Raw genomic sequence first — 57,671 nt, 5'->3', positions numbered from 1 at the left:
CTCGGCAGTTCTCCTGCTTCAATTGTCAAAAAGTCAATCGAGCTAAATCCTGGTGTATCTGCTACTAACCCGCCATAGATAGGAATCAGTTCCACATGACGTGTTGTATGCCGTCCTCTTCCAAGTGCATCAGAAATCTCTCCTGTTGCTAAATTCAGTTCCGGTGATATTTGATTCAGTAGCGTCGATTTTCCTGCTCCAGACTGACCCATAAAGACCGATAGCCGTTCTGGGAAGTAACGGATCAGTTCTGTCGTATCACCCGTATGATTGGGTACAATCACCGGATAGCCTATTTTAGTATAGGTTTGCTTGATCTCTTCGATTTTTTCTGGGTCGTCTGACAAGTCGGTCTTTGTCAAAAAAATAATCGGTTCGATCGACTCGTATTCCAAGGTAACTAGAAAGCGGTCAAGTAGATTATAAGAAAATGCAGGCTCTACGATACTTGTGACAATGATTCCAAGATCAACATTTGTGACTGGTGGGCGAACTAATTGATTTTTTCTCGGCAAGATTTCCAGAAGATAGCCGTCTGTTTGATTTTCACTCTCAAAGATCACCTGATCTCCGACAAGCGGCGTGATTTTCCGATTCCGGAAATTTCCTCTTCCTCTTGTTTGATAGGTCTCTCCGTTTGCGTATACATAGTAAAAACCGCTGATTGCTTTTCTGATTTGTCCTTTGATAAGTGCCACCTCCGTTTTTGTTTATTTTACCATACGAAGAGGAAAGTAGGTGTTATTCCATGCAAACTTCTCAAAGTATATGGCTTGAAAATTGATCAAAAGAGATAGAAACACAAAAAAGAGAATGCAACAAATCAATGTCGCATTCCCTTCTGATATATTTTATTCAGCACTTATTTTGAACTTTCTGAGGTGCTAGCTGATGAACTTGTGGAGCTGGAAGATTCTTCTTTTGAAGAGTTGCTTGTGCTACTGGAGCTACTTGAGCTGCTAGAACTGTCTGAAGAGTCTTTTTCAGAACTAGAAGACGCTGGATCTGGTCCTTTAGAGTAAATTACGTTCACAACCATTCCTTTGGTAATTGTCGTTCCTGCCCCTGGTACTGTACGAATCACTTTATCTTTATCCACCGTGTTTGAATATTCGGAAGTCTCATGCCCGATATATTCTGCACCGACACTAGCTAAATAACTTTGTGCTTCGCTTTTTGTATAGCCGGAGATATCATTCAATTTAGGCTCTGTTCCTTGGCTTACGACAAAATTGATGTAAGTTTCTTCTGCTACAACTTCACCCGAGGCTGGATCCTGACTGATGATCGAACCTGATGGTACAGTGTCGCTATAGTCATAAGTAGCACTAATATTATTGATATTGAATCCTTGTGTAACAAGCCAATTACGAACAGTTTCGTAGTTTTCTCCTACATGACTACTCAAAGTCACTGTTTCTGGTCCTTTGCTGACTGTGAAAGTAATCGTGTCTGTTTTAGGATCGACTTCTGTATCTTCTGATGGAGATTGCGAAATGATCATTCCGCTTTCTACCTCTGAACTGAATTCCTCTTCTTTTTGAATCAAGTCAGCAGAAAACCCTAATTCTTTCAAACTTGCTTCGGCATCTTCATAACTTTTACCACTGTAATCATCTAATTTGATTTTTTTCGTGCCGCTACTAATATACAGAGTGACTTCGCGTTTTTGCTTGACTGTCGTTCCCGCTGCCGGGTCTGTCTTCACTACATTACCTTCTTCGATTTTGTCATCTGCAATTTCTTCTGTTTTTGTTGCTACTTCTAATTTCGCTTTTGCGAGTGTTTCTCTAGCAGAAGCTTCAGAAAGATCAGAAACATCAGGAACAACAACTTCTCCTCGCCCGCCAGAAGCAAAGAATACAGCTGTTCCGATTCCTAAAACAGCAAGAATAGCTAATAGGATCAGCCACCATTTTTTCTGTCCTTTCTTTTTAGGATCAGGCAGAACTTCTTCCTCCTCTGGTAAGGTTTCGTTTTCTGGCTTGTCTTTTGGCAGAGGCATAGATTTGAATGAATCAGGCATTGGTGCATCTTCCGTAAGGGGTGTGATAACTTTTGTTTCATTATCCATCGCATGAGGCTGCCATTTTTCTTCGTTTGCACGAGCTGGTGATAATACTGTAGAAAGATCATCAGACATTTCCTCGGCTGACTTATAACGGTCTGCAGGTTCTTTAGCCGTTGCCCGTAAAATCACGTTTTCCAGTGCTTGTGGCACATTTGGATCAAGTGCTTTTATAGATGGAAGATCATCTTGAAAATGTTTTAAAGCAATTGTTACAGCAGATTCACCATCAAACGGTACGCTACCCGTCAACATCTCATAAAGGATGATCCCTAAAGCATAAATATCTGACTGCTTCGTTGCCATACTTCCTCTGGCCTGCTCAGGGGACAGATAATGAACAGATCCTAGCATCGTATTCGTCTGCGTGATCGATGTTTCAGATAAAGCGATAGCAATCCCGAAATCCGTGATTTTTACAACACCTTCATTATCGATCAGTACGTTTTGGGGTTTCAAATCTCGGTGGATGATTTGATGGTTATGAGCTAAAGAAATAGCAGAAAGGATCTGCTGCATAATATTTACTGCTGTTTCATAAGGAACAGGATAATGTGTTTGGATATATCGTTTCAAGTCCATTCCTTTGACGTATTCCATCACCAGATACTGCATGTTGTCTTCTTCACCAACATCGTAAACACTAACAATGTTTGGATGAACGAGTTCTGTTGCTGCTAAAGCTTCTCTCTGAAATCGTCGAATCGCAGTCTGGTCATTTTGAAAGTCAAATCGTAAGACTTTAACTGCTACATCACGATCCAAGATTAAATCGTGCGCCAAAAATACATTTGCCATACCACCGCTACCGATATTTCCAGTGATTTGATAACGGCCATTTAATTTTTTTCCCAACTCGATCATACACTGTCCTCCTTATATTCGATAAGAAGAACGGTGATATTATCCGCTCCGCCTGCTTCATTGGCACGATCAATCAGCTCAGTTACTTTATGAGACAATGGGCCTTCTTGATTGATGATCGTTCCTATTTCTTCTTCAGACAGCATGTTCGTCAAGCCATCTGAACATAACAGCAGTCGATCTTTTAGTTGCCAAAGATGAGTAGAAACATCTACTTCGACTGTTCCAGGCATGCCGACAGAACGTGTTAAAATATTTTTCCTTGGATGGTTCACTGCCATTTCTTCGCTGATTTCTCCTGATTTGACTAGTTCATTGACTAAAGAATGATCCTCCGTCAATTGCATGATTTTATCTTCACGAATCAAATAAGCTCTGCTATCCCCAACATTGGCAATCGTGAACCAGTCATCTGACAGAGCGGCCGCTACGATTGTTGTTCCCATACCGTTATATTCCGGCTGTTCTTGTCCACGTTGATAAATCAGCATATTTTCTTCTTGAATCGATTGAATGAACCATTGGGCGATTTTTTCATCGTCAACAGCTTCTTGTTTTTCCCAAGCTTCGCCTAGATTCGTTACCGCCATCTGACTGGCAATGTCTCCGGCACGATGACCACCCATCCCGTCTGCTAATACAGCAAGCTTGAGACCTGAACGGCTGGTAAATACACTGGCATAGTCTTGATTTGTGTTACGTCGTCTTCCTACATCTGATTGATATTCAATCTGCATTTTTTCACCTCATTACTTTTTGCGCAAACAACAAATGAAAAATCCATCTGTGTAAAACTGATGCGGATACAAAGTCAACATTTTCTCTTCGATTGATGATTGTAGCATAGGATTGGTCAAAACATCAATCCTCTCAAAATCAGGGTGTCTTTCCAAGAAAGCAGAAACAACGTCTTGGTTTTCTTCTTTTAAGATCGTACAAGTGCTATAAGTCAGAATACCGGAAGACTTTAAAGCTGGTGCGCAGCTTTCTAAAATTTCCAATTGGATTTTTGGTAAATTCGCTAATTCATCCGGCTGTTTTTTATAACGAATATCTGGTTTTCGCCGAAGCAGCCCAAGACCTGAACAAGGCGCGTCTACTAAAATCCGATCAAACTGCTCTGCTTCGAACTGTTTACTGACTTCTCTAGCATCCATCTTTTGAGCGTAGACAGCAGAAGAGACACCTAGACGTGCTGCATTATCTTCAATGAGTTTGACTTTGTGTTCGTGTACATCTAAAGCGACCACTTCTCCACCGCATGACGGATCTAAAAAAGAAGCAATATGCGTCGTCTTACCTCCGGGTGCTGCACAGGCATCTAAGACATGATGTTCAGGCTCGATTTGCATAGACGGCGCTACAAGCATCGAACTTTCATCTTGGATCGTCATGACGCCATCGTGGAACAATGAGCTAGAAGCTAAATGCCCTTTTTTCGCTACTATACCGTATGGACTGACTTGGCTTTTTTCAGCTGTGATCTCTTCTTCTTGCAAAACAGTGATGGCCTGATCTCTGGAAAGTCGGCGTGTATCTACTCGGGCACTAGCATGGCTAGGCTGATATAGCGATAAACCGAGCTTTTCAGTTTCTTCGTATCCGATTTGATCCACCAGTCGTTTCGTCATCCATAGAGGCAGGCTGATTTTGACAGAAAGTCTTTCGATAGGATCAGCAATGCCTTGCAGATCTGGTGCTCCTTGACGCTGATAATTCCTCAAGACACCATTTACAAATTTCCCTGTCCCAGGATTTCCTTTTACTTTTGCGATTTCGACCGCCTCGTTTAAAATAGCATGTGCAGGGACTTTATCTAAAAATTCTAATTGGTATACAGAAAGATAAAGAAGCGTCTTGACCCAGTCATCCACTTTTTTTGCTTTAGCGATCAATGGTGCAACGTAAAATTCCAATAGTCGCTGATGGCTAATCGTACCGTAGATCAATTCTGTAAATAAACCCACATCTTTTTGATTTAGCTCGCTTTGTTTGATCATCTCATTCAACAAAAGATTCGAGTAGGCGCCACCCTTGTTCACTCGCTCTAATGTCAGTAATGCCATATATCGTACTGATTTTTTCATTTTTTTAGGGATTTTTTTCATTATTTCACCTGCTGACCAATCTGAACTTGCTGACCGCTTCCGTTAAGGAAATCATGTACGGCCTGTTTTCCTTTACCAGCTGGCTGTAATTCATTGATGGCTAAGACGGTCTGTTTACCGCAAGCAATCCATAGATTTTTTTTGTCTTTCCGGATGATCGTACCAGGTGCTTTGTCTGTAGTTTCTTCCAATACTTCAACCGATAATAATTTCCAGCGTATGCCCTCATAGGTCGTGAATGCAATTGGCCAAGGACGCATTCCGCGTACTTGGTTGTCAATTTCTTCTGCAGTTTTATGCCAATCGATTGCTTCTTGTTCCCGTGTGATGTTTGGCGAAAAAGTTGCTTCTGACTCGTCTTGAGGTACTGGTTTTTGTCCATCCAAAATATTGGGCAATGTTTCTAACAATAGCTTTCTTCCTAAAAGGCTAAGCTTTTCAAACATCGTCCCTACATCATCTTGTTTAGTGATTGGTATGCTTTCTTGCGCATAGATTCCGCCTGCATCCATTTTTTTGATCATTTCCATGATCGTTACACCAGTTTCTTTCTCCCCATTCATGATGGCATAATGAACAGGCGCACCTCCCCGATATTTAGGAAGTAAAGAAGCATGGACATTGATTGCCCCTAATTTTGGTACTTGCAATAACTTTTCAGGCAAGAATTGGCCAAATGCCGCAGTGACGATCACATCAGGCGCCAATTCAATGATTTCTTCCATTTCTGGCGAACCGGAGATTTTCTCTGGCTGCAGCACACGGATACCGTGCTTCAGAGCCGCTTCTTTTACCGGTGTCGGCGTAATTACTCGTTTCCGCCCAACTGGACGGTCGGGCTGTGTTACCACTGCCTGGATCTCGTAACCTGATTCTATCAGCCCTTCAAGAATCGGCACAGAAAAAGCAGGTGTGCCCATAAATACTAGCTTAGTCATCAAGATGTTCCTCCATATATTCTTCAAGTTCTTCTTCCGGGATCTGCTGTATCATTTTCTCAATGAACAAGATACCGTCTAAGTGATCGATTTCATGCTGGAAGGCACGGGCTAAATAGCCAAAAGCCGTCACTTCTATCTCTTCTCCGTCTCGATCATAATAACGCACGGTCACTTCATCTGCTCGCTTGACCGTTCCATAGACATGCGGAATACTGAGACAACCTTCTACGTCAAGGCTTTCACCTTTTGCTTCGATGATTTCTGGGTTAATCAGTTCAAATTTCTCGCCTTCATCTACTTCGATCACAGCAATTCTCTTGTTTTGTCCTACTTGAGGAGCAGCGATCCCTATTCCGTCATTCGCAATCATTGTCTCATATAAATTGTCTAATAAAGCGATTGTCTCGTCCGTGATTACATCGATTGGCTGAGCAGTTCTTTTTAATTTATCATTAGGGTGGATCAATATAGGATAGCGCATAATTTGGCCCTTTCTTAAATAAAGTTTAATGGTTCGTTGTCAATTGCCACAAAAAGACCTTGTCGCTGTTCTTTCTGGCTTCCATTCAAAATTTCATCCAAAACATGAGGAAGATTCGGTTCATGTTTATATTTGATGATTAGTTGATAATAATATCGGTTTTTCACTCTCAAAATCATGCTGGGCGTTGGCCCTAATAGCAAGCTTTGAGGGCTTAACACTTCTTTTAGCTGATTGGCAATCTGAAAGATTTTCTTTGCCGCTACTTGTTCTTCAGGATGGCTGGCGGTTATTTTCACAGTAAAGTAATAAGGAGGATAGCCTCCACGATGCCGTACATGCATTTCCTGCTGATAAAACTGCTCATAATTTTGTTTTTTAGCCAATTCTATGGCGTAATGTTGAGGATTGAATGTTTGGATCACGACTTCGCCTGCTTTTTCCGCTCGCCCTGCTCGTCCTGAAACTTGGGTAAGCAATTGGAATGTATGCTCACTAGAACGAAAATCCGGTAAATTCAGGGAGGTATCAGCATTCAACACCCCAACTAATGTCACTTCTGGAAAGTCCAAACCTTTAGCAATCATTTGTGTCCCTAATAATATATCTGCTTCTTTTGCACCGAATTTTTGTAAAATCTGTTCGTGTGCCCCTTTTCTTCGAGTGGTATCTACATCCATACGCAAAATCCTAGCTTGCGGATAAAGTTCTCGGAGTTCCTCTTCTACTTTTTGAGTACCTGTTCCATAGTAGCGGATTTTATTGCCGCCACAATTAGGACAGCGATTGGGAATAGGTTCTTCATGTCCGCAATAATGGCAGCGCATTGAACGTGTATCCATATGCAGTGTAAGAGAGATATCGCAATTAGGACATGGAAGAACAAATCCACAGTCCCTACACATCACAAAAGACGAATATCCTCGACGATTGAGCAGTAGGACAGTTTGTTCTTTTTTGTCTAATCGATTTTGTATTTTTTCCTGCAAATTAGCAGAAAAAGTAGAGGTCCGATGATTCTGAAACTCTTCACGCATATCTACGATCTCAATAGCTGGAAGCTGTGCAGCTGCTTTGGCTCGGTGGTTCAACTGCAATAACTGATAAACGCCTTTTTGAGCTCGTGCTCTTGATTCTAAAGAGGGCGTCGCGCTTCCTAGAACTATTGGGCAATGATGATATTTACTGCGCCAAATTGCTAGATCTCTCGCATGATAACGCGGTGTCTCATCTTGTTTGTAACTTGATTCATGTTCTTCATCGATAATGATCAGCCCGATATTTTTCAGCGGGGCAAAAATAGCAGATCGTGCGCCTACTACTACTTGCGCTTCTTCCCGCTCAATCTTGCGCCATTCATCATATTTTTCACCTTGGGAAAGTCCGCTATGTAAGACCGCAACTGATTCTCCGAAGCGTCCTTTGAATCGCTCGACCATTTGCGGAGTCAATGCGATTTCAGGCACTAACATGATCGCCGTTTTATTTTCTGACAAAACATCAGCGATTGCCTGAAGATATACTTCTGTTTTCCCGCTGCCAGTGATTCCCTCCAGCAAAAAGACCTGATCTTTTTGCTGCTGACCTGCTGTGATGATTTGTTCGACAGCATTTTTTTGTTCTGCATTCAGTTCCAATGCCGTCGTTTGGTCAAATACTCGGTCTTTATAAGGGTCGCGATAACGTTCTGATTCTATAAACTCCAGCCAGCCCTTTTCTTTTCCTTGATTCAAGACAGCAGTACTGATTCCTTTATTTTTGAAATAAGCAATTGGTTCTTCTTGGCTCAGTTCAGATAAACACAAAAGAAGTTCTTTTTGTTTCTTGGCATTTTGCCGTAATTTTGCCCATTCTTCTTCGATTTGCTTTTCAGTTAACAAAGAACGGACCAAACGAATCGTTTTTACTTTATTTCGTGTATGGACTTCATATTTGATATCTACTAATTGCTCTTGGCGCCAGCGAATCAATTGAGAAAGGCTGCCTTCTTCTTCTGCTTCCTTCCAGGAAATCACTTCTCGCTGATCAAACAATACCTGAACTTCTGGTGTGTCTGCCAAAGGATAGATCAATTTATCATATTCTGCTTTCATCACACTCGGAAGCATCGTTTGTAGACAAGTGATTTTGAATGCGTAAGTAATTTTTTTCATATAATCAGCTAATGAAAGCAATTCTTCATTGACCACCGGAGCAAGGTCTAGCAAACGAATAACTGCCTTCAAAGATGGATTAGCTGATTCTTCTGATTTTTGGATAGCCATAACAAATCCTTGGACATGACGATTGCCATTACCAAAAGGGACTTCTACTCGCATCCCGACTTGCAAAGCTGTTTTCATTTCAGAGGGAACCAAATAAGTGAATGGCTGATCGGTCTGCATAGTAGGTACGTCCACAATGACTTCAGCTGTTAATGTCATGGTTCGTTTCCTCCTTTTTTTGTCTTTTCTTATCAAGCGACAAAAAGTTCCTTGCCTATTTTACTAGAGATCGATGGATTTGTCTTATTTTCTGCCAAATCCTAACAAAAAATTAACAGCAGATAAGAAAAAAAAGAACTGTGTCAAAAAGTTCAGACACAGCCTTTTCTACCAGACAATAAGTGGCGAATGTTTGAAAAGGAAACAGCTGGGTTTGCTTTTCTTTTTAGATGTTCGCTCTATTTTTCTTTATTACATTTTTTGCTCTTCACGGATACGTGATTCCAATTCGTGTTGTTCACGCTCTTTTTGTGCTTGACGTTCCTCTTCTTCCATCTTCAAACGTTCACGTTTTAATTCAGGATGTGGATCATTGACTACATTTCCTGCATCGATTTCTTCTAAAGCTTGACCGACGCTTTTTACTGAATCAAAAGAATCTAGAGTAGGCTGTGCACTTGCATCCAATTCATGCGCGCGTTTACTTGCTAAAATCACTAGAGAATATTTTGAATTTACACGATCTAATAGTGAGTCAATTGAAGGTTTTAACATCATAAGACTACATCTCCTTTAACATTTTAATATATTTACCGATTACGCGATCTACTCGAAAATGTTCACTGGCAATAATGTTTTTGATTCGTTCAACTGCTAGCGGCACTTCATCATTTACAACAGCATAGTCGTAAAGAGCCATCATTTCGATTTCTTCTTTTGCAACTTTCATTCGTTCTTCGATTACTTCATCTGCATCTGTTCCTCGGCCTACGATCCGTGATTTTAATTCCGCTAAATCTGGCGGAGTCAAAAAGATGAATACACCATCGGGCACTTTTTCTTTGACTTGTTTTGCTCCTTGGACTTCAATCTCCAAGAAAACATCTTTTCCTTCATCCAATGTCTTGTTGACATATGACAAAGGAGTTCCATAATAATTCCCGACATATTCTGCGTATTCCAGCATCTCTCCAGCTTCGATCATTGATTCAAACTCTTCTTTGCTTCGGAAGAAATAATCAACGCCTTCGACCTCCCCTTCACGCATTTTACGGGTAGTCATTGAGATCGAATACTGAAAATCATTATCCTCACTCTCAAAAATTGCTTTTCGTACTGTGCCTTTTCCTACACCGGATGGACCAGACAACACGATTAATAATCCACGCTCTGACATGACGACGTCCTTTCAACTAGTCTTTTTGTACTTATCGTTTATTTTGCACTTTTTTTCTGCAACTTTCAAGGTTATCTTTAATTATAGCTAGAAATTGGTAAAAAAGCTACCCTGTACCAAGAGGTCGTAAAAAAGCTGTTCTGCATCAAGTAATAAGAACAGCCAAACATAAACAGTTTCTCATGTTTTTCGTTTGGTTGGGGTTATTATCGCAGATGCAAGCTTTTGAACGCCGTGTATAAGAGGTTGTAAAAAAGCTGTCCTGCATCAAGTAATAAGAACAGCCAAACATAAACAGCTTCTCATGTTTTTCGTTTGGTTGGGGTTATTACCGCAGATGCAAGCTTTTGAACGCCGTGTATAAGAGGTCGTGAAGAAGCCGATTAGTTTCGAGTATGAAGAAAAATTTTGTGAAAATAGTTTCTCACATTTTTGCATAAATTTGGCTTAATACCGAGAAAATGGTTTTTGAACATCACTTATTCAAAATAAAAAAAGATTGTGACACGAATTTTGTCACAACCTTTAAATGTATTCCTAGAGCAAAGAAGCTAAGCGAAGAAATCCAATTCTGATTATTTATTGTATTTCTTTGTTCAGCATCCTTGCTAAAAGCCCATATTGGACAAAGTATTCACTACACCCATGATTTCATCTTTTCGAGAACGTGCTTTTTCTGTCGGATCTTCTACCTCTTCTGTGTCGATTCGAACAATAAATTTCCGATTCATCGTCACGTAAGCACCGTCGTTGATCAAAATAAACAGTTCGTTCTCATTATAGTCTGCACAGGCATCTTTCCATACGTCAAAGCCGTTTTTTTCAGAAGGGATATCCCGTTTTACAACAGTTTTTCCACTTAATTCGTGGAACGTTACGTCATAGTATTTCATTATCTCTACCTCTTTCGTCATTCAATATTTTGTACTTGCTCTCTGATTTTTTCTAAGATCGTCTTAGACTGGACGACTTGATTTTTAATTTCGATTGCATTTGATTTGGAACCGATCGTGTTGATTTCCCGATTCATTTCTTGGATCAGGAAATCTAATTCCCGACCTACAGGACATTGTGCTTCGATAAGTTCATCTAGTTTTTGTACATGGATCGCCAGACGATCCAGTTCCTCGTGAATATCTCCGCGTTCCAACAAGATGGCTAGCTCCGTCAACAACCGTTGCTCATCGACTTTCGCTCCAAGAAATTCCTCCAGCTTTTTTTGATACCTTATTTGAAATTCCTTTTCATAGATTTCTACAAAACTATCGAGTTTTTTTAGTACTTCTTTGAATTCTTCAGTATTCTTTTTCAACACTAAAGCTAAAGCTTGACCTTCTTTTTCTCGACTCGCCTCAATAGAATCAAGTGCGCTTTTCAATGTATCTAGAGCTAACTGTGCCAATTCTTCCATGCTCTCTTCCGGTTTTTCTTCTACCGTTACGAAGTTTTCGTCCAGCGCGAAGCGTTCCGCCATCCGACTAATTGACACTTGATTTTGACTACCGTATCGTTGTTGAATTCCGTCTGTCAATTGAGTGATAAGTGAATCAATCAATTCCCAGTTGATGACGATCTGTTTTTCGTTTTTGCCAATATAAGCTAGATTCACAAATACTTCGATTCGACCGCGGCTTAACTGCTGTTTAATAAGCTGACGAAAATCGTTTTCAACAAAGTTCAGGATTTTAGGACTTCGTATTTGAACATCTAGAAAACGCTGGTTGACACTTTTTATTTCAATATCTAACTGATACGCTTTTGTTTCGCGGATGGCTTTGCCAAAACCAGTCATACTTTTCATTCGACAGGGTCCTTCCTCATTACATATTTTCTATTGCTTTTTGCAGTTGTTCAAACTCTTCGTTCGTCAATGTCAGGCCTTTCCCCATTTTTTCATGGTCTGGCGCCCAATCTCGAAGATCGAATTTTGGCGGGCGACCATTCCAGCTGACTAGGTTCAGTTCTTTACGCCACCCCTTGTTGTTTTCTGACAATATAGCGATTTCTTCTACGATTTCATATGAAAATTCTTGTGCCATGGTTGTTCCTCCTTGAGATAATATAAATATAGGATCAGTAATGTGTCAACTGGTTGCTTAAGCAATTCATGCTGCAAACGATCCTTGCGTTTTCCTTGTAGCAGATAATCAAAATAAACAGTTTTCGTGCGCTCATTTTGTATTTTTTGCTGGTATTTTCGATACCTTCGCCATTCTTCAGTACTTAATTGACCAATTTGTGCCAATAAATCATCCGGCATACTTTTTATATCTTGTTGGCAGATCATTTGAATCATCATGTCTACTTGATAGATTTCATTGGGCAGTAAAAAATGTTTTTTTGCTAAAAGTTCTAGCATCGCCAATCCGCATGTCTCTGGTACGACCCTGTTCTTATATAAATTACGCAGTTTTTGCCAAAATTTTATGCTTTTGAAAAAAGATAATTCTAACTGAATTTCTTTTGTTAAGTAAGACAAAAATCCTCGCCAGTATGTTCTTGCAGGTTTAACAGAATGAAATGTATACCAGTTCCCATAGTAATAGCCTAATCGTTTTTTCATTTCCAGATAGCCTAATTGTAAATTTAATTGGTTCCTTTGGCTATCAAAAAGCAGAAAGCTGCCTAGTGTCCACAATGTTTGACATTTCCAATGGATAAAAATGTCTGGCATACGAATTTTTTTCGCTGGGCCTGGTCCTTGCACATCTACGACAAATGCCTCTGTTGCTCCTTTGTTAATCGCAATATCAATAGGTATTTTGTTGCGATACCCACCGTCTGCATATTTATTTTTTCCGATCTTTCGATAAGCCATAGCGGGATAAAATGAAGCAGAGGCGAGTATCCAATCTGGTATTTCTTCTGTTTTTGTCTGTTGGATATCAGTCACTACTTCCGCTAGTTCTGGCAGTTTAGTAGACACCGTATATAAACGTATTTTGGGATTATGTTTGAGTAAGGACAAATCCAAATTGTCTTTGACCATCTTTTCCAATGGAGCAGAAGAAACCCCGCCTTCAATTAGTGCTGTTTTCGTCATTTGGCGTCTTTCTCGATAGAAGCGTTCACGAAGGTCTTCAACCGCAGCCATTTCTGGTAACGCAAGCACTTGTCTTGTCGACAGCTTTTTCCATAAATTCACAGCTTTTTTCATATCTCCTTGTAAAATCAATGCGCCGTTCAACGCACCTACCGAGGTACCTGTGATAATCTCAAAGTTGATATCATGTTCCTTCAGCGCCTGCCACACACCAATCTGATAAGCACCGTGCGCTCCTCCTCCACCTAAAACAAGTGCTGTATGATAGACCAGCTTTTTATTTAATTGTGTGGTTCCTTGATAGCCGTTTTTATGAAAAATACGCAACCATTCTTCTGATAGAGGAGATTGAAATAAAAAACAACAGTTTTCTTTAATAAAAAAACGAGCGCAAGCTTCCATATACCGAAAAAATTTTTTCCATTCAAAAGTTTCACCTTCAATCAACAGATTATTAAAAATAACATCTCCTCTACTTTTAGCAATAGTAAAATAGACGGTATATTTTTTCGATACTGCTTTAAAAGCACATTGCTTTTTTGTAGAACGCCAAAAAGCGTCTCTACTTTCTTGATGACTTTGAAAAAATGGAAGGGGTTGTTTTGCTTGCTGGATAGGCGAATACAGCGACATTTTCTGTGAAAAGTAAACTTTTTTTATCTCCATCGCTCTCTCCTTTTTCTTCAAGTATACCAGTACGTCATAAAAAGGTCATGAGTCTCGTATTCGACTTTGTAGATTCCATAAGAAAACAATTCATAAAACCTCCTTTAAATAAAAAATACAAAAATCACAAAAATTAATTGAAAATGAGAGTGTTTTCAATGAAAACGTGATTTTGTAATGGAATTTTAAAATAAAAGAAACAAGCTTTTTTAATGCAAATGTTGTAAAATAAAAGAGATTAAGAGGAAATAAGAGGAGGAACATGATGACTGAGTCAGTTTATGTACATATTGATACCACAAGTAATGCTGTTTTAACAAAAGGGCTGACTGCTACTGACTTTGCAAACAGTATCGTGCATTTTCCTCAAAACTTGCTCTTGCTTGATCCATCTGCTTCTGCTGGAGAATATGAATCCCATACAGGGCTGAAAGTAATCCGTGGTACAGAAAATATTCAGCGTTTCTTTTCCTCTTCTCGTAACAGGCGTGGATTCGATGAATTGAAGTGGATCGACTTTACTGATTTAACGATGCTGAAAGAATTGACACCTTTAGAAATTTCAGAATTATTATATTTTGGTCATATGAAAACACATCTTCATTCACCGTTTTTTTATAAACTACAGAATAATTTTGTATACTTCGATCTTAATGATCAGCTGAATCGGATTTATTATCGCTATTTAGATGAATTTTATAGGATTTTTGCTAGTAAATTAAGTTCGATCTTGTCAGATAAGATCAATGTAAAAAAATCTTTTTTCAAAAAAGAAACACCTGTTGAAAAAATCAGTGTGGAATTATTGAAAGAAATGCGTAATTTGATGCAGGAAGGGATCATTTTTTCTTTTGATCAAGTTGGTTTGATCGATGGTGAATATCGTATCCCAATCTATGTGATTGAAGATTATATTTGGAAATTAAAAGGCACCCGGTATCGAGAAGAGGAAATCATCGCTACTTTAATCTACTCTGTCACCGATCGACACTGGCAATTGGTGGAAGATGCCGATCTTTCTTATCTGCCATTGAAGTAGATCTATTTCTTATCAAAAAATAAAAAGGAAACAAGAAACTAGGACATGATTCTGTCTCAAGTTTCTTGCTTCTTTTTTATTTACAGCTCCTGTCGTTTATCTGGCACAAAAATCGAAGGAATCGTTTGTTGGATCCCTAATAAAACGATGATCGTTACAATAGCTGTACTCAACCCGCTGGCACCATTCATTACGAAAGAAAAGAGCCAAGGATTCATCCCCCATAGTGCATACGCTCCCCAGAAAACCACTCCTGCAATAAAATGCCAAAAATATCTGGAAAGTGCGCCAATCAATGCACCAAACACGATGCTTTTTCTAATTTGTTTCGTATTATCGTCTACATAGCCTTTTTGGACATTTGAAGCCATGAGCCCTGCTGCGCCTGCAAAAGTATAGGCAATCGGGTACTCAATCAACACTTGAACGACACTTAAATAATAAACTTGTCCCAACGGAAAATGTAGGATGCCCCAAATGAAACCTGCCAGCATCCCTGCCTTTGTTCCTCTTCTTAACGCAAAAAGAGTCAATGGAATCTGCCCTAATGAAATAGAAAAACTGCTGCCGATCTGGATCGGAATCAACGACAACACCATCGCTAACGCTGCAACAATCGTTCCTTCTACCCAAACTCTATTTTTTCCCATAAAAAAACTTCCTCCTTTGAATAAAAAAGTCACAAAGGAGGAAGCAGCTTTCGAAAATAGTCAAACAGCTGTTTATTCACAATTCCTACGCTCGCATAACCGATACAGGTACGAAGGGTTTAGAAATAGATTCAATCTCAGCCCAATTGGACTCCCCTTTGTGAGTTTATTTATTATTTATTTTTTGTTTCAAACAATGGACTAACTGGTTTGTTTTCATGGATACGTTTGATTGCATCTCCCATTAGTCCGCCAACACTTACTTCATCGATTTTGTCGATTTTACGATCTTCTGGAAGATAGATCGAGTCTGTAACAACTAGACGCTCGATAGCTGAATCTTCTATTCTTTGTAAAGCAGGGCCGGATAATACTGGATGTGTACATGAAGCATACACACTAGTTGCACCAGCTTCTTTCAAAGCATTGGCAGCCAATGTGATCGTACCTGCTGTATCGATCATATCATCGATCAGTACACAAGTTTTGCCTTTGACTTGTCCAATGATATTCATTACTTCTGCAACATTTGCTTTTGGACGGCGTTTGTCTATGATCGCAATCGGAGATTTCAAAAATTCCGCTAATTTACGTGCCCGTGTGACACCACCATGGTCTGGTGAAACAACGACAACATCATCGCCTTTGATTCCTTTTTCTAAGAAATAATTGGCAATAAGTGGCGCACCCATCAAATGATCGACTGGAATATCAAAGAAACCTTGGATTTGGACTGCATGAAGGTCCAAAGTCAGCATTCTTGTTGCACCAGCTTTTTGAATCATGTTTGCTACTAATTTCGCTGTGATTGGTTCCCGTGCACGTGCTTTACGGTCTTGACGCGCATAGCCATAATAAGGCATGACTACGTTGATTGTTTTTGCACTTGCTCGTTTCAGTGCGTCAATCATGATCAGCAACTCCATCAAGTTATCATTGACTGGGCTGCTCGTTGATTGAATAACATAGACATGCGATCCACGAATACTTTCTTCAATGTTTACTTGAATTTCTCCATCACTAAATTGAGTAACAGATGATTTTCCTAACTCGACGCCGACTGCTGCTGCAATTTTCTCTGCTAATGGGCGATTAGAATTTAACGCAAAAATTTTTAATCTTGGGTCAAAGTAATGTTTTGACATGGGGACCTCCACTTTCTTTTTCACAACTCTAGAATTCTACCTAATAAATAGTAGTCATATTTTTTAAATAAATCAAGTGATTTTGCAAAAGTCTTAGTTTAGATAAGGGAGTTTTTTTGCATATCCTTCTTTATTGACTTGTCTTGCTCTCGCAATTGCCAGCGCATATTCTGGAATATTGTCTGTAATTGTTGACCCTGCAGCAATCGAACTGTTTTTAGCTACCTCGACAGGTCCGATGATATTCGTGCTAGAACCAATAAAGCTGTGGTCGCCGACAGTCGTATGATGTTTGTTCTTTCCATCATAGTTGACGAAGACAACACCACATCCGACATTGATTTCTTCTCCCAGCGTAGCATCACCAACATAAGTCAAGTGACCGACTTTAGTTCCTTTGCCGATTTGAGCATTTTTCACTTCCACAAAGTTTCCGATATGGACGTTTTCGCCAATTTCAGCTTTTGGTCGTAAATGTGCATAAGGTCCCACATCTGCATGTTTCTTGACATGGCTGCTTTCAATGACTGAGTTTTCAATGACGACGTGATCCTCAATCCTACTGTCTACGATTTTTGAATGTGCCCCGATGACACAATCAGAACCGATGACTGTATTTCCTTGGATTTGTACACCTGCTTCGATCAATGTGTCTGGACCGATTTCTACGCCTGCATCGATGTATGTCGTTGCTGAATCGACAAAGCTTACGCCATTGACCATATGCATCTGGTTAATTCGCTTTCTCATGATCTCATTTGCTTTAGCTAACGCGATCCGATCATTGACTCCCATTGATTCTTCAAAATCATCCGTTTGATAAGCAGCAACTGTATTGCCTTCTTCTTTTAAGATTTCGATGATATCTGTTAGATAGTATTCACCTTGAGCATTGTTTGTTCCAACTTTGCTTAACGCATCGAACAAAGCTTCGTTGTCAAAACAGTAAGTTCCTGTATTGATTTCTTGTACAAGAGCTTCTTCTGGTGTTGCATCTTTTTGTTCCACGATTTTTTCTACGATCCCAATATGGTCACGGATGATTCGTCCATATCCTGTTGGGTTTTCTGCTTGTGCCGTCAAGATCGTTGCACTTGCATTTTTTCCTTGGTGATATTCAAAAAGATTGTTCAGCGTTTCAGTAGTCAATAATGGTGTATCGCCACTGATAACTAACGTTGTTCCTTTTTTTCCTTCCAAGAAAGAAGCAGCTTGCAAAACAGCATGTCCTGTTCCCAATTGTTCTGCTTGTAACGCATATTTACTGCGTTCTCCTAGTTGTGCTTTAACTTGTTCTGCTCCGTGTCCAACGATCGTAATCACTTCATCTGGTTTCGTTTCACTGACCCGATTAATGATATGTTCTACCATAGGTTTACCAGAAACGGGATGTAAAACTTTATATAATTTTGACTTCATGCGGGTACCTTTCCCTGCCGCCAAAATAATTGCATAACGTGCGTCCAACTGCGTCACTCCTAAATATAGTTTGCTGATTTCAGTTTATCCCAGTATACCCATTTTTTCAACAAAACAAGTGATTTTCTTTTATCCCAGCGTTTTCTGGATAAAAAAATAGATAGACCATAACGGGCCTATCTATTTGGTAACCGGTGCTCTCCTGCCAAGTCCTCGGTCACAAGTCACACTACTCATAAAACATGAAAAGCTGTTTTTTGAAATCGTTTCTTGTGACTTAGAGTTAAACGGTAGGCTTACAACCTCTTCATTAAACGGTTTTCAATCAGCTGACCTTCGGTATTAGCTCAATAAACGGCAAAATATGAGGAGCAATTTTTCCGTTTATTGAGCTAATACTCAGGACAGGACGCTGATTTCACAACCTCTAGATAAACGGTGTTCAAAAGCCAGTTTCTCGGTATTAAGCCAAATTTATGAAAAAATGTGGAAAGCCATTTTCACAAAATTTTTCTTACTACTCGAAACTAAGCGGCTTTTTCACAACCTCTTATTCTGAAAAATAATTTCCCGGCACAACCGTAATATTTTTCGTTTGAGTATCTACATCTTTGACATAAAGCAGTGACGTATAATCATCGATGGCGCGATGACCGTTGAATTTTGATTCGGCAAATACAGTGATGCCAACAAGTTCTGATTCGAATTCTTCAATCAAGCTCTTCATTCCGTTGACTGTTCCGCCGCCTTTCATGAAATCATCCACTACAAGGACACGTGAACCACGTTTCAAACTTCTCTTAGACAGTTCCATCTTTTCAATTCTTTCAGAAGATCCAGACACATAGTTGACACTTACTGTTGATCCTTCTGTTATTTTTGAGTCCCGGCGTACAATAACGAATGGCGCATTCAGATAATAGGACACAGCTTGGGCAATAGGTACGCCTTTTGTGGCTACAGTCATTACAGCATCGATTTTTTCACCAAGGTATTTAGAAGCAATGATTCTTCCAACTTGACGCAGCAGTTCAGGTTCTCCTAACAAATCAGAGAGATAAACATATCCTCCTGGAAGCAGACGGTCTTGTTCTGATAGACGTTCTGCTAGAGATTCAATATATTTTTTCGCCTCTTCATATGAAATTTCAGGGATGAACAATACACCACCTGCAGCACCTGGGATTGTTTCCAAGGTTCCATACCCTCGTTCTTTAAATGTTTTCTTGATGATTCCCAAATCTTCACTGATAGAAGATTTAGCAGATTCATAACGTTCGGCAAAGCTTGTTAAGGAAATCAATTCATGCGGGTGATTCAATAAATACTGTGTCATGTCAACTAGACGTTCACTGCGACGTACTTTCACCTATTCCAACTCCTTTTAAGAAATTTTATCGTTTTACATTATATAAGTTTTTCTTCAAAAATTCGAGCATTTTATGAAAAAATAAGAAAATAGTTCGGTATTTATTAAAATAAAAAGAAGCCTATAAAAAATTTTTCGTTTTTATAAGGCTTCTTTTCTTTATAATTTAGTTATTTTTTCTTCTGAAGGCAACCAATATTCGTTTGATGATATTTACAATCAGGAACAAAGCAATAAAGACTAATGTGATTGTTGCTCCTGGAGGTGTATCTAGATAAAACGAGCTAGTTAGTCCTGACAGCATCCCTAGAAATCCTACACAAACACTGATAGCAATCACGACATTGAAGCTTTTGCCTAATCGCATACCGATTGCTGCGGGAAGAACCATGATTGCGGATATCAAAAGTGCACCGGCAATCGGGATCATCACAGCAATAGCCACACCAGTAATCACATTGAACATCATCGACATCAAATGAACGGGTAGCCCATCCACGTGGGCGGTATCTTCATCAAAAGTCAGAACATACATCGGCCGTTTGAATAAAAAGAACAATATACCGATGGCAACGAATAAGATTCCTAAAAAGATGACTTGCTCCCATGTAATGGTCACGATCGAACCAAACAGATAGGATTGGATACTTGTTGCTGAATTCCCTCCGCTCAAATTCATCAATACTAACGCTAGCGCCAAACCACCAGCCATTAAAATGGCAATGGAGATTTCTGAATAGGTTCGGTAGATCGTTCGCAGATACTCCAATATCACAGCTGCTAATACAACGACTAGCATGGTCGTAAGTGTAGGATTAAGGTTCAAAAAGAATCCTAACGCTACCCCTGCTAAAGAGACATGGGAAAGCGTATCAGCCATCAGCGATTGTCTTCTGATCACTAAAAACACACCTAGCATCGGGGCGATTCCGGCAATGAAGATAGCGGCAAGAAACGCTCTTCTCATGAATTCATATGAAAGCAACGCCATTGAGAATCCTCCTTTCTCACCAGTCGGATCTGTCTGTCCGCATACTGTTTGATATCTTCATGATCATGGGTGATCATTAGAACTGATTTCCCATGGACATGCGCACTATGTCGGAGAAGACGATAAAATTCATTTCTGGATTCTTCATCCATACCTGTTGTTGGTTCATCAAGAACAAATAAGTCAGGGTCAGTAGCAAAAATACGCGCTAAACTGATTCGCTGCTTTTGTCCGCCAGACAATTCACCTATTCGCCGATTTCGCATATCCCACATCCCTACAGCTTCTAAAGCACGCTGTACATGTTGATGATCTTTTTCAGAGAGACGCTTGAACCAGCGGCCTCTTGGATATCTTCCTGAACGGACTAATTCGATCACCGTACTAGGAAAACCTGCATTGAAAGATGCAACTTGTTGAGGAATATAACCGATACTTAATTTTTTTCCTTCTTGATTTTTCTCAGCAATCTTTATCATTCCTTTTGAAGGTTTCAGTAATCCTAACGATGCTTTCACCAAGGTTGACTTGGCTGCTCCATTTTCTCCAGTTAAAATGACAAATTCACCCACATCTACATGATAAGAGACATCTTCTAGTACAGGTTCATCATCATAGTAAAAGGTCAAATCAGATATTTCGATATAACGCACCTTACAACCTCCATTCTAAAACTTAATTGATACTTTCTTTTAAAGCTTTCAGATTTTTTTCCATGACAGAAATATAATTTTCGCCTGCTTTGATTTGTTCATTAGTCAAGCTTTCTAAAGGATTCAACACTTCTAGCTTCACTCCTGTTTCATTCGACAATGTCTCAGCTACCTTCGAAGAGGCATTTTCTTCAAAATAAATCACTTTGATGTTGTTTTTCTTCACAAATTCTTTTAGCTCAGCTAAGCGACTTGGTGTGGGTTCCTGATCTGGTGAAACGCCCGAAATCGCTACTTGTTTTAAGTCGTATTGATTCGCTAAATAAGCAAAAGCAGCATGCTGAGTGACAAATGTGCGGTTTGTTGCATCTTTTAGCTCATCGGAGTATTTTTGATCCAGTGCTTCAAGCTTTTTGATATAAGCATCGGCATTCTTCGTAAAAGTTTCCTTTTTATCTGGATATTTTTCGCCTAATTCTTCAGCAATCGTTCTGACTTCTTTTATAGCTAATACCGGATCGAGCCAAACATGTGGATCGTATTCATGTGAATGACCATGCCCTTCTTCTGATTCTTCATGTTCGTCTGCTTCTTGCGATTCTAAACGGTCGATTCCTTTAGCTGCTTCGATCATCAAGGTCTGTTTGCTATCCACTGAATCCTTTAACGAATCCACAAAAAATTCCATGTCTGAACTATTATACACGAAAACATCTGCATCGGAAATTTCTGCTCTTTCTTTTGCACTTGGTTCGAAATCATGCGGCTCCGTTCCAGCAGGGATCAAAAGTTTCACGTTTCCTTCATCCCCTACGATCTCTTTTGTAAAATCATACATCGGATAAAAAGTCGTAACGATCGTCAAATCCTCTTTTTTGTCTGCTTCCTTGTTCGTATTTCCACATGCTGCAAACAGTAAAGCACCTATCATTACCGTAGCTGTCAAAAGATATTTTTTCATTTATATGCTCCTTTCAATGAACAAATCGTAATTTTACGATTTATTAACGTGAACTAATGTATCAAAATAAAAAAACACAGTCAATAGAAATCCATCAATTTCTGATTTAAGCATGTATATTCTTGATTAAATCGTAAAATGGATGAGTTGCTGCTCATATCTAGCCATTTCACTACAATAAAAAACTGAAGAATACCATTTTAGGATTCCTCAGTTTTTCATCACCTATTTTACTTCTTATATTTTATTGCAGGGTTCGTACTAAATAAACTTCCTCACAAAAACCTTTTAACCCATTATATACTCTCTGCGCTCTTGAATAATGTTGACACAAGGCAAAAACGGTTGGTCCGCTTCCACTCATCAATGCGGCATCTGCTCCGTACTTGATCATACGCTCTTTGATTTGATGGATGACTGGATGCCGCTTTCCCGTTATATCTTCTAAACTGTTTCCCATTTTTTTGATCATCTGCTGATAATCTTGCTCTCGGATGGCTTCAGCAAGTCCGTGGATGTCTTGATGTTGGATGGCTTGCGTATCTACTTCTCTAAACACTGTACGTGTAGAGACACTCATTCTTGGTTTGACCAACACAACCCAGCACTGTGGCATAGAAGGTAATACTTGGATTTCTTCCCCTTTGCCACCGACAAATGCCGTACTTCCGTAGACACAGTAAGGAACATCTGTACCGACTTCCAAACCGATTTCTGCCAGTTCTTCTAACGAACAGCCCAGATTCCATAATTGGTTGATCCCTCTTAGAGCAGCTGCACAGTCTGTACTTCCTCCGCCTAATCCAGCTGCTACTGGAATATTCTTCTTAACAAAGATCTTGACACCGGTTTTGATATTGTATTTATTTTTTAGCAATAAAGCAGCTTGATAAACATTGTTCCGTTCATCTACCGGTAAAAATGCTTTATTTGTTTCTACAATGATTTTGTCTTCTGTTATTTCTTCAAAAAATAGATGATCTGCCAAGTCTACGCTCGACATCACCATTTCCAACTCATGATACCCATCTTGCCGTCTATATAATACATCCAGTCCTAAATTTATCTTGGCTGGCGCTTTTTCAATCAATTCCATCCTCTCACCCATTCGAAAAGTCTAAGTCGCAAGTATTCTATCATAGGGAAAAATAAAAGTATAGCTTATGTCTGCCTAGTGGTTGATTTTGTCATCGTTTCAACAGCTTTCACAGAATTTTCTCTTCATAATCCAAACAAGTTCTAGTGATTCTTATAATTCTGTGAGCACTTCTTCTGCCAAACTCGGAATATTTCCTTTTTCTTTTCCTATCAGACTGAGTAGCTGCATGGTAGCAAATCCGAAATTACTTCCTTTCCTATAAGCAAAGTAACGTCCTTCCCAATGATCGACATATTTTAATTTCTTTTCATAAGCAGACTGGAAGGAATAGAAAAAATTACCATAATTATATACGATATGCATGACTTTTTCTTGAAAGAAAGAAAAATCTGTTTCTCCAACATTAGCTAATGGAGCTAAGCCTAGATTGGCTTCCGAGTAGCCCATTTTCTCGTATACAATAAACAGATTGGCTAACAGATAGTCAGCTAATTCCTCAGATTCTTTAGGTAAGACCCGCAACAAATCATATCCCGCCTGCTTCTTCGTCATCGGCTGAGCGGTGATGAAGCCAACGACTTTTTGATCTTTACGGACAATACCGACACCGCTAGATAATACATATGATTTATCAAATCGTCCCACAGAGAAGTATTTTTCTCGTGCACCTTGAAGCCATTTTTGTGAAACTTCATTTACAGCTTGATGTAATTCTTCTGGCAGTTGATCGTACCAAGTAAAATGGTATCCTTCTTTCATCAAACGTTGATATTCAAGTTGCTGACTCAGCCGAGACAAGTCTTCTGTTGCTAGATCAACAATCCCTGCTTCACCTACTTTCGTGAAGTGAAAACCCAATTCATGAAGCATCACTACGTAGCTTTCTGATATCTTATAAAACGCAAGCTGATAGCCTAAACAATCTGCTTGTTTCATAAACTGATTCGTTGCTGCCCGCATCATTTTAGGATTGCCAACTGGATCTCCTAAAACAAAGCATTTGTTTCCTTTGATCTGATAACCAAAAACGACTTGATCTTGGTCATCTTCTTGGTAATAAAAATAACTGTAACCTGACAAGCGAAGCTGATGGCTTGTAGCTGTGCCTCCGTATGTTTCCAATAAACGGTCAAAACGGTCTTTTTCGTACTCACTGCCAAGCTTCGTAGTATCTTCAGCTAAATATTGATAAAGCGCCACTAAAGCTAGCAATGAGATGCCCAAACCAATAAGCCCTGAGAACCACACATCATCTGAAGGAAACAAAATAAAATGATTTCCTGTTATTCGACCGACTAAAAAGCGTCCGCTGTGATAGCCTGCGATTGCGTAAACGATAAACAAAAAGCCGAACAAGCTAGCATCAAAGATTATAGCTCCCCAAGAATAAACGAATTTTGTTCGATAAAATTCTTTTCTGGATAACCACACAGCTAACAGAATCAAGACATATACCAATATCAACTGCCAAGATAACGTACGTGTGATTGTATTTAAAATACCAAAAGATAGTAAAGCAATCGTAGGCAGAAATGCCTTTTTGACTTTTACTGAAAGTGCTCGAGCAAGGCCGAGTAATAAAAAGCCAACCAATAGATTCACTGTCTGATCTAAAAAATTGAATGAGAACGGCAATAATACTTGAAATAGTCGACTGATTGCAGACAGATTAGTGATTGTTGATAGAAGTACCATCATGATTCCCGCAAAATAGACAGCACTTACGAGCACGATATGCGCAACCTTTTGGAAAAACAGTCGCGGAATGTTATCTAAAAATCGATTGATTTTGACTCCTGTATGTGTGATGAACAATAGAAGTCCCGTCATAAAAGGTAGAACATAATAAAACAACCGATAATATAATAGCCAAACTACTGCTACATCTTGCCGAACAGACAATTGACTCATTCCTAAGATCATCAAAACGTCAAAAGTCCCCATTCCACCTGGGACCATCGTCAGCATTCCTATCAATGTAGCAATCATGAACATAGGATAGATCGAAAGCATCGAAATATCTATTCTCATCAACTTGCCGATGATCAAAAATACCGCAAGGGCTCCCGTCCATTGTCCAAAGGATGCCAGTAGCAGACCAAGCAAGCCTTTTGGATAAAACTCGAAGAACAATGTCTTTCTCTTTAGATAAGCAAAAAAGAAAATGACTGGTGCTAAAAAACTACCGCCGAAAAGCCAGATCCAATAGCTTCGAAAAATACTTTCTGACTGAATAAAAAAGACATCAATAAATGTAAGAAACGACCATACAGACAAACCAGTCAGCATAAATAGTGCGACTTTTGATACAGTGGCTAAAACCATTTTTCTATTTGTCTGCTTTCCATAAAAACTAGCCCGAAGACTTGCTCCTACCACACCACCAAAACCGGCGAGATTGTTGATCGTGTTTGTTACCCACGCAGCAAGAAGAAACTCTTTTCTTTCCATTTTTGGTTTTCCTTGTTTTTCTAAGACTCTGATCGTCACCCAATCATACAACAACATCGGAGTGACACCCAGCAGTCCAGCCAGAATCATGAGCAGGATCGTCATGTGGCTTTGTTGTCCCATCCTTTGCCAAATATCTTGCCAACTCATGCCATTAGCAATATTTGCGACTTGATTTGCCACAAAGACTAACACGGAGCCGAAAAAAATCAGTTTTAAAATCAGACTATGTTCCTTTATCCATTGCAGCATCAAGTATCGTTTATTTTTCACATTTTCCCATTCCTAACTTGTATACTTTTTGTCATACCCCAATGTTATCTTATTTATTTTAATTTTTCCACTTTAGACCTGTTCTTTGCTTGCGATCATAGAAAAAGAAAGATATCCTAATGCTAAAGGAGAGGATAACATGAAAGTAGGATTTATCGGTACAGGAAATATGGCACAAGCTATTATTGATGGTTTATTGAAAACAGGAACAGTCTCGAAAGAAGAAGTGTTCGTTTCCAGTGGTCATTTTGAAAATGCACAAAAATTTGCTGCTGAAACTGGCGTCCATGCATGCAAAAGTAATCAGGAAGTTGCATCACAATCAGATATCGTTCTTTTAGCCGTGAAACCAAAAATCATTGAAAAAGTATTGGAAGAACTAAGAGAATATAGCCAGAAAGTCTTATTCATTTCTATTGCTTCAGGAAAATCATTAACAGATTTAGAAACAGCGCTTGAAGATCCTCAGGCCTCCATCGTACGTGTGATGCCGAATGTCAATGTCAGCGTAGGAGCAGGCGTTTCTGCGATTTGCAAAAATGAAGCTGCCACGGAGGAACAGCTTCAGCAAGCTACGATGATTTTTGAAGCAATCGGCAGCGTCTATCCTTTAGCAGAATCAGATTTCAGTACATTCATTGGCCTTGCTGGCAGCTCACCCGCATTCGTTTACATGCTGATCGATGCGATGGGACGGACTGGTGTACTGAATGGTTTGTCCAAACAGACAGCAACTGAGATTGCTGCAAAAGCAATTATGGGTTCTTGTCAAAAATTCCTTTCAAGTGATAAAAATCCATGGGAACTTGTAGACCAAGTTTCTTCTCCCGGCGGTACAACTGTTGCAGGTGTAGTTGCCTTAGAAGAAGCAGGATTCATCCCAGCCGTCATCAAAGGAATCAATACGACGATCGAGAAAGATCTTGAGATGTTGAATAAAAAATAATGATAGCAATGTTTTTTCGTGCCTTACAAAAAAAGAAGAGCTGTGGCTTTTGCCCCGGCTCTTCTTTTGTATTTTTTATTATTTAGCATAATCAGTTGCACGAGTTTCCCGAATAACGATTACTTTGATGTGTCCAGGATAATCCAGTTCTTCTTCGATTCGTTTACGAATATCACGTACTAAACGAACAGCGTCTAAATCCGAGATTTCTTCTGGCTTGACCATTACCCGAACTTCGCGTCCAGCTTGAACTGCGTAACTTGATTCTACACCGGCGAAGCTGTTCGAAATATTTTCCAGACTTCTTAAACGACGGATGTAGTTTTCTAATGATTCACTTCGCGCACCAGGTCTTGCTGCTGAGAGCGCATCTGCTGCAGCTACAAGGACAGAGATAACAGAAGTAGCTTCCACATCGCCATGATGAGAAGCGATCGCGTTGATTACTACTGGGTTTTCTTTGTACTTGGCAGCTAATTCCGCACCGATCTCAACGTGAGATCCTTCAATCTCATGGTCAAGTGCTTTCCCAATATCATGGAGCAACCCGGCACGTTTTGCTAATTGGATATCTTCGCCAAGCTCTGCTGCTAAGATACCAGCTAATTTTGCAACCTCGACCGAATGCTTCAAGACGTTTTGTCCATAACTAGTTCTGAATCGCAGACGTCCGATGATCTTGATTAGATCTGGATGAAGTGTATGAGCACCGACTTCAAACGCTGCCTCTTCCCCGTATTCGCGAATACGTTCATCCATTTCTTTACGAGATTTCTCGACCATTTCTTCGATACGCGCTGGATGGATTCGTCCATCTTGTATCAGTTTTTCCAAGGTCATCCGTGCGATTTCTCTTCGGATTGGATCGAATCCGGAAAGAACAACTGCTTCCGGTGTATCATCGATGATTAAATCGATACCAGTCAGCGTCTCAAGCGTTCGAATATTACGACCTTCTCGTCCAATGATACGACCTTTCATTTCATCATTCGGAAGGGTAACGACTGAAACAGTCGTTTCTGAAACTTGATCTGCTGCGCAGCGTTGGATCGCTAATGATAATAAGTTTTTCGCTTTGCGATCTGCTTCTTCTTTGGCACGCTGTTCAGATTCTTTTACCATTAGAGTTAACTCATGATTCAGCTCTTCTTCAGTCGATTTCATGATGACATCTCGTGCGTCCTCTTTTGATAAACCAGCAATTTTTTCTAGTTCTTTTTGTTGATCTTCAATTAATTGCTGTTTTGAACTAAGTGCTTCTTCTTTACTTTCAAGTGAGTTCTCGCGTTTTTCTAACGAGTCATCTTTACGATTCAGCGTTTGTTCGCGTTGAATCAAACGATTCTCTTGAGATTTTAATTCTAACTTACTTTCTCTCAGCTCACTTTCAACTTCAGAACGGTATTTCTGATTTTCTTCCTTAGCTTCTAACAATGCTTCTTTTTTTAGAGTTTCTGCTTCTTTTTTTGCACTATCGATGATTCCAGCAGCTGATGATTGTGCACCAGCTATTTCTTTCTCGTGACGTGACTTTGCGACCATAAACCCTAAACCAAGACCGACAATTAAACCGATGATAGCGAGGAGAATGTTGAATACCATAAAATCCACCTCCATACTATCTTTTTCATTTTTATCATCTATACAGCTTCTATGATAAATTATTCTAAACTTGTCAATATGCATCTTCGCATATATGTGTACAAAAAACATGCACAACTTTATTCTAATGTTTGTACCCCGTAGTGTCAACTTTAAATAAACAAAGAAACGGCTTTCTATTTATTCATTAAACGATGGTTTTTAAAATAAATGACACTAGTTTCATATAGGTAAACCTTTAAGTTGAGAAACTTTTCTATTAAATTATTCTTTGTAGATGAACAGATATTTTTATTTTATGTACCCACTCGCATAATTAAATAACTCACGATTTCTTTATTCAATAAAAAAACGGCAGGTCAAGGAGAGTACCTACTCTTCAGACCAGCCGTTTTTGTTTATCATGATTTTTATTCTTCTACTAAAGGCAATTCTTCTTGTCCTTTTTCATCTTCTGGGACAGCGGCTTCTTCGCCAATACCATAAGCTGCTCTAACTAGAGCAGAAACTTCTGCCATCATTTCAGGATGATTAGCCATATAGATTTTAGCGTTTTCCCGTCCTTGGCCAATCCGATCTTCTTTATAAGAATACCAAGCACCACTTTTATCAACGATGTCTTTTTCTACTGCCATGTCTAGAAGTTCTCCTTCTTGTGAGATACCTAAGCCATACATGACATCTACTTCAGCGATTTTGAAAGGAGGTGCTACTTTGTTTTTCACGACTTTGATCTTTGTACGGTTACCAACAATATCTGTTCCTTGTTTCAATTGTTCTGCACGGCGTACTTCTAAACGGATCGTTGCGTAAAATTTCAATGCGCGTCCTCCAGGCGTGATTTCTGGATTCCCAAACATCACGCCTACTTTTTCACGGATTTGGTTGATGAAAATAGCGATTGTTTTTGTTTTGTTAATCGAACCAGAGAGTTTACGCAATGCTTGAGACATCAAACGTGCTTGTAACCCGACATGTGAGTCGCCCATTTCGCCGTCGATTTCTGCTCGTGGAACTAAAGCGGCAACTGAATCGACTACTACGATGTCTACAGCTCCACTTGATACTAAAGCATCAGCGATCTCCAGACCTTGTTCTCCTGTATCAGGCTGTGAAAGAAGTAGTTCATCGATATTCACACCTAATTTTTGTGCATATTGCGGATCTAACGCATGCTCAGCATCGATGAAAGCGGCAGTTCCGCCATTTTTTTGTACTTCTGCAATAGCATGTAGCGCCACTGTTGTTTTACCTGAACTTTCAGGTCCGTATACTTCGATAATACGTCCACGGGGATAACCGCCGACACCTAAAGCGACATCTAACGCAAGAGAGCCACTTGGAATTGTAGAGATTTGCTGGTCGATTTTTTCGCCCAATTTCATAATAGAGCCTTTACCATAGCTCTTTTCAATTTTTTTCAGTGCAGCATCTAAGGCTGCTTTACGATCATCTGCCAATACGATAATCCTCCTTATATTTACAAATCAGAGCAACATTTCATTATCCTTATCATATCTTTTTTAGTGAAAAAAAGCAAGAAAAAACCGAACAAATATTCGCATTTATCATTTTCTTAAAAGCTGTTTTCTCAAAAGATCAAATCCTTGCATAACCGCATTATATCTGATAGCAGCACGGTCTCTGGCAAAGTGATATTTTTCTGAAACTACGCCGTCTTTAGATGAAATAGCGATCCATACTGTTCCTGCAGATTGACCTTCTAACGTGTCCGGTCCAGCCACTCCGGTGAAAGCTACACTGTAATCTGTTCTTGCTATCTCACGTGCTTGAATGGCCATCTGCTCCACACATTCTTTGCTGACTGTTCCATATTCTGCTAATAGCTCCGGATCAATCTCCAGAAAACCAGCTTTTGTTTGGAGCGAGTAGGTAACGAATCCACCTGGAAATACTTCAGATACACCAGCAATATCGCCCAATGCGGCTTGGAAGGCACCGGCTGTCAAACTTTCCGCTGCTGTTACAGTCTGCTTGTTTTCTTTCAGTAGTTCCACTACGACTTTTGCTAGCGAATTATCATCGCCGTATCCATAAAAATATTCCCCTACTCGTTCTTGGATTTTTTCTTCTAATGCTAAAAGAGCTTGATTCCCTGCCTGAACATCATTTGTTTTCACTGTCAGTCGTAATGTCACTTCATTTGGTTTGGCATATGGTGCGATCGTTGGATTGATCTGTGTCTCAATCAGATCTTTTAGCTCAGTGACCAGTCGCGATTCACCAATCCCATAAAAGCGCAAAACTTTAGAAATTAGTTTTTCTTCAGAAGGAAAACGTTCCTCTAGTAAAGGACGTACTTGTTCCACAAACATTGGTTTCAACTCATTAGGCGGACCGGGAAGAAGGATATACGCATGTGTATCTGTTTGATAAAAAGTCCCTAAAGCAAGCCCTGTACGATTTGGTAGAGGAACCCCGCCTTCGATAATCTGGGACTGTTGCAGATTGTTTTTGGTCATTTTTCGATGGGTTGTTTCAAAATATGCCAATAATTTTTTGTATCCTTCCGTATTTTGTATGAGAGACTTACCGAGGTGAGCCGCAGTTGCTTCTTTTGTTAGGTCATCTTCTGTCGGTCCTAATCCGCCACATAAGAGTATGAGTTCACTTCTTGTTTCAGCTAGAGCAATCAACTCTTCTAAACGCTGCTGATTATCTCCTACAACTGTTTGATAATAAACTTCGATACCTAGATCAGCTAGCTGTTCTGACAAGAAAGTGGCATTCGTATTCACGACTTGTCCTAGTAAAAGTTCTGTTCCGACAGCTATTATTTCTGCTTTCATTACTTCCCGCTCCCTTATATAGTATACGCTGTATTTTTATATTTTTTTATTTAAAAAGAGGGCAAGGAGCTGTGACAAAAATCTTGTCACAGCTCCTTGTTCTAAATAAACAGTGTTCTCCTGCCAAAACCTCGGTCATAAGTCACAATATACATAAAACATGAAAAGCTGTTTTTTGAAATTATCCCTTGTGACTCAGAGTTAGACGGCAGGCTCACAACCTCTCCACTAAACGATACTTACATTGATCCTTTGAACACACCGCTGTTTTTGATGAAGTAATCCACACCTGAATAGATAGTAAAGATCAGACAAGCATAAAGCATGATTTGATCTACTGGAATACCGATCAGGCTGAATGGGATATTATTGATAAACAGCAAGATAATAGCAACCATTTGTGTAGCCGTCTTGACTTTTCCCGGCCAAGCTGCAGCCATGACTTCTCCATGTTCGACAAGTAGTAAACGCAAGCCTGTGACGGCTAATTCACGACAGACAATGATCGCTACTACCCAACCAGGGGCCTTTCCTTGGTCAACCAACATGATAAAAGCAGTCATAACTAGCATTTTATCTGCCAACGGGTCCGCAAACTTGCCAAAATTAGTGACAAGGCCTCGCGCACGGGCAATTTTTCCATCTAACCAGTCTGTGATACTAGCTAAAGCAAAAATAACTGCACCTACTAGCTGTGTGACAGCCAGTGTGGTGTCTCCTACGTTAAGTTGTCCCCAATCTAAAGGTAAACCTACAACCAAAATGAAAATCGGGATCATACAAATTCTAAGTACAGTTAATTTATTTGGTAAATTCACACTATCGACTCCTTTCTTCCCTATTCTACGTGACTATCAGCGAAGTTTCCACCGATATTATTTACTTTTCCAAATGAATTTATTCAAAGGAGTATTTTTATTGAAATTGATCTTTTTGAATTAACGAAGAAGGATCGCGACACAGATTTGTCACGATCCTTCTTTTTTATACCTGCAAGTAAACAGATGCGTAAACTAATTTATACGATCACTCTGCGTATTGAAGAGTAAGGTTCACATTTTTTGGACTCTGATTGTTTTCCCCTGGATTAACTGGTACGGATTCTCCATTCGCTTTGATCGTTGCATTGCTTGCTGCACCAATCGTGATGGTCGCATTTGTTGCTGTTTCCGGTAACACGGTACTCTGTGTTTCATTTGCTGCCAGTGTCCCTTGATAAACATAGGCATTGTCTACTAGCACACCTAACCATACACGATTGACAGCAGTAAATTCAAGGGTTACAGGCTTGGTAGCGTCTGTGATATTTACTGCGATGGCACTGCCAGAATCTTCTCCTGTAGCTATTGCCATTTTCTTTTCTTCACTTGATTTTGTTGTTGATTCTACTGTAGAAGACTCTTTGGTCTGCGTGCTTTGCTCTGAGGAAGAGGACTCCTCGACTGATCCTTCTACTTTAAGCGAAGAAGCTGTGTCTCCGATTATTGGATCAGCTTGACGATCTTGCCAAGTCATATAGCCCACGACAACGACAATCGCCAAAGCAACCAATCCTAATAAAATGACAGGAAGACTTGTCCAAAAGCGACTTGGATGCGATTCTTCCTGATGCATTGCTTTTCTAGAAGTACTTACTGTTTCAGGCTGCGGACGTTCAGGGACCGATCCTGTCAATTTGCTTTTCCCATCAAAAACATCGACTAAATGGTCTCCATCTTCTCCTACAGCTTCAGCGTATTGCCGAATAAATGCCCGCACGTAAAATTTACCAGGCAATTGGTCAAAATCATCATTGTCGATTGCTTCCAAATAACGTTTTTGAATTTTTGTAATCTGCTGTAATTCATCTAAAGATATTTTTTTATTCAGGCGTGCTTGCCGTAATTTTTCTCCGATGGTTTCAAAAGCCACTCGTTCATCTTCTCCAGTCTGTTTGATTCTCCGAAGCATCTGCTGTTGCAACGAAAGACGTTATGTTTGGGTGCTGTGACAAAAGTCATGTCACAGCTCCTTTTTTCCGAATAAACATTGTTCTCCTGCCAACTCCTCGGTCACAAGTCACAATATCCAATAAATATAAGAAGCTGTTTTTTGAAATTGTTCCTTGTGACTCGGAGTTAAACGGCAGGCTCACGACCTCTTTCTTAAACGGTATTCAATCAGCTGTTCCTCGGTATTAGCTCAAAAACCGGCAAAATATAAGGAGATATTTTTCCGTATGTTTCTCTAATACTCAGGTCAAAACGCTGATTTTACAACCTCTTCCTTAAACGGTGTTCAAAAGCTTGCATCTGCGGTAATAAGTCCAACCAAGTTAAAAACATTAAGAAGCTGTTTTTACTTGGCTGTTCTTATTACTTGATGCAGGGCAGCTTTTTCACAACCTCTTGGTACACGGTGTTCCAGAAGTAGCTTCTTCGGCAATAAGCCGAAATATCACAAAAATTTGAGAAGCAATTTTCGTAAATTCCTTCTTATTTCTTGAAGCTGACCACTTCTGTCACAACCTCTTTGATTACTTCGTTTGATTTTATTTTAATATAAGTTGATTAAAAGAGAGCATGATTTGTTTTATTTTCTCACTAATTTTTCCAACACAACTAAGAATACCATAAAAGCTGATTTTGGAGGAGGTTCCTACTACAAGTCTAAAACGAAATTTAAGACTTTTCCTCATAAAATACTGGTTTATTTTGGTCTCATGTAAAACTCGCTGAAGGCCTCTTCACTTATAAATGCTTCCCCAGCTGCCAGTACGTCTTTCATTTGGATCGAATCGATGATTTCAGGAAGATCAAATAAAGTTCGATCGCCAAATAAACTTTGCGTAAATTGATTGGCAATATATTCGATCGAATTTAATGATTGGAAATATTGTCCAAGCATTTTCTTCTTCAGCAAATCGAGATTTGTTTCTGACACTTCCGGATCATCAGCGAATCCAAGAATGATTTCTTTGACTTTTTCTGCTGCTTTCTCTGGTTCGTCCGTATCTCCGCTGAAGTCCGCAAAGTGAAATTCACGATCCAAGCTGAATTCAAAGCCAAAGCTGTCATCGATAATTCCTTGATTGTACATCGCTAGATAGTTTCGAGAAGTATTGCCTAAAATCATTTGGAACAACAGATTGATTGCTGTTTTATAGCGTAACAGTTCTGTTCCTTCTTGCGGCAATGTGTCTAATCCTTTAATACCAAGTACAAATTTATCTCGTGTAATGGCTGCTTCCAATGCACTTTGTTTGATGATTTCTTTTGTGTTTTCAGGGAAATAACGTACAATTTCTTGCTTTGGAGGGAAATTTTTTGCTTCTTGGTTTTCCCGAATAAGTTTCATCAATTTCTCAGGCTCCATCTTACCAACTACAAATAAAACCATATTGCTTGGCTGATAAAACGTCCGATAGCACGTATACAAGTCTTGAGCTGTGATTTTGTCGATACTTTCAACCGTGCCCGCAATATCGATATGCAATGGGTGTGTAGGATACAAGTTATTTAGTATGCCAAAAAATATCCGCCAGTTAGGGTCGTCTTCATACATTTGGATTTCCTGACCGATGATTCCTTTTTCCTTGTTTACAGTTTCTTCTGTGAAGTAAGGTGCTTGTACAAAATCGATCAGAGTCGTCAGATTCTTTTCTACCTGATCCGTCGTAGAAAACAGATAGCTGGTTTTCGTAAAACTTGTGAAAGCATTGGCGGAAGCTCCTTGTTTCCCAAATAATTGAAAGACATCACCATCTTCTTTTTCAAACAACTTATGTTCTAAAAAATGGGCAATTCCATCTGGAACTTTCACCTTTTCTTTTTCACCATAGGGAATAAATTCGTTATCGATCGAACCATAATTCGTACTGAACAAACCATATGTCTTGTGATAGTCATTTTTAGGCAACAAATACACGGTCAAACCGTTTGGCAGTACTTCATGATAAAGTGTTTCATTGATTTGCTCATATTCTGTTTTATTCATTTGCATTTCCTCCTGCTAAAAAGAAGATTGCCTGCAATTCGATTTGCTCAGCCACTTGTTGTATCTCTTTGATTGTCACGCTTTCCATGCGTTTCAACCATTCTTCATCAGATAATTTTGTTTCTGGCAGCCAGCTGTCCAAAAAAGAAGCTTCGATTGCTGCTTGAGGAGAGTCTAGAGAAAGCAGATATTGGTTTCTCAGCATTGCTTTTGTCTGAGACAGTTCCAACTCTGTTATTTCACCATTTCGCAAACTTTCTAATTGCTCGTGAATCAGATGAAGTACTTGATTTCGGTTCTTTTCATCGATACCGGTTTGGACACTCATGAACCCTCGGAACGTATCCACGCTACTAGAGGCATAATAAGCTAGACTTTCTTTCTCTCTGACATTCATGAAAAGTTTAGAGTGAGGAAAACCGCCAAATAAACCGTTAAAGACCATTAGCGCAAAACGTTCTGGTTCATCGTAATACACATTTGTCTGATAAGCTAGGTTCAGCTTTGCTTGAACGATTGGCTCACGTACTTGTCGTTCCTTCACGATATTCACTTGAGGCTGGGTATAAAACAGATCGGGATAAACTGTTTCCCGCGACTCAAATGGTAATTGCCCAACTGCTTCAGCTGCTTTGTCCGGATCAACATCGCCGACAACAAAAATGTCGATTTGATCATTTGCCATCATTTCTTGATAGTAGGACGCTAGCGAACTAGCAGTGATCTTGTCCAGATCTTCGACTACGCCCAACCCTGGGATCTTTTGTTCCGGGCTGTTTTCAAAATAAAGTTCTTGCAAGGCATAGGAAGCAAAAGTTTGTTTATCTTCCTTCAAACTTTCCAAATATAGACGCAGATTGTTCTTTTCCAAGTCAAACGTCAACTGATCAAACTGATGATTTTTAATATTTGGATAAAATAAAACCTCTTTTAAAAAATCTACCGCTTGAGAAAAAAGGTTTGGATCATTGACATATTCACCATTCACAAAACTGATCCCTGCGTTTAGCCAATGTAAATTTCCTTTTTTTCTAACTGATAATCCAAAGCTTGCGCCATAAAGCTCTGCAAGTTGCGCACTTAACTTTGTCTGATCCGGATAATTCAAACTATTTGTTTCCAACATGCTGCTGAGAAGTGAACGTTTCGTGATGACTTCTTGTTGCAGACGCGCAGTAAAACGGATAAAAATCCGGATCGTTTTGTATTGTTTTGTTGGTAAGACATGAAGATTCACGCCTTCTGCCAATTGATACACCATATTTATATGCTCCTTTTCACAGATGATTGCCCGCTTACTCTTTTAATGGGTCAACCTGCCTTTTTTACTTATTCCTCTGCTTGAAATTTATAAGTTCAGGCAATTCGCCGTTTTTTCTAAATGATGTTACACTTTATAGTATAGCATAGATGTTTTTTATCAAAAGAAACAGACGGCTAAAAGAGTATATTGTTTTTTTATTTTTTATTTTTCGATATACTAAAGACAAATAAAAGAAGGGAGGGTCATTCATGATCAAAGAATTCAAAGAGTTCATCATGCGTGGAGATGTCTTGGATCTTGCTGTCGGCGTTGTTATTGGTAGTGCGTTTACAAGCATCGTAAACCAAGTGGTGCAAGGCTTGATCACACCACTAATAGGTTGGTTTGTCGCAATGATCACAGGTACTTCTGATTTAGAAGGAGCACTTTCAATTCTTGACTGGTCGCCGACAAAAGGCGTCACATTTGCGTTTGGTAACGTTATTAGTGCTATCATTACATTTCTGATCACTGGTTTTGTCTTATTCTTAGTTGTCAAAGCGGCAAACCGTGCGAAGAATTTACGCTCCAAAGAAGAGCAAGTGGAAGTGGAAGAAACTCCTACTGCAGAAGATTATCTTAGTGACATACGCGATCTTCTTGCCAAACAAGTGGCAGAAGACAATACACATCCAGTAGAGCAAACAAATCTTTCCGATACTTCTAAATAATAAATAATCTAAAAAAAGAAAGCCGATTTTCAGTATCGGCTTTCTTTTTTTAGATTCTTAACTTGCTACTTGTTCCTTTTTCATGTCGATATGTGGAATATCATCTTCCAAATACACATCTGAGATTGCCTTGAATCCAAACGACTCATAAAAAGCTTGTAGGTATTCTTGTGCGCCGATCACGATTGGTTTTTCTGGAAAATTTTTCTGGATCATGTTAATCGTTTCTTGAACAATCTTTCTTCCTAAACCATCTTTACGGTTGTCCTGATGAACAAGGACACGTCCAAAATGGATACTCTCCGCTTCTTCATATACTCGCGTGTAGGCAAGGATCTTCCCATCAGTATCTTGAAAAAACGTATGCCAAGCTTGTCCATCAATGTCATCAACTTCTTGATAAGGACACTGTTGTTCCACAACAAAAACTGCGATTCGTTCTTTGACGATCGCGTAAAACTCTGCTGTTGACAATTCTTCAAATTTCTTTACCTGATATTCCACTAAGCAAACGCCCCCTGCTTTTTTATTCTTAGCATACCGATTCGCACACAAAAAAGCAAACGAACCTTACGAATCTCAGGCTCGTTTGCTTTTTAAACTGCTTCAGTTAAAAATTCGATCTCAACTGTCCGAGTAAGTACATCTGAATAGCTGTAAGATACTCGTTCAAAAGAATTTTCTTCAGGATCCAAATCAACAACGAATACTGAAGGATAGGTTTCTGTTAAAACGCCGCGGCGTTCTGTTTGACGCTTTCTTCCTGTCTGAGCAACCAACATGATTGGGCTGCCGATACGACCTTCTAAATCTTTCTTGATTGAAGCTAAAGTTGTTGGCATACAGTTCACCTCTACTATCAACTATACCACATATTTTTAAAATTTTCAAGTTTACCATAAAAAAAAAAGAAATGCAATAAAAATAAATAAGAAGCTCATTAAGATTTTTATAAATTATTCCTCATTATAAAATTTCAAGTGTTTTTTTATTTTGAGTTTTACTCTCCCGTAAGCGCTCATTACTTGCTTGTGATCCATTGCTAAACATTCAGCCATGTCTACAAAATCAACGCCTTGCATATAATAATGAAAAATTTTAGCTTCTATTTTTGAAAACTGGATTTCGCAATTTTCGATTGCTTCTTTTAATAAAAGATGCTGAATCGCTAAAGGTTCTTGCAATGTGATCTCTGCTAAAAAGTCTGGTCCTTCTGTCTCTATTTTTTGGTCGATTGAGACTTCATCTTTTTGATCACGACGCTTCAGCGCGTTCTGCTTCCTCAATAGAGAATAGATTTGATTGCTTATAATGCTTTTATAATAACTTCCAAAGCTAACACCTTTGCTTTTTTCGTAAGTTCTCAATGCCTGATATAAAGCGATCCTTGCTTCTTGTTCCCAATCCTCAGAAACATAATTTCTTAAATAATAGGTGTTTTTCAAACGTAGTAAAAGTGGAAAATATTTTTGATACAGGGCAGCAAATGCTTCTTCGTCACCATTACGTGCAGCGCGCAATAACTCCTCAGACATAAAATAATTCCTCCATAAATTCGTTTATGGAGGAATCTTATCATCAATGATTCATCGAACTGATTAGAACGATATGTTATTTATTTTTTCTCATTAAATCGTCCAATTTTTGGGACAATTTTTTTAACTGCTCTTCATTCCATGGAGAATTACGTCGGAAATCAATAAAATGCATATCTTTATTTTCTTGGGCTATTGTTTTTTCCGTTTTTTTTATCGTCTTATATAATTCATAAGCAGAAGTTCGTAATGCTCCTTGGGAAAAGATCATCCACTGTTCTGCTAAATCGCTTGTCGCCACTGTCACTTGTGTCAAACGGTCATTCAGCTGACCAGCGATTCTCTCGATATAACTGTCAGCCGTTTCGTCTTCTTTCGTAAAAACAACATCCAACTGGTATTTCTTATAATTTTGTTGGATGCCCGGAACTAATTGGGCATCGAAGACAACGATGACTTCTAGTCCTTCATATTTCGCATAATTTGATAAACGATGTAAAAGAGCTTCTCTTGCATCCGCCATTTTGTCCTGCTTTTTAAGCTGGACAAGTTCCGGCCACGAACCAATCATGTTGTAGCCGTCTACAATCAACAGCTGTTTTTTCATGGTCTACTCCCCCTGACGTTGGGAAAAAGCCTGATACATAAGCAAACCAGCAGCAACACTGGCATTTAAGCTCTGGACGTGCCCGGTCATCGGGATCGTCAGCAATTCATCCATTTCTTTTTTCAATCCTGGACTCATTCCTTTGCCTTCATTACCAATGACTAAAGCAATTGATCCTTTGGCATTCCATTTTTGGAAGTTTGTGCCGGTCATATCTGTGCCAAATACCCAAAATCCTGTTTCTTTGAGCTGTTGCACAGCTTGTACCAAATTCGTCACGCGTGCAACGGGGACATGTTCGACTGCCCCAGTGGAAGTCTTTGTTACGATAGGTGTGATTCCAACTGCTCGGTGTTTTGGTATGATCACACCATCGACGCCACTTGCGTCTGCTGTCCGTAAAATCGACCCAAAATTGTGTGGATCTTCGATGCTATCCAAAATCAAAAAGAAGGGGTCTTCTTTTTTCTCTTTTGTTCGTTCAATCAGTTGGTCAAGGGATAAATATTCATAAGGTGTAATCGCAAGAACGACTCCTTGATGCACGCCGTGATCGCTCAAAGTTTCTAATTTTTGTTTAGGAACCCATTTGACTGGCACAGCTTGTTCACGTGCGATTTCTTTCAGTTCTTCTACTTTTTCTCCTCGTGAATCTTCTTGAAGAAAGAGTTTATTCCCTCGCCCTTGTTGTAGCGCTTCTACTGCGGCATGGTGTCCAAAGACGAAATTATCTTCTAATGCTTCTTCATTTTGATCAGAAACTGACTGATTTCGTCCAGTTTGCTTTTTATTTGGATATCTATTTTGTTTTTTGTCTTCAAATCCACGTTTCGATTGATGTTTGTTTGTTCTTTCTTTACCCATTTTTTTCACCAACTTTCTGAATACACCAGCGGATCAATTCTTCCATCCGCTCGGTTTGTTTTGTCAAATGCAGATAGCCCATGAGCGCTTCGAACCCTGTTGCGACCCGATACGTCGTAACATCAGCATTTTTTGCGCTCGTATGGCTTTTAGCATTTCTTCCTCTGCGATAATAAAGTTCTTCTTCTTCTGTCAAAAGATGTTCTTCCAGCATTTGCTGAATCAAAAAGGCTTGTGCATTCGCAGAAACATAATTCGTTGCCGCACGATGCAGCTTATTGGGTTTTGTTTCTCCTTGATCAATCAGGTGGTCACGAACATAGATTTCGTAAATCGCATCTCCAACATAAGCCAAGGCTAAACCGTTCAATTGTGTGTAATCTCTCATGCTTCTCTTCTCCATCGGGTTCCTTGCGGCGTATCTTCTAATAAGATCCCTTTTTCTTTCAACAAATCACGAATTTCGTCGCTTCGGGCAAAATCACGATTGCTTCTTGCTTGATTTCGTTCTTCGATCAATTGTTCAATCTCTTCATCTAATAACTCTTCTGCTGTAAATAAAATACCGAAGATCGAAAGCCATTGCGAGAATAAAGCTTCTCCTTGTGCCAAGACAGCGGCAGAAACTTTCGGCTGGTCTAGATAAGTGTTCAGCCACTTAGCAAGCTCATAGACCACTGTGATCCCATTTGCTGCATTAAAATCATCGTCCATTTCTTCGATGAATCGCTGTTCTAAATTTTCTAACAAAGCGATTTTATCCGCATCATCTGCCAAATTCTCTGAGGCAGTTTCTTGGCGGAATTTCAAATTGTCAAACGTATTCTTCAGTCGTTGTAAATTGGTGGCTGCTTCTTTCATCGTCGTTTCACTGTAGCGGATCGGACGACGGTATTGTGTGGTCGCCATGAAGAAACGCAAGACTTGTGGATCAACGTTTTTGATCATTTCATGTACAGTGATGAAATTCCCTAGAGATTTACTCATTTTTTCATCGTCTTCGCCAATCGTTACATAACCATTGTGCATCCAGTAATTAGCGAATTTTTTCCCTGTTTTCGCTTCACTTTGTGCGATTTCATTTTCATGATGAGGAAATTCTAAATCTTGCCCGCCACCATGGATATCGATCGTTTCTCCTAAATGTTTTGTTGCCATAACGGAACATTCAATGTGCCAACCGGGACGTCCTTTGCCCCATGGTGAATCCCAAGAAATCTCGCCAGGTTTTGCTTGTTTCCATAAAGCGAAATCTAATGGGTCTTCTTTTTGCTGCTGTTCTTCCCCTGTACGCTGACTTGCTCCGACTTCCAGTTCATCGATGGATTGGTCACTTAATTTCCCATAATTTTCAAATTTACGGGTACGGTAATACACATCACCTGAAGATTCATAAGCATAGCCTTTTTCAACCAACACTTGAATAAATGCTAAAATATCTGGCATATGATCCATGACTCTTGGATGCAGTGTAGCAGGCTCGACATTCAACGCTTTCGTATCTTCTTCAAATGCTCGGATGAAACGATCAGCAACTTCTGGTGCTGTAATACCTAATTCGTTTGCTGTACGGATGATTTTATCGTCTACATCCGTGAAATTCGATACGAAATCGACTTTATAGCCTCGATATTCAAAATAGCGTCGAATTGTATCGAAAGCAATGGTGCTACGAGCATTTCCGATATGGATATAATTATACACAGTCGGTCCGCAGACATACATACCGACACGTCCCTTTTGTATAGGGATGAATTCTTCTTTTTTTCTGGTCAATGTATTGTAGATTTTTATCATTCTGATCTCCTCACTTTTTCTCCTTTGATTCGAACGACTTTTGCTGGTACTCCTACCGCTGTAGCGTCGTCTGGAACATCTTTCAACACAACGGCACCTGCACCGATTTTGGCGTTTTTTCCGATCGTTACCGGTCCTAATATCTGCGCATTCGCAGAGAGCATGGCTCCTTGTTTAACAGTTGGATGTCTTTTACCCGTTTCTTTTCCTGTACCGCCTAATGTTACGCCATGGAATAAAATCACATCGTCCTCGATTTCTGCGGTTTCGCCAATGACGATTCCCATTCCATGGTCGATGAACACGCCAGTGCCAATCGTTGCTCCTGGATGGATCTCAACACCAGTTAGGAAACGCCAGAATTGAGCATTGATCTTCGCCAATAAAAAGAGCCGGTGCTGATATAAAAAATGAGAGAAACGATGCCAAAACAAGGCATGAAAACCAGGGTATGTCAAAACGATCTCAGCTGTCGAACGTGCAGCCGGATCGTTTCTCTTTGCTGCATCAATCGCTCGGGTAAACCAACTCATGACTTTCCACTCCTTTCGTAAGAATTTTATGTAGGAAATCATCTTCTTATAAAGAAAAGAAGCGCCTTTTAAATAAGTTTCCTTATCAAAAGACGCTTTCCGCGTGGTTCCACTTTTCTTCATAATCAACGATTATCTCTGACAGCTAACGCCTGTTATACGTTCTTGGCTACTTCGTTTCCTGTAAAACAGTTTTTCCTGTTTTCTGTGTTTTCGCCAAGACCACTCCCAGAGGCATTTCGGCAACCATTCATTGATACCTTGCACCACCCGGTATCTCTCTTGTAATGATCAGCTGCTTACTTTTTTCTGTTCATCGTGTTTAGTTCAGTACTTGATTTAAATGTGCTAATGATTTTTCACGACCAAGCAATTCGATCGTTTCAGGCAATTCTGGTCCATGCATTTGTCCTGATACAGCTACACGGATCGGCATGAAAAGATTTTTCCCTTTTACGCCAGTTTCTTTTTGAACAGCTTTGATGGCAGCTTTTACAGTTGGAGCATCTACTACTTCCATTTGTTCTAGCTGTGCTTTAAATGCGTGGAGAACAGTAGGAACTGTTTCACCAGCAAGTACTTCTTTTGCTGCTTCATTCAATACAGGATGTTCATTGAAAAATAGCGTAGACAGATCAACGATTTCTGCAGCATAGCTCATTTGAGGTTGATACAGGCTAACGATCTTCTTCACCCATTCGATTGTCTTTTCATCTGGGTTTTCTGCTACACGTCCATCAGCGATTAGATAAGGCAGACACATGTCAGTAAATGCATCTAGATCCATTGCTTTGATGTAATGGTTGTTTACCCATTGCAGTTTTTTCGCATCGAAAGCTGCGGGTGATTTACTTAGGCGTTTTGGATCGAACATTTTGATCAATTCTTGGTGTTCGAAGATTTCGTCTTCGCCCACAGGTGACCAGCCCAATAATGCAATAAAGTTGAACATTGCATCTGGTAGATAGCCTAATTCGCGATATTGTTCGATAAATTGCAAGATTGATTCGTCACGTTTGCTTAGTTTTTTACCTGTTTCACTGTTGATGATCAATGTCATATGTCCGAAGGTTGGTGGTGTCCAGCCAAATGCTTCATAGATCATCAGTTGTTTTGGTGTATTGGCAATATGGTCATCTCCACGTAAAACGTGAGTGATTTTCATCAAATGATCATCGACCGCAACAGCAAAATTATAAGTTGGCATACCATCGCGTTTTTGGATGACAAAGTCGCCACCGATATTATCGGATTCGAACGAAATAGCGCCTTTCACCATATCTGTAAATGCGTATTCTGTATTGCGAGGCACACGGAAACGTACAACAGATTCTAGACCTTGTGCTTCTTTTTCTGCTTGTTCTTCAGGTGTCAAGTTCGCACATGTTCCTGCGTAATGAGGCATTTCTCCTCTTGCGCGTTGTGCTTCCCGTTCTGCTTCTAATTCTTCTTCTGTGCAATAGCATTTGTATGCTCGATTGCTAGCAAGCAGCTGATCAATCAGCGGTTGATAGATTTCTTTACGTTCAGATTGACGGTAAGGGCCGTATTCTCCAGGATTTTCAGGAGATTCATCCCAATCCATTCCCAACCAAGCAAGGTTTTCCAACTGGCTTTTTTCGCCATCTTCGATATTACGTTTTTGGTCAGTATCCTCAATACGAATAATAAAGTCTCCATCATTGTGGCGGGCAAACAAATAATTGAATAATGCAGTTCTTGCATTTCCAATATGCAGGTGCCCAGTTGGACTTGGTGCATAGCGTACGCGTACTTTCGTCATTTTCTTCCTCTTCTTTCAAACTAGACTTTGACTAACAGCAAAAATTCCGTCAGTTACGGCTTCTCAAATATCATTTATTTAAAGCCACTCAGCACAAATTTTACCTTTTCTAAGGTAAATAGTAAAGCCAACTGGTTGAATTTCCTTACCAGTTGGCTGAATTTCTTTTTTATTTTGATTGTTTAGTCTTTTTCTCTGTCTCTTTTTTATTGTCGATTCCTCGTCCTGCAGTGCAGGTTTAGCAAAGATCATGCGTCCAGCAGCTGTTTGAAGGGCACTCGTTACAACGACTTCGATACGCTCATTCATGTAATGCTGTCCATCTTCTACGACAACCATCGTGCCGTCATCTAGGTAGGCTACTCCTTGTTGGCGTTCTGTCCCGGCTTTTACTACTAGAACATTCATCGTTTCACCAGGGATGACGACTGGTTTTACGGCATTTGCCAACGCATTGATATTAAGAACAGGTACATTTTGGAATTCAGAGACTTTATTCAAGTTATAGTCATTGGTTACAATGACACCATCTAAAAGCTTAGCCAATTTGATCAATTTGCTGTCTACTTCACTGATATCTTCAAAGTCTCCATCGTACATTTCGACAGATATACCCTCTTCTTTTTGCAAGGCATTTAGGATATCTAATCCGCGACGACCACGCACACGTTTCAAACTATCCCCTGAGTCCGCGATGTATTGTAGTTCGTAAAGAACAAAATTAGGGATCATCAAGGTTCCTTCTAAGAATCCAGTCTTTGTAATATCATAAATCCGACCGTCAATGATCACGCTTGTATCCAAGATTTTATATTTATGGAAATTTTCTCCTGATTTTCGTTCTAGCAGTTGACTCTCAACTTGACTAGCTGTTTCTTGCTCGATTTTTTTGCTTCGTGAACCAAAAACTTTCTTCCATTCTTCGATTCGTGTTGTTCCCATTCTCAATCCCAGATAACCTAAGATGATCATCAGTAAAATCGGCAATACACTATTGACGAATGGAATTTCCATATTGTAAAGAGGGGTCGAGATCACAACACCTAAAGTCAATCCGATGATCGCACCGATCGCACCGAAGAGAAGATAAGTCAAGCTGACCTCACTTAGTTTTTGTTCTACTTGTTTGATAATAGCTGAGATATGTTTGGCCAACAGCAAAGATAATAAAAAGAAAATAAGTGCGCCTAACAGGCTGTTGGTAAATGTATTATTCAGCCATCCGTTTGACTGTTGACCGATTGCCTGCCAAGCTGAGGGTAAAAATGAAATACCCAAGCTTGCGCCGACAATGATCATCAGCAAAGTAATGACACGTTTTTGCATCGTTTTTCCTCCGTTTCGACAATCATTTATTAGTTAGCGGAACACACGCTTCAACGTTTCAGCCAAAGTTGCTACTCCAACTATCTCGATTCCTTTTGGCGCTTCCCAGTTACCTAAGTTGTTTTTAGGTAGGTATACTTTTGTGAAGCCGAGTTTTTGGACTTCTTTGACTCGTTGTTCAATATGACTGACACGTCTGATTTCTCCAGTCAGTCCAATTTCACCGATGAAACATTCCGTTGGCTGTGTTCCTTTTTCTTTATAGCTTGAAGCAATACTGACAGCGATAGCTAAATCAATCGCTGGTTCATTTAATTTTACCCCACCTGCAGCTTTTAAGTAAGCATCTTGATTCTGAAGAAGCAACCCAGCTCTTTTTTCCAGCACTGCCATGATCAGAGATACCCGATTGAAATCAAGACCTGTTGTTGTTCGTTTGGCATTTCCGAACATAGTAGGTGTGACTAATGCTTGGATCTCTACCAAAATTGGACGTGTCCCTTCCATTGCCACAACGATAGCAGAGCCAGTTGCACCGTCTAGGCGTTCTTCTAAGAAAATCTGTGAAGGATTAGCGACTTCTTCCAATCCATGCTCATGCATTTCAAAAATCCCAATCTCATTCGTTGAGCCAAATCGGTTTTTTACTGCTCGCAAAATCCGAAAACTATGATGTTGTTCACCTTCAAAATATAACACCGTATCCACCATATGTTCTAACATTCTTGGGCCGGCGATCGAGCCTTCTTTGGTAACATGACCGACGATAAAAATGGCTATCCCATTTGTTTTAGCGATTTTGAGTAGTTCTGCAGTGGTTTCTCTTACTTGGCTGACACTTCCTGCCACACTTGTGATGTCTGGCTGCGTCATCGTTTGGATGGAATCAATGATAACATAATCAGGGGAGATATGTTCGATGGCACGACTGATTTCGTTCATATCTGTTTCAGCGTATAGATAAAATTCTGTGTTGATACTTCCGAGGCGTTCCGCGCGTAATTTTATCTGCTCTGCGCTTTCTTCGCCGGATACATATAAGACTTTTCCGCCTATGGCTGCTAATTGCTGAGAAACTTGTAACAGCAAAGTGGATTTCCCGATACCTGGATCGCCACCAATCAAGACCATAGACCCTGGCACCACACCTCCGCCTAACACACGGTTCAGTTCTTCTAATTTTGTTTTGATCCGAGGTTCTTTTTTAGGGACGACGTCTGCGATTTTTGTTGGTTTTGCTTTTTCTCCTGTCAAACTTGTCCGAGTTCTGCGGTCCGTTGTATCTTGTTCGATTTCTTCGACCATCGTATTCCATTTTCCGCAATTTGGGCAGCGTCCCAAGAACTTAGGCGACACATACCCGCAATTTTGGCAAACAAATTGTACTTTTGATTTTTTTGCCATTGTATCGCCTCCTTTTATCCTAATCATGAGACATTAAATCAAGCTTAAGTATCTTTAACGTTTTATTTACTGGAAGAACCAAATCCGCCTTGACGTTGAGCAGTCGTTTGATCTTGATCTGCTTTTAAAAACGGCAAAAAGATCCCTTGGCCGATACGCTCGCCTTTTTTGATCACTACATCCTTGAAACCAAAGTTGGTGAATTGGAACATGATATGGCCTTCATTTGCCTCATTATTGTAATAATCACTGTCAATCACACCTACTCCGTTTGTCAACACTAAAAACCGCTTCAACGGATTGCTTGAACGGTTAGCAAGCTGCAAAAATTCATCTTCTCCCATGTAAGCTTTGATTCCAGTAGGCACGAGGGTTGGTTTCAATTGTTTTTCATTTTCTGATACATCTTTTTTCAATCCATCTGCGACTGTTTCCAACCCCTTTTTCCAGCCTGCTTTCCAGATACTTGGAATCACGACCTCTTCTGCTGCTTCAAAATCATAGCCAGCAGCATGATGTGTAGCGCGCTGCGGTAGATTGATATTTTGATCTTTATATTTAGAAATAACTTCAAATCCTCTTTTTCTCACCGGTTTTCCTCCCTAAATAAACTACTCCTATTCTAACATATCCGAGGCTGTAAAAGACTTTCTTTACAAATTCTTCAAGAAATTCTGCTATCTTAAAGTAAACCATTAATTCGTTCTTTTTCCAAACGACTGCAAGTTGTACAAAAAAACTATTTTTTACATGACTTTACTCGTCAAAACAAGTAGAATAGAACGAAATTAATGAGTGGATATTTGATTGAGGTGTCACATGCGTAAAGAAATTAAAAATGCAAAACGAATTATTGTCAAAGTAGGAACAAGTACATTGATTTATCCCAATGGAAATATCAATCTTGCGGCAATCGATCAGTTAGCTTTTGTCCTTTCTGATCTTAGAAATCGGGGAAAGGAAGTGATCTTAGTCTCATCAGGAGCTGTAGGCGTTGGTATGCATAAATTACATTTGTCAGAACGTCCGACTTTGATTCCTGAACAGCAAGCTGCGGCGGCTGTTGGTCAAGCCGAACTGATGAATATCTATAATCAAAGATTCAGTGTATATAATCAACAGACGGCACAGATCCTCGTGACAAGAGACGTGGTAGATTATCCTGAAAGTCGTAAAAATGTGAGGAATACATTGGAACAGCTTTTGATTATGGACACGATCCCTATCGTGAACGAAAACGATACTGTAGCAGTGGATGAATTAGATCATCTGACAAAATTTGGCGATAATGATCAGCTGTCAGCCATCATGGCAAAACTTGTCGCGGCAGACCTTTTGATCGTCCTTTCTGATATCGACGGGTTTTATTCAGATAATCCGACTACAAATCCCGAGGCTCAGATGTATCGCTATATCGATAAAATCGATGAAAAGATTCTGGCACAAGCAGGTGGTGCTGGTAGCACATTTGGAACAGGCGGTATGCAGAGTAAATTAAAAGCCGCTTCTAGGATATTTGAAGCAAACAGCGCAATGATTTTAGCAAATGGAAAAAATCCGGCAATTATTTTTGATATTCTTGCAGGAAAAGAAGTAGGTACTTTATTTAAGGAGGACTTGAAATGACTGACTTGATGCAATTAGGACAACAGGCAAAAGATAGCGCGCAACAACTAGCACTTATGCCTACAAACCGCAAAAATGAGCTACTTGTTCAAATGGCACAAACCATCAAAAAGAATCAACAAGCGATCATTGAAGCAAATCATAAAGACTTAGAAAAAGCAGTCGAAAACAATATCAGTGAAACGATGCAAGACCGCTTGCAGCTGACACCTGAGCGAATCAATGCCATGGCTACAGAGATCGAAAAAATTGCTTCGTTAGACGATCCTATTGGAAAAGTAGATGAGATGTGGACGAACACCGACGGATTGAGAATCGGCAAAAAGCGCGTGCCACTAGGCGTGATCGGCATCATTTACGAATCTCGTCCAAATGTCACGACAGATGCAGCTAGTCTAGCATTCAAATCAGGGAATGCCGTTATCCTTCGCGGTGGCAAAGAAGCATTCTTCTCGAATCAATTATTAGTCCAATTATTGCAGCAAGTACTGGTCAGTGCTGGCGAATCTCCTTATGCCATCCAGTTTGTCGATGATACTTCTCATGAAACTGCAGGACAGTTGATGCGATTGACAGAATACTTAGATGTGCTGATTCCTCGAGGCGGAGCAAAATTAATCCAACGAGTCAAAGAACAGGCAACGGTACCTATCATTGAAACAGGTACAGGAAATAATCACGTATATATCGATAAAGAAGCACAGTTATCTATGGCAGTGAACATCATCGTCAATGCAAAAGCTTCCCGTCCATCTGTCTGTAACGCGGCAGAAACATTGCTGATCCATTCTGAGATCGCACCTTTTTTCTTGCCAGCTATTGAAAAAGAACTGGTAGAACACGGGGTCTCTTTACGTGCGGATGCTCGTGCGTTAGAATATCTAGAGACGGCTGCTTTAGCAGAAGACACAGATTGGGATACTGAATATCTAGATTATATCCTTGCTGTCAAAGTGGTCGATTCTTTGGGTGAAGCAATTGCACATATCAATCGGCATAATACTAAACATTCAGAAACGATCGTGACAGATAGTTATGCGGCTAGTCAACGTTTCTTAAATGAAGTGGACGCGGCGGCTGTCTATGTCAATGCCTCCACTCGTTTTACAGACGGATCGGTATTTGGTTTTGGTGCAGAGATCGGTATCTCTACTCAAAAATTGCATGCCCGTGGTCCAATGGGGTTAAATGAATTAACTTCCACAAAATATATCATTTATGGCGATGGACAAATCCGCGAATAATGTTTCGTGTGAAACATTATTCCCGCCTTTTGCCTTTTTTCTGTAAAGGTTCTATCCAACTAGAAAGGTGTCAATATGTTTGAAATTTTAATGATTTTTTTTATTTACCTTATTTCTCTGAATATCGCTGCTTTTCTGGGAGTCGGTATTTTATCCCTTTTCTTTCAATTCAAAAAACGAAGCATAGGGAGTCAACGGGAAAAATGGTCGCAGTATTTTGACAAAATCGGGCCAAAAGGGCTGGTTACACGCTTGCACATTAGTTACATGGTTGCATTATGCTTATTAGCGACAATCAATTACTATTCTTTTTTCGATCATTCAATCGCTTATACGATTACGCTACTGATTGCTGGGATTTTTCACTTATCTTATAAATATCAGCTGAATAAAAACCACTTGAATCGGATTTTCCGCTAAAAAATATCCGTACGATAAGTAGAGTGCCTTGAAGATCGGCAAAAAACTGCCGGACTTTTTAGAGCGTGGGACAAAAGTAAAGAAAAACTTTTGTCCCACGCTCTAAACATGTATAAACGGCGGGAGCAGAAGCAACTCCTTCGGAAATAAGCTGAAATTCACAAAAATTTGAAAAGCAATTTTCGTGAATTTCTTCTTATTTCTTGGAGTTAAACGCTTCTGTCCCAGCCTCTTCCCATATAAACGGTGTTCGCCTACCAGCTGCCTGGTAAATCTGTTTCCTCTTCGTTAAGAAGCGAAAATCCGTCAAATGTTTCGCCATCATAATAACGAAGCAGCTCGTCCATGGACAAGTTCATCGTTTTTTCTTTTTCTTCTTCCGCTGATTCAGCCAGTAGCTGTTCCCGATACACCTGATACATACCAGCTATTTTTTGCTGCATCGCTTTTCTAGTTTCACCTTCCGCATTGATTATTGGCAATTCTTTGATATAGCCACGATAAATCAACCGATCATCTGAAAATTCAATGGGCAATTCAACGAGTGTCAACCCGACTTCCTGAAAATATTCTTCCAGCATCTATTATCCCCCCATTCTTTTTCTTAAATGAATTTTAGCTTACCTACTGAAAATTTTCCAGTTTCATTATTTTGAGAAAAAAAGGGAATGTGACAAAAATCGTGTCACATCCCCTTTTTCCGAATAAATGGTGCTCTCCGGCCAACTCCTCAATCATAAGTCACAATATTCAACAAACATGAGAAACTGTTTTTTGAAATTGTTCCTTGTGATTCAGAGTTAAACGACAGTCTCACAACCTCTTGGTAAACGGCGTTCAAAAGCTTGCATCTGCGGTAATAAGCCCAACCAAACGAAAAATATGAGAAGCTATTTTTGTTTGGCTGTTCTTATGACTTGATGCAGGACAGCTTTTTCACAACCTCTGATTTCTTATTCTTCTTCATTTGTAGCAAAATAATTACGGTGATAAATGATACAACATACACTGATAAGAACAATGGCACCTGCAAAATAAAACGCATAGCTTTCACCAATATGTTCACCAATCACACCTGCAATAAATGGTGCTAAAGCTCCACCGAAAAAGCGGACAAAACTATAGCTGGAAGAAGCAACATTTCGTTGCAGACCTGGTATTTCCATAGCAATCGTCGTCAACAGTGTATTGATAATTCCTTGGAAAAATCCTGCTAACACAATGCTGATCGGTACAAGGACTGGCATAGAAGTTCCAGCTCCTAATAACAGCAAACAAATAATGAATAAGACAAATGCAGCTAAAATCGTCCGATAAGTCGTAAACTTCCGCTCAAGAGCCGGTGCAACGAAAATCGAAGCAATAGCCAGAAGCACACCCCAGCCAAAAAATACAAAACCGACTTCTAATTCAGAATAGCCAATCAATAAAAATGGCGCATACGCAAGTAAAGTAAAGAATCCGAAATTATATAACAATGCGATTAGTCCAACTGAACGAAGTTTATGATTGCTTAACGCTTTGACACCTTCCCAAAGGCCTACTTTTCTCTTTGGTTTCTCAGTTTCAGGTAAAAGCACCGCTAGGGCTATAAAACCGCAAAACATCAAAAATGCTACCCCAAAAAATGGATAACGCCATGAACCACTGCCCAAGACCCCACCGACTAGAGGGCCAACAGCCATTCCGCAGCCAAGTGCTGCTTCATACATCATGATTGCTTTTTCTGTGTTACCAACTAAAATACTGACGATCGTTGCTAAAGCAGTAGAGACAAATAAAGCATTCCCGACACCCCAGCCGGCACGTAACCCAATCAGCATTCCGATATTCCCAGATAATCCGCCAAGACCAGCGAATACAACGATGATAAACAATCCTGTCATCAATGTTTTTTTCAAACCGATCCGACTAGATAAGAAACCTGTAAATAGCATCACCACACCAGTGACTAACATATAACTAGTAAATAACAGGGTCGTTTCAGCTGGCGTAGCGTTTAACTGTGCAGCAATCGTTTTTAAGATTGGGTCTACTAGACCCACTCCCATAAAAGCGATCATACAGGTAGCTGCTACAACTAGCGCTGAACTTTTCCCCTTTGTTCCTTCATTTGTTTGTTCTTGTATATCTATTTGATTCTCCAATATTTCCATCCCTTTCTCTCTATTAGCATCATACATGATTTATTTTACATGTCAATATGCACATGTAAAACGTGGGAACTTTACTGTGATATAATAAAGAAAATAAGACGAGAGGTAGGATTTTTATGAATACTTTAGCCTATATATTATTATGCGTGCTTTTATCCAAACCACGTTCTGGGTATGAATTGAAGCAGCTGATCACAATTTTTTGGGAAGCCCATCACAGTCAGATCTATACAACGCTTGCCAAGCTAGACCAGCAGGGTTATGTGACCGTTTTGGACAAAGACGAGCACTCTCAAAAAAAGATCTACCACTTGACTGATGAAGGACGTGCTCTTGTAGAGGAATGGATCAAAGAGGAAACTCCCGCTCCTACGCAAAAAGATGAATTTCTAGCAAAAATCTATGCTTTTTCGACGCTCGATAAAACAACAGCTACTGGACTGCTATTCACTAGAGAACAACAGCTGAACAAAATCATGCAAAAAAATCAAAAAAAATTGAATGACCTCTCGCTAGACAAGAAACAAGAATTTGGACGTTACGTTGTAATCCAGCGCCGAATCATGCTTTGTCAGCAGGAACTCCAATGGTGTCAGCAAGTAAGAGAACAAATGCAGCAGTTTTTTGAGTAAGAGATAAACAGAACCTTTCTAGAAATATCTATTGAAGAGCAAATTATCTTCAATAAAAGAGCAATACAGTTGGAAAAGAAAAAGCGATCCGAACGACAGGCCAAAACCTATCGTTCGGATCACTATTTTTCTAGAACTGCATTCAAGAGACTATGACAAAAAGCATGCCAAGGCCTTTTTTCAAATAACAGTGTTCCATCATTCATTACTTTGAATTGCTTTTAGCACACTTCTTGAAAGCGGGCCAACGATGATCAACTGCAACGGTAAAGCGGCAATCACATTCATTTTCCAAGCATTCATATAAGCAGAGAATAATTGATCAGGTATTCCTTGTTCCATGATCACACCGAATAAAGACATACATGTCACCATTCCTAAAACCATCAAGCATGAAATAGTTAAGATCATTTGGACCTTGCTTTCTGGATTTACTGGTAGTTTAAAGGCAATTTTTTTCGCCAGCACACCGATGATGAAGACATCCAAAATGAAAGCCACCACGAATCCAGGCACTAGACCAATCAACAACCTTGATAAATGAAGATCTTGATGCAGCCATAAATTATACGCGCTCATCCCCAAGACCATCAAAAAACACATCAATGTTGTAAAAATTATTCCTTCTTTTTTATTTGTAGGCAATCTGTACCACTCCTTTAAATTTGTCACGAAAATCATCGTAGCACATTTAAAAATTTCTCGTAAGTACTTTTTTTATTTTCTGCCCTTTTATTTCATAAACTTCATCAGCCGTACGCTCGACAAAGTAAGAATCATGAGAAGTAAACAAAATCGTTCCCGGATATATTTGCATTAGCTTCTCTAAAGCTTCGATCGTTGCCATATCAATAAAATTAGTCGGTTCATCTAACAGCAACACATTACTTGGCTTAGTAAAAAGCAAAGCAATCGTCAGACGGGTCGCTTCTCCCCCACTTAATGTACATAACGGTTTCGTCAGAGTTTCCTGAGCAACCCCTAAGTAATTCAGCAAACTACGGACAAGCGATTCTGAAAACTCTGTTTGTCTCATGACAAAACGAATGATGGATTCTTCAGATGTCATTTGATAACCCTTTTGCTGATATACTTGAAAGCTTACTTTCGGAGAGAGAAGGATTCCTTCTCCTTGTTTGCGGATATGTTCTAATAAGGTTGTCTTACCTGAACCATTTTCACCGACAATCGCGATTTTTTTACCTAAAGAAAACTGAAAATCACCATTTACCAGTAATGTTCTCCCACTTCTTTCCAATTGGACATTTTGTCCCATGATGGGATAGCGGCTGTGGAGTTCAAGAGATTTTGGTACTGGAAAACGGATTTGTTTCATCTGCTGCGGCTTGGTTGTTTCTCCTATTTTTTGGAGTCTTCTCTCTAATGTTTTCGCATTCTTTTGGATGGCTTTTTGTACACTGTCTTTTTGTTTAGAGGAAGACAACCGATCCGGTCTGATTTGTTGCTTTTTCTTTTTACTGGACACTTTTTCCAACTTTTCCGCTTGTTTTTTCTTTTCTTGGATCGATTTTTCCAATCGTTTTTTCTCTTTCATGATCGACTCTGCTTCTCGTAGCTGAGTCTTTTTCTCCAATTCCTTTTGAGTGAGATAGGCACTATAATTCCCCGAAAACTCTCGGATTTCTCCGTCTTTTACTTCCCAGATTTTCGATGCTAGCTCATCTAGAAAATAGCGATCATGACTAACAAAAACCAGCGTACCATAATAATAACGAAGCTCTTCAATCAGTCGATCAATACTTTTTCTATCTAGATGGGTTGTTGGCTCGTCTAGAAGCATCCCTTGTTCATAAGAAGAAAGAAGACGTATCAACTCGATCTTTCGTTCTTCCCCTCCGCTCCATTTCCGCTCTGAAGTTTCTTCCAGTCTTAACTGGAAATGACTGGCTAATTCCAAATTTAGGTCCTTTGCTTCAGCGAGATAGGTTAATTGAGGCAGGTAGTTGAAGGTGATCTCTGTTTGGATTTTCCCATGATCGGGAAAAAGTTCACCGGCTATTAGTTTGAGCAAAGTCGATTTACCGACACCATTTTCTCCTATGATCCCTATACGATCTTGCTGATAGACACGAAGAGAATCAATAGATAGTTCTAGCTGGTTGCCAAAGCTGACTTGTAGATTTGTTATATTTACTGCTAAATTTTCCATATGTTTTACACTCCTATTTCATGTAAAACAACAATTATCGATACTAAAAAAGAGCAGAAAAATCTGTTTGCAAAAAAACTGCATCACATCTTTTCCTACTCTGAACGAAATAACTATGACTAAATCACCAAATCTGTCATAGCTTTCACCTATTCTACTGTCGTTCGAAAAAATGGACATACTCCATCCATGAAATTGTTGTTTATACATGTCTTTTGAATTTATTTAGTTGTTATTCAAAAGTTCGAAACGTAATTTCATCGATGCAGTCATTTTTCCGACCTCCTTTTTTATTAGGTTACCACACACGATTCAAAAAAAGCAATAGCTACTGAATAGTAACTGAAAACCTTTTATTCGAACGTAGTGATCTTTTCTGGTGCTAAACGAACAGACTCGTAACCTTCTTCTACCGCTTTTCCTATTGATAAAATAATAACTGGAACATAACGGTCTTTATCCAAACCAAATGCCTCTGCCAACTGATCTGCTTCGAATCCACCAATTGGATTTGTTTCATAGCCATGATCACGCGCAACTAACATGAATTGCATAGCCGCTAAGCTAGAATCGACTTTGACTACATCGTTCATTTCTTCTCTTGAAAAACTCTTGTAATAAGGAATGATCGCAGCTAATTGTTGATCTCTGACTTCTTTTGGCATCTTCCCTGATTCGTAAGCTTGGTTATAGATTTCTTCGCCATATTCGTAACATTGCATATCGCCAAAAATCATGACCATTGCAGAAGAAGTATCATTCTGTCTCGTATTGAAACGGATCAAAGGACGCAAGATTTCTTTTGCTTCCTCGCTTTCAGCGACCACAAAGCGCCATGGTTGCATATTGACAGAAGAAGGTGCAGTCGTCGCTTCTTTGATCATTTCCAGCATTTCTTCGTGTGGGATTTTGTATGTTTCATCATATACGCGAACGGATCTTCTACCAGTCATAATTGTTGAAAAATCATTTTTTTGTTCCATTATTATTAACCTCTTTCGTTTCTGTTGTTATATTGCAAAGTTGGGTATTCAATTTATCTAAAAGTGTTAGAAATTGTTTCATTTCTACATCGCTGAAAGCCGGGGATAGCACGGAACCTGTATCTTTATGGTCCATTTCACAATGCTCGATTTTCTTCTGGGCTTTTTCTGTTAGCGCTACATACACTTCCCGGTTGTTCTGAGGATTTCTCTGACGCGAAACATAGCCATTTGCTTCCAATACCTTCAGATGACGAGTAACTGCTCCTTGATCAATCTGCAACTTTTCTTGCAAACTGCTTTGTAGCAATGGATTTTCTTCTTTCAGTCTCATCATGATCTCGTATCTAGTAAGACTTATACCGATATTTTCTTCAAAGATCTGGACGATTTTTTGATCGGCTAATTTGATTTGATATAAAAGGTGACTAATCTCTTCTAAAGACATAATTTCTCCTTTCTAATAATTGACTCGTCAACGATTGACTTGTCAATAATAGAATAAAAAAAGAAAAAAGTCAAAGAATCAGTTGTGTAATAAAAAAAACGCTCTCAATAGAAAAGTATAGAGAAAAGAAATTTTTTGTAGAATGAACGGAAAAAATGATAAAGAAAGCACAACGCTAAAACCAAGATTATTGATTCTTATCAAACTATAGAAGATAGCTCTTCTGCAGTAGAAAATTTTACACCGCCAAAAATTTCCGAAATCGCCTTTTGCAAGAATCCCGTCGAATATTAGAAATTGGATCAGTATGCTTAAACAGTAATAAAAAAGTTATGACAAGATGTTGTCACAACCTTTTTTGAGTAAACGGTGTTCAAAAACTTGCATCTGCGGTAATAAGTTCAACCAAACAAAAAACATGAAAATCTGTTTTTGTTTGGCTGTTCTTACTACTTGATGCAGGGCAGCTTTTTCACAACCTCTGATACACGGTGTTCAATCAGCTGTCCCTCGGTATTAGCTCAAAAAACGGCAAAATATGAAGAACTATTTTTTCGTTTGTTTCTCTAATACTCAGGTCAGGACGCTGATTTCACAAAAATTTGAAAAGCAATTTCGTAAATTCCTTCTTATTTCTTGAAGCTGACCACTTCTGTCACAACCTCTTTTTAATAACCATAAAATCCTATTCCTTCATATCTCCAGCCCATCGGTGTTAGCCAATCTCTTTCCTTAGCACTCAAGGTATAGTGATGGGTACCAGTTTTTTCATTTGGATTAAATAGTCGATAAATTGGCTTGGAACCACCAGAATAAAAACTTAGACCTTCATAACGCCAACCGATTTTTGTTAAAGAGTTGATCTCAGATTGTGCCATTGTGTAATGATGGTCTCCACTGTAAGGATTGTATAAACGGTAGACAGGTTGTCCGCTGTTTGGTGCTTGCCAAGCAATCCCTTCATATTCCCAGCCTACAGTTGGCAGATAATTTTTTTCTCCGGCATTCAATGTAT

At 39.5% G+C, this 57,671-nt stretch carries 53 protein-coding genes, 2 pseudogenes, 1 riboswitch and 1 other annotated feature (1 of these 57 running past the window's edge); of the genes and pseudogenes, 7 read left to right on the top strand and 48 right to left on the bottom strand.

What is annotated here, in order from left to right:
- The 13 genes from rsgA to RG571_RS02090 form a co-directional block, all read right to left on the bottom strand.
- Positions 1-698 carry the 5' portion of a ribosome small subunit-dependent GTPase A gene (gene rsgA / locus RG571_RS02150; RefSeq protein WP_002287379.1) on the bottom strand. 202 nt of this gene lie to the left of the window's left edge, so only the first 698 of its 900 coding nucleotides appear in the window; the start codon lies at positions 696-698; its stop codon lies off the left edge, out of view.
- A 164-nt stretch (positions 699-862) separates the two neighbouring features.
- Positions 863-2,932, bottom strand: coding sequence for a Stk1 family PASTA domain-containing Ser/Thr kinase (gene pknB, locus RG571_RS02145; protein ID WP_002318855.1), 2,070 nt, complete (start codon positions 2,930-2,932; stop codon positions 863-865).
- Entirely contained in the window at positions 2,929-3,669 is a 741-nt protein-coding gene (locus RG571_RS02140; protein WP_002287376.1) for a Stp1/IreP family PP2C-type Ser/Thr phosphatase, read from the bottom strand. The genes pknB and RG571_RS02140 overlap by 4 nt, the downstream gene beginning before the upstream one ends.
- 12 nt (positions 3,670-3,681) lie before the next feature.
- Positions 3,682-5,040, bottom strand: a complete 1,359-nt coding sequence (gene rsmB, locus RG571_RS02135) for a 16S rRNA (cytosine(967)-C(5))-methyltransferase RsmB (protein WP_002298188.1) — start codon at positions 5,038-5,040, stop codon at positions 3,682-3,684.
- Complete coding sequence (gene fmt / locus RG571_RS02130; RefSeq protein WP_002298189.1) at positions 5,040-5,978, bottom strand: methionyl-tRNA formyltransferase; 939 nt, start codon at positions 5,976-5,978, stop codon at positions 5,040-5,042. The genes rsmB and fmt overlap by 1 nt, the downstream gene beginning before the upstream one ends.
- A complete protein-coding gene (gene def / locus RG571_RS02125; protein ID WP_002287369.1) occupies positions 5,971-6,462 on the bottom strand; it encodes a peptide deformylase in 492 nt (163 codons plus the stop codon). The genes fmt and def overlap by 8 nt, the downstream gene beginning before the upstream one ends.
- 14 nt (positions 6,463-6,476) lie before the next feature.
- Positions 6,477-8,885, bottom strand: a complete 2,409-nt coding sequence (priA, locus tag RG571_RS02120) for a primosomal protein N' (protein ID WP_002339713.1) — start codon at positions 8,883-8,885, stop codon at positions 6,477-6,479.
- Between the two features lie 252 nt (positions 8,886-9,137).
- The gene (gene rpoZ / locus RG571_RS02115) at positions 9,138-9,443 is read right to left on the bottom strand and encodes a DNA-directed RNA polymerase subunit omega (RefSeq protein WP_002287365.1); all 306 of its coding nucleotides are present in this window, start codon (positions 9,441-9,443) and stop codon (positions 9,138-9,140) included.
- A gap of 4 nt (positions 9,444-9,447) precedes the next feature.
- Entirely contained in the window at positions 9,448-10,062 is a 615-nt protein-coding gene (gene gmk / locus RG571_RS02110; protein ID WP_002287358.1) for a guanylate kinase, read from the bottom strand.
- A gap of 608 nt (positions 10,063-10,670) precedes the next feature.
- Positions 10,671-10,955, bottom strand: a complete 285-nt coding sequence (locus RG571_RS02105) for a hypothetical protein (protein WP_002287356.1) — start codon at positions 10,953-10,955, stop codon at positions 10,671-10,673.
- Positions 10,956-10,972: 17 nt separating this feature from the next.
- Entirely contained in the window at positions 10,973-11,863 is an 891-nt protein-coding gene (locus RG571_RS02100; RefSeq protein ID WP_002287354.1) for a YicC/YloC family endoribonuclease, read from the bottom strand.
- Between the two features lie 19 nt (positions 11,864-11,882).
- A complete protein-coding gene (locus RG571_RS02095) occupies positions 11,883-12,101 on the bottom strand; it encodes a YdbC family protein (RefSeq protein ID WP_002287352.1) in 219 nt (72 codons plus the stop codon).
- Positions 12,071-13,771 carry a patatin-like phospholipase family protein gene (locus tag RG571_RS02090; protein WP_308947463.1) on the bottom strand — a complete coding sequence of 567 codons (1,701 nt, stop codon included), beginning with the start codon at positions 13,769-13,771 and terminating at the stop codon, positions 12,071-12,073. Before RG571_RS02090 ends, RG571_RS02095 begins: the two co-directional genes overlap by 31 nt.
- Positions 13,772-14,036: 265 nt before the next feature.
- Here RG571_RS02090 and RG571_RS02085 point away from each other — a divergent pair, with 265 nt between their 5' ends.
- Positions 14,037-14,810, top strand: a complete 774-nt coding sequence (locus RG571_RS02085; protein WP_002298196.1) for a hypothetical protein — start codon at positions 14,037-14,039, stop codon at positions 14,808-14,810.
- Positions 14,811-14,890: 80 nt separating this feature from the next.
- Here the strand turns inward: RG571_RS02085 and thiT are convergent, their stop codons facing one another.
- From thiT to mprF, 9 genes are all read right to left on the bottom strand, one after another.
- Complete coding sequence (gene thiT / locus RG571_RS02080; RefSeq protein ID WP_002301201.1) at positions 14,891-15,460, bottom strand: energy-coupled thiamine transporter ThiT; 570 nt, start codon at positions 15,458-15,460, stop codon at positions 14,891-14,893.
- A 65-nt stretch (positions 15,461-15,525) separates the two neighbouring features.
- Positions 15,526-15,628, bottom strand: a riboswitch (TPP riboswitch).
- A gap of 5 nt (positions 15,629-15,633) precedes the next feature.
- On the bottom strand, positions 15,634-16,605 hold the full coding sequence (locus RG571_RS02075) for a ribose-phosphate diphosphokinase (protein ID WP_002287347.1): 972 nt from the start codon (positions 16,603-16,605) through the stop codon (positions 15,634-15,636).
- Between the two features lie 93 nt (positions 16,606-16,698).
- Positions 16,699-18,072 carry a bifunctional UDP-N-acetylglucosamine diphosphorylase/glucosamine-1-phosphate N-acetyltransferase GlmU gene (glmU, locus tag RG571_RS02070; RefSeq protein ID WP_002298200.1) on the bottom strand — a complete coding sequence of 458 codons (1,374 nt, stop codon included), beginning with the start codon at positions 18,070-18,072 and terminating at the stop codon, positions 16,699-16,701.
- 502 nt (positions 18,073-18,574) lie between these two features.
- Positions 18,575-19,393: a pur operon repressor gene (gene purR, locus RG571_RS02065; RefSeq protein WP_002287345.1), complete on the bottom strand. Its 819-nt coding sequence runs from the start codon at positions 19,391-19,393 to the stop codon at positions 18,575-18,577.
- A 166-nt stretch (positions 19,394-19,559) separates the two neighbouring features.
- Positions 19,560-20,384: a metal ABC transporter permease gene (locus tag RG571_RS02060; protein WP_002287344.1), complete on the bottom strand. Its 825-nt coding sequence runs from the start codon at positions 20,382-20,384 to the stop codon at positions 19,560-19,562.
- Positions 20,357-21,037: a metal ABC transporter ATP-binding protein gene (locus tag RG571_RS02055; protein ID WP_114635008.1), complete on the bottom strand. Its 681-nt coding sequence runs from the start codon at positions 21,035-21,037 to the stop codon at positions 20,357-20,359. Before RG571_RS02055 ends, RG571_RS02060 begins: the two co-directional genes overlap by 28 nt.
- A 22-nt stretch (positions 21,038-21,059) precedes the next feature.
- A complete protein-coding gene (locus RG571_RS02050; RefSeq protein ID WP_002287342.1) occupies positions 21,060-21,998 on the bottom strand; it encodes a metal ABC transporter substrate-binding protein in 939 nt (312 codons plus the stop codon).
- Between the two features lie 244 nt (positions 21,999-22,242).
- Positions 22,243-23,094, bottom strand: coding sequence for a 4-(cytidine 5'-diphospho)-2-C-methyl-D-erythritol kinase (gene ispE / locus RG571_RS02045; protein ID WP_002296028.1), 852 nt, complete (start codon positions 23,092-23,094; stop codon positions 22,243-22,245).
- Between the two features lie 153 nt (positions 23,095-23,247).
- Positions 23,248-25,821 carry a bifunctional lysylphosphatidylglycerol flippase/synthetase MprF gene (gene mprF / locus RG571_RS02040; RefSeq protein ID WP_002318849.1) on the bottom strand — a complete coding sequence of 858 codons (2,574 nt, stop codon included), beginning with the start codon at positions 25,819-25,821 and terminating at the stop codon, positions 23,248-23,250.
- 139 nt (positions 25,822-25,960) lie between these two features.
- Between mprF and proC the strand changes: the two genes are divergently transcribed.
- On the top strand, positions 25,961-26,767 hold the full coding sequence (gene proC / locus RG571_RS02035) for a pyrroline-5-carboxylate reductase (protein ID WP_002318848.1): 807 nt from the start codon (positions 25,961-25,963) through the stop codon (positions 26,765-26,767).
- A 78-nt stretch (positions 26,768-26,845) separates the two neighbouring features.
- Here the strand turns inward: proC and rny are convergent, their stop codons facing one another.
- The 7 genes from rny to yfmF form a co-directional block, all read right to left on the bottom strand.
- Positions 26,846-28,369, bottom strand: a complete 1,524-nt coding sequence (gene rny / locus RG571_RS02030) for a ribonuclease Y (RefSeq protein WP_308947762.1) — start codon at positions 28,367-28,369, stop codon at positions 26,846-26,848.
- A gap of 410 nt (positions 28,370-28,779) precedes the next feature.
- Positions 28,780-29,829, bottom strand: a complete 1,050-nt coding sequence (recA, locus tag RG571_RS02025) for a recombinase RecA (protein WP_002318847.1) — start codon at positions 29,827-29,829, stop codon at positions 28,780-28,782.
- 108 nt (positions 29,830-29,937) lie between these two features.
- A complete protein-coding gene (locus RG571_RS02020; protein WP_002296026.1) occupies positions 29,938-31,179 on the bottom strand; it encodes a competence/damage-inducible protein A in 1,242 nt (413 codons plus the stop codon).
- Positions 31,180-31,418: 239 nt separating this feature from the next.
- Positions 31,419-31,997, bottom strand: a complete 579-nt coding sequence (pgsA, locus tag RG571_RS02015) for a CDP-diacylglycerol--glycerol-3-phosphate 3-phosphatidyltransferase (RefSeq protein WP_002298210.1) — start codon at positions 31,995-31,997, stop codon at positions 31,419-31,421.
- Between the two features lie 208 nt (positions 31,998-32,205).
- On the bottom strand, positions 32,206-33,129 hold the full coding sequence (locus RG571_RS02010) for a RodZ domain-containing protein (RefSeq protein WP_002287423.1): 924 nt from the start codon (positions 33,127-33,129) through the stop codon (positions 32,206-32,208).
- 738 nt (positions 33,130-33,867) lie between these two features.
- The gene (gene yfmH / locus RG571_RS02005) at positions 33,868-35,154 is read right to left on the bottom strand and encodes an EF-P 5-aminopentanol modification-associated protein YfmH (RefSeq protein WP_002327623.1); all 1,287 of its coding nucleotides are present in this window, start codon (positions 35,152-35,154) and stop codon (positions 33,868-33,870) included.
- Complete coding sequence (yfmF, locus tag RG571_RS02000) at positions 35,147-36,415, bottom strand: EF-P 5-aminopentanol modification-associated protein YfmF (RefSeq protein WP_002287428.1); 1,269 nt, start codon at positions 36,413-36,415, stop codon at positions 35,147-35,149. The genes yfmH and yfmF overlap by 8 nt, the downstream gene beginning before the upstream one ends.
- A 251-nt stretch (positions 36,416-36,666) precedes the next feature.
- On the opposite strand from yfmF, the gene mscL reads away from it, so the two are divergent.
- Complete coding sequence (gene mscL / locus RG571_RS01995) at positions 36,667-37,128, top strand: large conductance mechanosensitive channel protein MscL (RefSeq protein WP_002287431.1); 462 nt, start codon at positions 36,667-36,669, stop codon at positions 37,126-37,128.
- 57 nt (positions 37,129-37,185) lie between these two features.
- Here mscL and RG571_RS01990 read toward each other — a convergent pair whose 3' ends face one another.
- The 12 genes and pseudogenes from RG571_RS01990 to RG571_RS01935 form a co-directional block, all read right to left on the bottom strand.
- Complete coding sequence (locus RG571_RS01990) at positions 37,186-37,632, bottom strand: GNAT family N-acetyltransferase (RefSeq protein WP_002297374.1); 447 nt, start codon at positions 37,630-37,632, stop codon at positions 37,186-37,188.
- Positions 37,633-37,724: 92 nt separating this feature from the next.
- Entirely contained in the window at positions 37,725-37,970 is a 246-nt protein-coding gene (locus tag RG571_RS01985; protein WP_002287434.1) for a Veg family protein, read from the bottom strand.
- Between the two features lie 114 nt (positions 37,971-38,084).
- A complete protein-coding gene (locus tag RG571_RS01980) occupies positions 38,085-38,663 on the bottom strand; it encodes a sigma-70 family RNA polymerase sigma factor (protein WP_002287436.1) in 579 nt (192 codons plus the stop codon).
- A gap of 76 nt (positions 38,664-38,739) precedes the next feature.
- Entirely contained in the window at positions 38,740-39,270 is a 531-nt protein-coding gene (locus tag RG571_RS01975) for an NYN domain-containing protein (protein ID WP_002318843.1), read from the bottom strand.
- A 3-nt stretch (positions 39,271-39,273) separates the two neighbouring features.
- Positions 39,274-40,134, bottom strand: coding sequence for a 23S rRNA (guanosine(2251)-2'-O)-methyltransferase RlmB (rlmB, locus tag RG571_RS01970; RefSeq protein ID WP_002318842.1), 861 nt, complete (start codon positions 40,132-40,134; stop codon positions 39,274-39,276).
- Positions 40,127-40,522, bottom strand: coding sequence for a Mini-ribonuclease 3 (locus tag RG571_RS01965; RefSeq protein WP_002293091.1), 396 nt, complete (start codon positions 40,520-40,522; stop codon positions 40,127-40,129). Before RG571_RS01965 ends, rlmB begins: the two co-directional genes overlap by 8 nt.
- Positions 40,519-41,931 (bottom strand): cysteine--tRNA ligase, encoded by a 1,413-nt coding sequence (cysS, locus tag RG571_RS01960; RefSeq protein WP_002318841.1) that lies wholly within the window; start codon positions 41,929-41,931, stop codon positions 40,519-40,521. Before cysS ends, RG571_RS01965 begins: the two co-directional genes overlap by 4 nt.
- A complete protein-coding gene (epsC, locus tag RG571_RS01955; RefSeq protein WP_002287446.1) occupies positions 41,928-42,464 on the bottom strand; it encodes a serine O-acetyltransferase EpsC in 537 nt (178 codons plus the stop codon). The genes cysS and epsC overlap by 4 nt, the downstream gene beginning before the upstream one ends.
- A gap of 85 nt (positions 42,465-42,549) precedes the next feature.
- Positions 42,550-42,790, bottom strand: a binding site (T-box leader).
- Positions 42,787-44,247: a glutamate--tRNA ligase gene (gene gltX, locus RG571_RS01950; protein ID WP_002293095.1), complete on the bottom strand. Its 1,461-nt coding sequence runs from the start codon at positions 44,245-44,247 to the stop codon at positions 42,787-42,789. It overlaps the preceding feature by 4 nt.
- A gap of 169 nt (positions 44,248-44,416) precedes the next feature.
- Positions 44,417-45,573, bottom strand: a pseudogene (locus tag RG571_RS01945) (PIN/TRAM domain-containing protein).
- A gap of 33 nt (positions 45,574-45,606) precedes the next feature.
- Complete coding sequence (radA, locus tag RG571_RS01940; RefSeq protein ID WP_002287449.1) at positions 45,607-46,977, bottom strand: DNA repair protein RadA; 1,371 nt, start codon at positions 46,975-46,977, stop codon at positions 45,607-45,609.
- Positions 46,978-47,039: 62 nt separating this feature from the next.
- On the bottom strand, positions 47,040-47,567 hold the full coding sequence (locus RG571_RS01935; protein WP_002287450.1) for a dUTP diphosphatase: 528 nt from the start codon (positions 47,565-47,567) through the stop codon (positions 47,040-47,042).
- Positions 47,568-47,796: 229 nt separating this feature from the next.
- Between RG571_RS01935 and proB the strand changes: the two genes are divergently transcribed.
- The 3 genes from proB (at position 47,797) to RG571_RS01920 (ending at position 50,267) form a co-directional block, all read left to right on the top strand.
- Entirely contained in the window at positions 47,797-48,603 is an 807-nt protein-coding gene (gene proB / locus RG571_RS01930) for a glutamate 5-kinase (protein WP_002287451.1), read from the top strand.
- On the top strand, positions 48,600-49,847 hold the full coding sequence (locus RG571_RS01925) for a glutamate-5-semialdehyde dehydrogenase (RefSeq protein ID WP_002327620.1): 1,248 nt from the start codon (positions 48,600-48,602) through the stop codon (positions 49,845-49,847). Before proB ends, RG571_RS01925 begins: the two co-directional genes overlap by 4 nt.
- 75 nt (positions 49,848-49,922) lie before the next feature.
- A complete protein-coding gene (locus RG571_RS01920; protein ID WP_002339711.1) occupies positions 49,923-50,267 on the top strand; it encodes a hypothetical protein in 345 nt (114 codons plus the stop codon).
- Between the two features lie 254 nt (positions 50,268-50,521).
- Here the strand turns inward: RG571_RS01920 and RG571_RS01915 are convergent, their stop codons facing one another.
- Positions 50,522-50,848 carry a hypothetical protein gene (locus tag RG571_RS01915; protein ID WP_002287453.1) on the bottom strand — a complete coding sequence of 109 codons (327 nt, stop codon included), beginning with the start codon at positions 50,846-50,848 and terminating at the stop codon, positions 50,522-50,524.
- Positions 50,849-51,220: 372 nt separating this feature from the next.
- Positions 51,221-52,423 carry an MFS transporter gene (locus tag RG571_RS01910; protein ID WP_002339710.1) on the bottom strand — a complete coding sequence of 401 codons (1,203 nt, stop codon included), beginning with the start codon at positions 52,421-52,423 and terminating at the stop codon, positions 51,221-51,223.
- 116 nt (positions 52,424-52,539) lie between these two features.
- On the opposite strand from RG571_RS01910, the gene RG571_RS01905 reads away from it, so the two are divergent.
- Positions 52,540-53,055 (top strand): PadR family transcriptional regulator, encoded by a 516-nt coding sequence (locus RG571_RS01905; RefSeq protein WP_002287456.1) that lies wholly within the window; start codon positions 52,540-52,542, stop codon positions 53,053-53,055.
- A 198-nt stretch (positions 53,056-53,253) separates the two neighbouring features.
- Here RG571_RS01905 and RG571_RS01900 read toward each other — a convergent pair whose 3' ends face one another.
- The 5 genes and pseudogenes from RG571_RS01900 to RG571_RS01880 all read right to left on the bottom strand — a co-directional run.
- Entirely contained in the window at positions 53,254-53,700 is a 447-nt protein-coding gene (locus RG571_RS01900) for a DUF2798 domain-containing protein (RefSeq protein WP_258430234.1), read from the bottom strand.
- Positions 53,701-53,746: 46 nt separating this feature from the next.
- Positions 53,747-55,225: an ABC-F type ribosomal protection protein Msr(C) gene (msr(C), locus tag RG571_RS01895; protein ID WP_131774679.1), complete on the bottom strand. Its 1,479-nt coding sequence runs from the start codon at positions 55,223-55,225 to the stop codon at positions 53,747-53,749.
- Positions 55,226-55,578: 353 nt separating this feature from the next.
- Entirely contained in the window at positions 55,579-56,208 is a 630-nt protein-coding gene (locus RG571_RS01890; RefSeq protein WP_002287459.1) for a nitroreductase family protein, read from the bottom strand.
- On the bottom strand, positions 56,192-56,656 hold the full coding sequence (locus RG571_RS01885) for a MarR family winged helix-turn-helix transcriptional regulator (protein ID WP_002287461.1): 465 nt from the start codon (positions 56,654-56,656) through the stop codon (positions 56,192-56,194). Before RG571_RS01885 ends, RG571_RS01890 begins: the two co-directional genes overlap by 17 nt.
- A gap of 668 nt (positions 56,657-57,324) precedes the next feature.
- Positions 57,325-57,671: pseudogene (locus tag RG571_RS01880) on the bottom strand (mannosyl-glycoprotein endo-beta-N-acetylglucosamidase); the annotation flags it as partial.

This window comes from Enterococcus sp. FR204 (genome assembly GCF_031143325.1).
Classification (GTDB): Bacteria; Bacillota; Bacilli; order Lactobacillales; family Enterococcaceae; genus Enterococcus_B; species Enterococcus_B faecium.
The sequence above is the reverse complement of the archived record's forward strand: the minus strand, read 5'-3'. Positions and strand labels throughout refer to the sequence as shown.

What these genes read in the sequence shown, in the direction of transcription:
- pknB (WP_002318855.1), bottom strand. Translation starts at nt 2,932, where the DNA reads ATGATCGAGTTGGGAAAAAAATTAAATGGCCGTTATCAAATCACTGGA.
- RG571_RS02140 (WP_002287376.1), bottom strand. Translation starts at nt 3,669, where the DNA reads ATGCAGATTGAATATCAATCAGATGTAGGAAGACGACGTAACACAAAT.
- rsmB (WP_002298188.1), bottom strand. Translation starts at nt 5,040, where the DNA reads ATGAAAAAAATCCCTAAAAAAATGAAAAAATCAGTACGATATATGGCA.
- fmt (WP_002298189.1), bottom strand. Translation starts at nt 5,978, where the DNA reads ATGACTAAGCTAGTATTTATGGGCACACCTGCTTTTTCTGTGCCGATT.
- def (WP_002287369.1), bottom strand. Translation starts at nt 6,462, where the DNA reads ATGCGCTATCCTATATTGATCCACCCTAATGATAAATTAAAAAGAACT.
- priA (WP_002339713.1), bottom strand. Translation starts at nt 8,885, where the DNA reads ATGACATTAACAGCTGAAGTCATTGTGGACGTACCTACTATGCAGACC.
- rpoZ (WP_002287365.1), bottom strand. Translation starts at nt 9,443, where the DNA reads ATGATGTTAAAACCTTCAATTGACTCACTATTAGATCGTGTAAATTCA.
- gmk (WP_002287358.1), bottom strand. Translation starts at nt 10,062, where the DNA reads ATGTCAGAGCGTGGATTATTAATCGTGTTGTCTGGTCCATCCGGTGTA.
- RG571_RS02105 (WP_002287356.1), bottom strand. Translation starts at nt 10,955, where the DNA reads ATGAAATACTATGACGTAACGTTCCACGAATTAAGTGGAAAAACTGTT.
- RG571_RS02100 (WP_002287354.1), bottom strand. Translation starts at nt 11,863, where the DNA reads ATGAAAAGTATGACTGGTTTTGGCAAAGCCATCCGCGAAACAAAAGCG.
- RG571_RS02095 (WP_002287352.1), bottom strand. Translation starts at nt 12,101, where the DNA reads ATGGCACAAGAATTTTCATATGAAATCGTAGAAGAAATCGCTATATTG.
- RG571_RS02090 (WP_308947463.1), bottom strand. Translation starts at nt 13,771, where the DNA reads ATGGAGATAAAAAAAGTTTACTTTTCACAGAAAATGTCGCTGTATTCG.
- RG571_RS02085 (WP_002298196.1), top strand. Translation starts at nt 14,037, where the DNA reads ATGACTGAGTCAGTTTATGTACATATTGATACCACAAGTAATGCTGTT.
- thiT (WP_002301201.1), bottom strand. Translation starts at nt 15,460, where the DNA reads ATGGGAAAAAATAGAGTTTGGGTAGAAGGAACGATTGTTGCAGCGTTA.
- RG571_RS02075 (WP_002287347.1), bottom strand. Translation starts at nt 16,605, where the DNA reads ATGTCAAAACATTACTTTGACCCAAGATTAAAAATTTTTGCGTTAAAT.
- RG571_RS02060 (WP_002287344.1), bottom strand. Translation starts at nt 20,384, where the DNA reads ATGGCGTTGCTTTCATATGAATTCATGAGAAGAGCGTTTCTTGCCGCT.
- RG571_RS02050 (WP_002287342.1), bottom strand. Translation starts at nt 21,998, where the DNA reads ATGAAAAAATATCTTTTGACAGCTACGGTAATGATAGGTGCTTTACTG.
- ispE (WP_002296028.1), bottom strand. Translation starts at nt 23,094, where the DNA reads ATGGAATTGATTGAAAAAGCGCCAGCCAAGATAAATTTAGGACTGGAT.
- proC (WP_002318848.1), top strand. Translation starts at nt 25,961, where the DNA reads ATGAAAGTAGGATTTATCGGTACAGGAAATATGGCACAAGCTATTATT.
- rny (WP_308947762.1), bottom strand. Translation starts at nt 28,369, where the DNA reads ATGGTATTCAACATTCTCCTCGCTATCATCGGTTTAATTGTCGGTCTT.
- RG571_RS02020 (WP_002296026.1), bottom strand. Translation starts at nt 31,179, where the DNA reads ATGAAAGCAGAAATAATAGCTGTCGGAACAGAACTTTTACTAGGACAA.
- RG571_RS02010 (WP_002287423.1), bottom strand. Translation starts at nt 33,129, where the DNA reads ATGCTTCGGAGAATCAAACAGACTGGAGAAGATGAACGAGTGGCTTTT.
- yfmH (WP_002327623.1), bottom strand. Translation starts at nt 35,154, where the DNA reads ATGAATAAAACAGAATATGAGCAAATCAATGAAACACTTTATCATGAA.
- yfmF (WP_002287428.1), bottom strand. Translation starts at nt 36,415, where the DNA reads ATGGTGTATCAATTGGCAGAAGGCGTGAATCTTCATGTCTTACCAACA.
- mscL (WP_002287431.1), top strand. Translation starts at nt 36,667, where the DNA reads ATGATCAAAGAATTCAAAGAGTTCATCATGCGTGGAGATGTCTTGGAT.
- RG571_RS01985 (WP_002287434.1), bottom strand. Translation starts at nt 37,970, where the DNA reads ATGCCAACAACTTTAGCTTCAATCAAGAAAGATTTAGAAGGTCGTATC.
- RG571_RS01980 (WP_002287436.1), bottom strand. Translation starts at nt 38,663, where the DNA reads ATGTCTGAGGAGTTATTGCGCGCTGCACGTAATGGTGACGAAGAAGCA.
- RG571_RS01975 (WP_002318843.1), bottom strand. Translation starts at nt 39,270, where the DNA reads ATGAAAAAACAGCTGTTGATTGTAGACGGCTACAACATGATTGGTTCG.
- rlmB (WP_002318842.1), bottom strand. Translation starts at nt 40,134, where the DNA reads ATGGGTAAAGAAAGAACAAACAAACATCAATCGAAACGTGGATTTGAA.
- RG571_RS01965 (WP_002293091.1), bottom strand. Translation starts at nt 40,522, where the DNA reads ATGAGAGATTACACACAATTGAACGGTTTAGCCTTGGCTTATGTTGGA.
- cysS (WP_002318841.1), bottom strand. Translation starts at nt 41,931, where the DNA reads ATGATAAAAATCTACAATACATTGACCAGAAAAAAAGAAGAATTCATC.
- epsC (WP_002287446.1), bottom strand. Translation starts at nt 42,464, where the DNA reads ATGAGTTGGTTTACCCGAGCGATTGATGCAGCAAAGAGAAACGATCCG.
- gltX (WP_002293095.1), bottom strand. Translation starts at nt 44,247, where the DNA reads ATGACGAAAGTACGCGTACGCTATGCACCAAGTCCAACTGGGCACCTG.
- radA (WP_002287449.1), bottom strand. Translation starts at nt 46,977, where the DNA reads ATGGCAAAAAAATCAAAAGTACAATTTGTTTGCCAAAATTGCGGGTAT.
- proB (WP_002287451.1), top strand. Translation starts at nt 47,797, where the DNA reads ATGCGTAAAGAAATTAAAAATGCAAAACGAATTATTGTCAAAGTAGGA.
- RG571_RS01925 (WP_002327620.1), top strand. Translation starts at nt 48,600, where the DNA reads ATGACTGACTTGATGCAATTAGGACAACAGGCAAAAGATAGCGCGCAA.
- RG571_RS01920 (WP_002339711.1), top strand. Translation starts at nt 49,923, where the DNA reads ATGTTTGAAATTTTAATGATTTTTTTTATTTACCTTATTTCTCTGAAT.
- RG571_RS01915 (WP_002287453.1), bottom strand. Translation starts at nt 50,848, where the DNA reads ATGCTGGAAGAATATTTTCAGGAAGTCGGGTTGACACTCGTTGAATTG.
- RG571_RS01910 (WP_002339710.1), bottom strand. Translation starts at nt 52,423, where the DNA reads ATGGAAATATTGGAGAATCAAATAGATATACAAGAACAAACAAATGAA.
- RG571_RS01905 (WP_002287456.1), top strand. Translation starts at nt 52,540, where the DNA reads ATGAATACTTTAGCCTATATATTATTATGCGTGCTTTTATCCAAACCA.
- RG571_RS01890 (WP_002287459.1), bottom strand. Translation starts at nt 56,208, where the DNA reads ATGGAACAAAAAAATGATTTTTCAACAATTATGACTGGTAGAAGATCC.
- RG571_RS01885 (WP_002287461.1), bottom strand. Translation starts at nt 56,656, where the DNA reads ATGTCTTTAGAAGAGATTAGTCACCTTTTATATCAAATCAAATTAGCC.